The 43,290-nt window shown below is 64.2% G+C and carries 42 protein-coding genes and 1 riboswitch; of the genes, 23 read left to right on the top strand and 19 right to left on the bottom strand.

Annotation, left to right across the window (positions count from 1 at the left end; all coding sequences use genetic code 11):
• Positions 1–1,880 (top strand): coiled-coil domain-containing protein (locus tag Mlute_RS02955; RefSeq protein ID WP_119359266.1); only part of this gene is annotated, 1,880 nt, incomplete at its 5' end.
• A 1-nt stretch (position 1,881) separates the two neighbouring features.
• Here Mlute_RS02955 and Mlute_RS02950 read toward each other — a convergent pair.
• Together Mlute_RS02950 and Mlute_RS02945 are read right to left on the bottom strand one after the other, a co-directional pair.
• A complete protein-coding gene (locus Mlute_RS02950; protein WP_245958831.1) occupies positions 1,882–3,324 on the bottom strand; it encodes a UDP-N-acetylmuramoyl-L-alanyl-D-glutamate--2,6-diaminopimelate ligase in 1,443 nt (480 codons plus the stop codon).
• The gene (locus Mlute_RS02945; protein WP_119359260.1) at positions 3,321–3,725 is read right to left on the bottom strand and encodes a rhodanese-like domain-containing protein; all 405 of its coding nucleotides are present in this window, start codon (positions 3,723–3,725) and stop codon (positions 3,321–3,323) included. Before Mlute_RS02945 ends, Mlute_RS02950 begins: the two co-directional genes overlap by 4 nt.
• Before the next feature lie 61 nt (positions 3,726–3,786).
• Between Mlute_RS02945 and Mlute_RS02940 the strand changes: the two genes are divergently transcribed.
• The 6 genes from Mlute_RS02940 (at position 3,787) to lon (ending at position 9,331) form a co-directional block, all read left to right on the top strand.
• Entirely contained in the window at positions 3,787–4,461 is a 675-nt protein-coding gene (locus tag Mlute_RS02940) for a molybdenum cofactor biosynthesis protein (protein WP_119359259.1), read from the top strand.
• 105 nt (positions 4,462–4,566) lie between these two features.
• Positions 4,567–4,878 carry a 30S ribosomal protein S6 gene (rpsF, locus tag Mlute_RS02935; protein WP_119359258.1) on the top strand — a complete coding sequence of 104 codons (312 nt, stop codon included), beginning with the start codon at positions 4,567–4,569 and terminating at the stop codon, positions 4,876–4,878.
• A 63-nt stretch (positions 4,879–4,941) separates the two neighbouring features.
• Positions 4,942–5,754, top strand: a complete 813-nt coding sequence (locus Mlute_RS02930; RefSeq protein WP_119359257.1) for a single-stranded DNA-binding protein — start codon at positions 4,942–4,944, stop codon at positions 5,752–5,754.
• Positions 5,755–5,801: 47 nt separating this feature from the next.
• A complete protein-coding gene (gene rpsR, locus Mlute_RS02925) occupies positions 5,802–6,029 on the top strand; it encodes a 30S ribosomal protein S18 (RefSeq protein ID WP_220452054.1) in 228 nt (75 codons plus the stop codon).
• Positions 6,030–6,040: 11 nt separating this feature from the next.
• A complete protein-coding gene (gene rplI / locus Mlute_RS02920) occupies positions 6,041–6,493 on the top strand; it encodes a 50S ribosomal protein L9 (RefSeq protein ID WP_119359255.1) in 453 nt (150 codons plus the stop codon).
• Positions 6,494–6,952: 459 nt separating this feature from the next.
• Complete coding sequence (gene lon, locus Mlute_RS02915; RefSeq protein WP_119359254.1) at positions 6,953–9,331, top strand: endopeptidase La; 2,379 nt, start codon at positions 6,953–6,955, stop codon at positions 9,329–9,331.
• Between the two features lie 14 nt (positions 9,332–9,345).
• On the opposite strand, the gene Mlute_RS02910 is transcribed toward lon, so the two are convergent.
• Both Mlute_RS02910 and cbiB read right to left on the bottom strand, forming a co-directional pair.
• A complete protein-coding gene (locus Mlute_RS02910; protein WP_119359253.1) occupies positions 9,346–10,359 on the bottom strand; it encodes a pyridoxal phosphate-dependent aminotransferase in 1,014 nt (337 codons plus the stop codon).
• A 15-nt stretch (positions 10,360–10,374) separates the two neighbouring features.
• Complete coding sequence (cbiB, locus tag Mlute_RS02905; RefSeq protein ID WP_119359252.1) at positions 10,375–11,277, bottom strand: adenosylcobinamide-phosphate synthase CbiB; 903 nt, start codon at positions 11,275–11,277, stop codon at positions 10,375–10,377.
• 37 nt (positions 11,278–11,314) lie between these two features.
• Between cbiB and Mlute_RS02900 the strand changes: the two genes are divergently transcribed.
• Complete coding sequence (locus tag Mlute_RS02900; protein ID WP_119359251.1) at positions 11,315–12,736, top strand: sensor histidine kinase; 1,422 nt, start codon at positions 11,315–11,317, stop codon at positions 12,734–12,736.
• Here the strand turns inward: Mlute_RS02900 and surE are convergent.
• The 3 genes from surE to Mlute_RS02885 form a co-directional block, all read right to left on the bottom strand.
• Positions 12,728–13,492 (bottom strand): 5'/3'-nucleotidase SurE, encoded by a 765-nt coding sequence (gene surE, locus Mlute_RS02895; protein WP_119359250.1) that lies wholly within the window; start codon positions 13,490–13,492, stop codon positions 12,728–12,730. The genes Mlute_RS02900 and surE overlap by 9 nt on opposite strands.
• Positions 13,493–13,527: 35 nt before the next feature.
• Entirely contained in the window at positions 13,528–14,565 is a 1,038-nt protein-coding gene (locus tag Mlute_RS02890; RefSeq protein WP_119359249.1) for a fatty acid desaturase family protein, read from the bottom strand.
• A gap of 78 nt (positions 14,566–14,643) precedes the next feature.
• Positions 14,644–14,850 (bottom strand): cold-shock protein, encoded by a 207-nt coding sequence (locus Mlute_RS02885; protein WP_119359248.1) that lies wholly within the window; start codon positions 14,848–14,850, stop codon positions 14,644–14,646.
• Positions 14,851–15,000: 150 nt separating this feature from the next.
• Here Mlute_RS02885 and Mlute_RS02880 point away from each other — a divergent pair, with 150 nt between their 5' ends.
• The 7 genes from Mlute_RS02880 to Mlute_RS02850 all read left to right on the top strand — a co-directional run bounded on the left by Mlute_RS02880 (position 15,001) and on the right by Mlute_RS02850 (position 26,425).
• Positions 15,001–16,455 (top strand): glycoside hydrolase family 13 protein, encoded by a 1,455-nt coding sequence (locus Mlute_RS02880; protein WP_119359247.1) that lies wholly within the window; start codon positions 15,001–15,003, stop codon positions 16,453–16,455.
• Positions 16,456–16,677: 222 nt separating this feature from the next.
• Positions 16,678–19,575 (top strand): adenosylcobalamin-dependent ribonucleoside-diphosphate reductase, encoded by a 2,898-nt coding sequence (locus tag Mlute_RS02875; protein ID WP_119359246.1) that lies wholly within the window; start codon positions 16,678–16,680, stop codon positions 19,573–19,575.
• A 131-nt stretch (positions 19,576–19,706) separates the two neighbouring features.
• Positions 19,707–19,781, top strand: a riboswitch (adenosylcobalamin-variant (AdoCbl-variant) riboswitch).
• Positions 19,782–19,977: 196 nt separating this feature from the next.
• On the top strand, positions 19,978–20,355 hold the full coding sequence (gene nrdI / locus Mlute_RS02870) for a class Ib ribonucleoside-diphosphate reductase assembly flavoprotein NrdI (protein ID WP_119359245.1): 378 nt from the start codon (positions 19,978–19,980) through the stop codon (positions 20,353–20,355).
• On the top strand, positions 20,342–22,420 hold the full coding sequence (gene nrdE / locus Mlute_RS02865; RefSeq protein ID WP_119359244.1) for a class 1b ribonucleoside-diphosphate reductase subunit alpha: 2,079 nt from the start codon (positions 20,342–20,344) through the stop codon (positions 22,418–22,420). The genes nrdI and nrdE overlap by 14 nt, the downstream gene beginning before the upstream one ends.
• A 35-nt stretch (positions 22,421–22,455) precedes the next feature.
• Positions 22,456–24,771, top strand: a complete 2,316-nt coding sequence (metE, locus tag Mlute_RS02860) for a 5-methyltetrahydropteroyltriglutamate--homocysteine S-methyltransferase (RefSeq protein ID WP_245958830.1) — start codon at positions 22,456–22,458, stop codon at positions 24,769–24,771.
• Positions 24,768–26,060, top strand: a complete 1,293-nt coding sequence (gene nrdF / locus Mlute_RS02855) for a class 1b ribonucleoside-diphosphate reductase subunit beta (RefSeq protein WP_119359242.1) — start codon at positions 24,768–24,770, stop codon at positions 26,058–26,060. Before metE ends, nrdF begins: the two co-directional genes overlap by 4 nt.
• Positions 26,057–26,425 carry an acyl-CoA thioesterase gene (locus Mlute_RS02850; RefSeq protein ID WP_119359241.1) on the top strand — a complete coding sequence of 123 codons (369 nt, stop codon included), beginning with the start codon at positions 26,057–26,059 and terminating at the stop codon, positions 26,423–26,425. Before nrdF ends, Mlute_RS02850 begins: the two co-directional genes overlap by 4 nt.
• Here Mlute_RS02850 and Mlute_RS02845 read toward each other — a convergent pair.
• The 8 genes from Mlute_RS02845 to Mlute_RS02810 form a co-directional block, all read right to left on the bottom strand.
• The gene (locus Mlute_RS02845) at positions 26,422–27,618 is read right to left on the bottom strand and encodes an ABC transporter substrate-binding protein (protein ID WP_119359240.1); all 1,197 of its coding nucleotides are present in this window, start codon (positions 27,616–27,618) and stop codon (positions 26,422–26,424) included. The genes Mlute_RS02850 and Mlute_RS02845 overlap by 4 nt on opposite strands.
• A 118-nt stretch (positions 27,619–27,736) precedes the next feature.
• Positions 27,737–28,936, bottom strand: coding sequence for an ABC transporter substrate-binding protein (locus Mlute_RS02840; RefSeq protein ID WP_119359239.1), 1,200 nt, complete (start codon positions 28,934–28,936; stop codon positions 27,737–27,739).
• 81 nt (positions 28,937–29,017) lie between these two features.
• Complete coding sequence (locus tag Mlute_RS02835; RefSeq protein WP_119359264.1) at positions 29,018–29,812, bottom strand: carbohydrate ABC transporter permease; 795 nt, start codon at positions 29,810–29,812, stop codon at positions 29,018–29,020.
• A gap of 37 nt (positions 29,813–29,849) precedes the next feature.
• On the bottom strand, positions 29,850–30,683 hold the full coding sequence (locus Mlute_RS02830) for a carbohydrate ABC transporter permease (RefSeq protein ID WP_119359238.1): 834 nt from the start codon (positions 30,681–30,683) through the stop codon (positions 29,850–29,852).
• A gap of 88 nt (positions 30,684–30,771) precedes the next feature.
• On the bottom strand, positions 30,772–31,563 hold the full coding sequence (locus Mlute_RS02825; RefSeq protein ID WP_119359237.1) for an SDR family NAD(P)-dependent oxidoreductase: 792 nt from the start codon (positions 31,561–31,563) through the stop codon (positions 30,772–30,774).
• Between the two features lie 23 nt (positions 31,564–31,586).
• Complete coding sequence (locus tag Mlute_RS02820; RefSeq protein ID WP_119359236.1) at positions 31,587–32,423, bottom strand: ABC transporter permease; 837 nt, start codon at positions 32,421–32,423, stop codon at positions 31,587–31,589.
• Positions 32,416–33,363: an ABC transporter permease gene (locus tag Mlute_RS02815; protein ID WP_119359235.1), complete on the bottom strand. Its 948-nt coding sequence runs from the start codon at positions 33,361–33,363 to the stop codon at positions 32,416–32,418. Before Mlute_RS02815 ends, Mlute_RS02820 begins: the two co-directional genes overlap by 8 nt.
• A gap of 71 nt (positions 33,364–33,434) precedes the next feature.
• Positions 33,435–34,931, bottom strand: a complete 1,497-nt coding sequence (locus Mlute_RS02810; protein ID WP_119359234.1) for an ABC transporter substrate-binding protein — start codon at positions 34,929–34,931, stop codon at positions 33,435–33,437.
• A 266-nt stretch (positions 34,932–35,197) separates the two neighbouring features.
• Between Mlute_RS02810 and Mlute_RS02805 the strand changes: the two genes are divergently transcribed.
• Entirely contained in the window at positions 35,198–35,995 is a 798-nt protein-coding gene (locus Mlute_RS02805) for a DUF721 domain-containing protein (RefSeq protein WP_119359233.1), read from the top strand.
• Between the two features lie 52 nt (positions 35,996–36,047).
• Positions 36,048–37,004, top strand: coding sequence for a branched-chain amino acid transaminase (locus tag Mlute_RS02800; RefSeq protein WP_119359263.1), 957 nt, complete (start codon positions 36,048–36,050; stop codon positions 37,002–37,004).
• A gap of 50 nt (positions 37,005–37,054) precedes the next feature.
• Here the strand turns inward: Mlute_RS02800 and Mlute_RS02795 are convergent, their stop codons facing one another.
• On the bottom strand, positions 37,055–37,294 hold the full coding sequence (locus tag Mlute_RS02795; protein WP_119359232.1) for a ferredoxin: 240 nt from the start codon (positions 37,292–37,294) through the stop codon (positions 37,055–37,057).
• A gap of 135 nt (positions 37,295–37,429) precedes the next feature.
• Between Mlute_RS02795 and Mlute_RS02790 the strand changes: the two genes are divergently transcribed.
• The 3 genes from Mlute_RS02790 to rbsK are packed head-to-tail and all read left to right on the top strand — an operon-like array spanning position 37,430 to position 39,707.
• Positions 37,430–38,494 (top strand): [LysW]-lysine hydrolase, encoded by a 1,065-nt coding sequence (locus Mlute_RS02790; protein WP_119359262.1) that lies wholly within the window; start codon positions 37,430–37,432, stop codon positions 38,492–38,494.
• 42 nt (positions 38,495–38,536) lie between these two features.
• Complete coding sequence (locus Mlute_RS02785) at positions 38,537–38,749, top strand: CDGSH iron-sulfur domain-containing protein (protein ID WP_119359231.1); 213 nt, start codon at positions 38,537–38,539, stop codon at positions 38,747–38,749.
• A gap of 10 nt (positions 38,750–38,759) precedes the next feature.
• A complete protein-coding gene (rbsK, locus tag Mlute_RS02780) occupies positions 38,760–39,707 on the top strand; it encodes a ribokinase (protein ID WP_119359230.1) in 948 nt (315 codons plus the stop codon).
• Here rbsK and Mlute_RS02775 read toward each other — a convergent pair.
• From Mlute_RS02775 to Mlute_RS02765, 3 genes are all read right to left on the bottom strand, one after another.
• Positions 39,704–40,528 (bottom strand): transglutaminase family protein, encoded by an 825-nt coding sequence (locus Mlute_RS02775; protein WP_119359229.1) that lies wholly within the window; start codon positions 40,526–40,528, stop codon positions 39,704–39,706. The two genes, rbsK and Mlute_RS02775, sit on opposite strands and share 4 nt — an antisense overlap.
• Before the next feature lie 61 nt (positions 40,529–40,589).
• On the bottom strand, positions 40,590–41,084 hold the full coding sequence (locus Mlute_RS02770) for a CarD family transcriptional regulator (protein ID WP_119359228.1): 495 nt from the start codon (positions 41,082–41,084) through the stop codon (positions 40,590–40,592).
• Positions 41,081–41,644, bottom strand: a complete 564-nt coding sequence (locus tag Mlute_RS02765; RefSeq protein WP_182482458.1) for a TetR/AcrR family transcriptional regulator — start codon at positions 41,642–41,644, stop codon at positions 41,081–41,083. Before Mlute_RS02765 ends, Mlute_RS02770 begins: the two co-directional genes overlap by 4 nt.
• A gap of 180 nt (positions 41,645–41,824) precedes the next feature.
• On the opposite strand from Mlute_RS02765, the gene Mlute_RS02760 reads away from it, so the two are divergent.
• From Mlute_RS02760 to Mlute_RS02750, 3 genes are all read left to right on the top strand, one after another.
• The gene (locus Mlute_RS02760; protein WP_119359227.1) at positions 41,825–42,340 is read left to right on the top strand and encodes a metal-binding protein; all 516 of its coding nucleotides are present in this window, start codon (positions 41,825–41,827) and stop codon (positions 42,338–42,340) included.
• Positions 42,341–42,348: 8 nt separating this feature from the next.
• On the top strand, positions 42,349–42,849 hold the full coding sequence (locus tag Mlute_RS02755) for a cupin domain-containing protein (RefSeq protein ID WP_119359226.1): 501 nt from the start codon (positions 42,349–42,351) through the stop codon (positions 42,847–42,849).
• The coding region (locus Mlute_RS02750; protein ID WP_147371024.1) for an MFS transporter at positions 42,846–43,290 on the top strand (445 nt) is incomplete at its 3' end. The genes Mlute_RS02755 and Mlute_RS02750, both read left to right, overlap by 4 nt.

Here is a 43,290-nt window from a genome sequence, read left to right as displayed (position 1 = left end):
AGCCCCAGGTGGTGCTAAAGGACCCCACCCTCGAGGCCCCCCGGGAGGTTTTGGTTGACGACTTTGACGAAAGCGCGCTGGTGCTTGACCTGGACTTTGACTCCCTCACCGCCGAGCAGCAGTCGCGCATCCGCGAGATTGATGTAGCCGAGGACAAAAGGCGCCTGGAGGGGCTTTGTGAGCGCTACGCTGCGGTGCTGGGGCTGCCCCCGGTGGCCGAGGAGTTGGCCCGCTTGGAGGCTGAGCTGGCCTCGGGCAACCCCTTGGGCGAGCGGCTTGGGGCTTTTGAGGAACAGCTCAAGAAGGCCTACGCCGAGGCCCTTTCGGAGGCCCGGGTGCGCTACGAGTGGCTGGTGGAGCGGCTGCGCCGGCTGAGCCTGCCCCAGGAGAAGACCGCCTCGCTGCGGGCCCGGCTTGCGGCCCTCTCGGAAACCCTGCAGGCGGGCGGGCTCCCCAGCGAGCTTCCCGAGCTGGAGCGGGCAGCTGAGGAGTTGGAGGCTGAGGAACGGGCCCTGCGGGAGCAGCGGGAACGCCAGGCCCGCCTCGAGCAGGCCCTGGCCACCTTGCGCAGCGAGGCCGAGGTCTCTTTGTCCCCTTTCCGCGGCCGGCCCCAGGTAGAGGCCTTTTTGCAAGCTCTGGCTTATCCAGAGGTTTCCGAGGAGGCCCTGCAGGCCCTGCGCCACCAGCTTTCCGAGCTGCTGGCCCAGCTTGCCAAAGAGCGGGAGGAGGAGAGCCTCAAGCGGATGGGGCTGAAGGCCCAGGTGCAGGCCCTGCCTACCCTGGAAATCCTCGAACCGGACAGGAAAAACCTGTTGACCCGGCTGGAGCAGGGGGGAGGCAGTTTGGGGGAGTTGGAGCGCGCGGTGGGCGAGCTGATGGGGCGGGCCCAGAAGCTGGTGGCCGAACGGCTTGCGGCCCTCGAGGCCCGCATCCGCCACCTGGAGCAGACCCTCAAGGAGTCCCTCATTGAGCTCAAAAGGCCCCTCCAGGCGGCTCGAGAGGCCCTTTCCCAGGGGCGCATTGCCGACCCCAGGCCCCTCGAGCAGGCCCTCTCGGAACTCTACACCGCTCGGCGCAATGCGATTGCTGAGGAGCTGGCCCGTTACGAGGCGGTGGCCCGCAGCATGGCGGGGCTGGGTGGTGAGGAGCTTCTGGAAAAGGTGAACCAGGCCCGGGCCCACCTCCAGTCGGGCGAGCTGCCCGACCTTAGCCAGGTGCACGCCCTGCTGGGCAGGCTGCGCCAGGCCCAAGAGGCCCTGCGAAAGGAGCTCTCGCAGCGGATTTTGGCCTTGCTTGAGGCCTACGCGACCCACAAGTCGGTTGGAGGCGAGACCGCGCTGCGCCTCAAGCCGCTTTGCGACTTTCTGGAGGCCGCCGCCGAGCGGCTGCCCCGACTGGGGGCAGGAGGGCTTTTGGAGGTGCGGCGGGCGCTGGAAGAGGCCGAGCGGCTAGGGGCCCAGCTCGCCCAGGAGTACGCTGCGGCCCAAAGCCTGATGCAGGAGCTCAAGCAGGCCGACCTAGATTCCCTGCTCAACGTTTTTGATGCCCCCAAGCAGGGCCCCCAGGGCTACCCTGAGGCCCTACAGCCCTTCTTGTTGCGGGGTGTGGAGGCGGTGGCCCTGATTGAGGGGGGCCGGCTGGTCTGCGGCCAGCTCCCCTTTGCCCCCAAGACCGCCCAGGTGGTCTTTGACGAGTTGGGTAATCTGGCCCAGGAGCTGCGGGGCAGTCCGGCCCAGCTCTCGGTCATTTCCCTGCCCCAGTGGGTGTTGCTCCTGGTGCCGCTGGGGCGGAAGGGGCTGGTGGTGCTGGCCGAGAAGGCCCTGCTTTCCCGGCTTCTGGTGTTGCTCGAGCGCCAGCGGGAGGCCTTGAAGGCCCTGTAGGCTAGACTTCCTGCCCCAGCGCCCGCCGCACCTCCTCCACCTCGTTCCAGGGCAGGACCTGGTCGCCCCGCTCCAGGGTGCGCTCGTGGCCCTTGCCGCTGAAGAGCAGGGTGTCGCCGGGTTGGGCGTGGGCGATGGCGTAGTGGATGGCCGCCCGTCGGTCGGGGATTAGAGTGTGGCGCCGTGGGTCGCCGTGGGCCTCGGCCATGGCTTTTAGGATGGCCTCCAGCGGCTCGCTGCGGTAGTCTTCTTCGGTGAAGATGGCATAGTCGGCCAGCCGGGCGGCCACCCGCCCAATCCCTGCCCTCCGGGAGGGATCTTGGTTCCCGGCTGCGCCGATGACCACCACCAGGCGACCTTGGGTGGTGGGCCGGAGCGTTCGCAGGGCTGCTTCTAGGCTGGCCCCGGTGTGGGCGAAGTCCACCACCACTCGGAAGGGGTGGTGCTGGATGAGCTGCATTCGGCCCGGTACCCCTGGAAAGCGGGCCAGGGCCTCTTGCATCTGCTCCGTCGGTAGGCCCGCCCGGGCGGCGGCGGCCATGGCCGCCAGGGCGTTGTCCGCGTTGAAGCGCCCGAGCATGGGCAGCTCCACCGGGAAGCGGCCCAGGGGGGAGACCACCTCAAAGCGGAGCCCGGCGCTTTCCTCCAAGAGGTGCTCGGCCCGCCAGTGGCCGGCGTGGCCGTAGGTCCAGGACTGGGGCCGGTGGGCCAGGGTCCGCGTCCAGGGGTTATCGCTGTTCACCACGGCAAAGCTCGAGCGCTCCAGCAGCTTGCGCTTCTCAGCAAAGTAGTTCTCCATGCTGCCATGCAGGTCAAGGTGGTCCTCGTAGAGGTTGGTGAAAATTCCCACCGCGTAGGAAAGCCCCCGCACCCGCTCCAGGGCCAGGGCGTGGCTGCTCACCTCCAGCACCGCTCGTCGGCAGCCGGCCTGCACAAAGCGGTAAAGCAGCTCCTGTACCTGGGGGGCCTCGGGGGTGGTGAAGTGGCCTGGTAGGGAAAAATCCTCTTGCCCGACCCTAACCCCTACCGTAGAGAGCCGCCCTACCGGGGGCTCGGCCGACTGCAGCAGGTGGTGCAGCAGCACCGCTACGGTGGTCTTCCCCTTGGAGCCAGTAACCCCGAAAAGCTCCAGCCTCCTCCCTGGATGCCCAAAAAAGGCCGCCGAGAGGTCGGCCAGGGCCGCCCGGGGGTTCTCCACCCGCAGATAGGGCACCGGCAGCTCCAGCTCACGCGTGCCGACCACTGCCACCGCTCCCCGCCGCAGGGCCTCGGGGATGAAGTCGTGGCCGTCTAGGGGCTTGCGGCTGGGCAGCGGCACCCCCGGCATGGCTACGAAGAGGTACCCTGGCTCCACCAGACGGGAGTCGTGGGTGATGCCCCGCACCTCCAGTGGGGGGGCCTCCAGTCCGAAGGCGGAGAGGAGCTCCTTCAGGTTAGGCCTCACCCTTGCTTGGCCTCCACCCGCTCAACCGGCCCCCCGGCTTCCACCCAGGCCTTGAACCCTCCTTCAATGTGGCAGACCGCCTCTAGGCCCATGCGCTGGGCGGTCTGGGCGGCCAGAGCCGAGCGCCAGCCCCCAGCGCAGTAGAAGACGAACTTCTTCCCCGAGGCGAAGATGGGCTTGTGGTAGGGGCTTTCGGGGTCAATCCAGAACTCCAGCATCCCCCGTGGGGCGTGAAAGGCCCCGGGTATTTTGCCCTCGCGCCACAGCTCCCTGATGTCGCGCAGGTCCACGAAGACGTAGTTGGGGTGGCCCAGGTAGCCCTTGGCCTGTTCTACGGGGACGGTTTCCACCTCGGCTAGGGCCTGCTCGAGCAGGGCTTTGTAACCTACCTTAAGCTGCATGGTTCCAGTTTATAACGGCCTGGGCTGGACACCACTGGGGAGGGCTGTGCAGAATCTTCTTATGCGGGTTTCGGTGCTGTTGTTTGGCGCGTACCGGGAGCAGGTGGGGCAGGGCCGGCTCGAGCTCACCCTTCCTCCTGGGGCCACCGTGGGTGAGGTCAAAGCGCTTCTGGAGGGGCAGTATCCTCTTCGGCTCTCCGGCGGCTTGGCAGCCATCAACGAGGCTTTGGCCCAACCAGGGGATGCCCTCAAAGAAGGGGATGAGCTGGCCTTTCTGCCGCCGGTCTCGGGGGGTGCGGCGGAGGACAGCCTGGGCCTGACCCACGAGGCTTTGTCGGTGGAGCGCTGGGTGGACTGGGCCTCGGAGGGGCCTTACGGCGCGGTGGTGAGCTTTTTGGGCACCGTCCGCAGCCCCAACAGGGGCCTTCCGGTGACCCACCTGGAGTATGAGGCTTACCCCAGCATGGCCGAGAAGGTGTTGCGGCAGATTGTGGATGAGATGCGGGCCCGCTGGGTGCTGGGCCGGGTGGCCATTTGGCACCGCCTGGGCCGGGTTAACCCCGGGGAAGCCTCTATACTCATCGTGGTTTCCGCGCCGCACCGCCCCGAGGCTTTTGAGGCCTGCCGTTACGCCATAGAGCGGGTCAAGCAGATTCTACCGGTTTGGAAGAAGGAATACCTGCCCGATGGGGCCTACTGGGTGGAAGGGCAGGCCCCAGAGGGCCATCGGCTGTAGCCCTGGAGCCGGCCATCTGCTATACTGCCAGCTTAGTGACCTGGGAAGGGTCGCTGCGCTTTGCTGTGCCTCCGGGAAAAGGAGGCCTGAGGAAAGGAGGTGAGCATGCCGCAGTACGAAGTGGGCTTGGTCCTAAACCCCAACCTGGATGGGGTCCAGGCTGCGCAGGAGCTGGAGAGCATCAAGGCTACCCTGGAGCGCCACGGGGCCCAGATTAAGAACGTGGACGACTGGGGCAACCGCAAGCTGGCCTACCCCATCCGGAAGGACCCCGATGGCCGCCTGGTCTTCTACACCGTGGAGATGGCCGGCGACCAGAACGCCGCCTTGGAGCGTGAGCTGCGCTTGCGCGACCATGTCCGCCGGGTGACCATCATCCGCGACCGCCCCGAGTGGCGCAACAGCCAGAAGGAGTAGACCTTTGCTTGAGTTCTGGGGCTCGAGCAAAGCGGGTGAAAAGGAGCAAAAAGAGGGAAAATTATGGCTCGAGGCCTCAACCGCGTGACCCTGGTGGGCACCCTGACCCAAGACCCTGAGCTGCGCTACACCGCAGGTGGCCTGGCGGTGATGGAGCTTAACCTGGCAGGCACCGAGTTCATCACCGATGAGCAGGGCCAGACCCGTGAGGTGCCCTGGTACCACCGGGCCAAGCTGCTCGGTAAGAGCGCGGAGTTCTGGGGGGACAACCTGAAAGCAGGGATGGCCCTTTTTGTGGACGGGCGGCTCGAGTACCGCACCTGGGAGCAGGAGGGCCAGAAGAAGAGCAGCCTAGAGATCCGCGCCGAGCGAATTGAGGTGCTGGCGCTGGAGGGCAAGCGGGGGACGGTCACGGTGACCGACGCCCGGGGGCAGGAGCGGCTCCGGGGAGGGCTCAACCTGGTGATGCTGGTGGGCAACCTGACCCGCGACCCAGAGGTGCGCTACACCCCTCAGGGAACCGCCGTGGCCCGGCTGGGGCTGGCGGTGAACGAGCGGTACACCTCCCGGCAGGGTGCGGAGCAGGAGAGGACCCATTACATAGAGGCCCAGGCTTGGCGGGAGCTGGCCGAGTACGCGGGGGAACTCAGGAAGGGTGAAGGGGCGTTCTTCATGGGACGCTTGGTAAACGACTCCTGGGTAGCTCAGGATGGCACTAAGCGCTACGTCACCCGGGTAGAGCTGGTGCGCCTCGAGCGGCTTGCCCGTGGAACCGTTCAGTCAGGTGGAGACGGTTCCCAAAATGGCCGTACGGGCAAGATAGACATTGAAGAAGGCTTAGAAGACTTCCCACCTGAGGAGGATTTGCCGTTTTGAGCAGCAAAAAAGTTTCCAACCGTAGCAAGGAGCGCCAGGAAAAGAACGTGCGCCGGGGCCGCAAGCCTAAGGTCGCCGCGGCGGTAGGGCCCTTTGACCTCACCGACTTCAAGAACGTGGAGATTTTGAAGCGCTTTCTCTCAGAGACGGGCAAGATTCTTCCCCGTCGCCGCACCGGGCTTTCCGCCAAAGAACAGCGCAAGCTGGCCCGCACCATTAAACGGGCTCGAGTGATGGGTCTGCTGCCCTTTACCGAAAAGCTGGTGCGCAAGTAGGGGGTAAAGCGATGAAGGTAATCCTGCTTGAACCCGTGGAGAACCTGGGCGATGTGGGGGCGGTGGTCAACGTCAAGCCAGGCTACGCCCGCAACTACCTGCTGCCCCGCGGCCTGGCTGCGCTGGCGACCGAGAGCAACCTAAAAACCCTGGAGGCCAAAATTCAGGCCCAGGCCAAGAGGGCCGCTGAGCGCAGGGCCGAGGCTGAGCGGCTGCGCGAGCTTCTAGAGCCTATTACCCTGGTGCTGCGGGTAAAGGCCGGTGACCAGAAAATCTACGGCTCGGTGACCAGCCGCGAGATTGCCGCGGCCCTCGAGGCCCAGCACCAAATCACCATTGACCCCAAGAAGCTAGCCTTGGAGCGGCCCATTAAGGAGTTGGGGGAGTACGCGGTTCCTTACAAGCCCCACCCCGAGGTGCCCATTACCCTGAAGGTCTCGGTCCAGGCCGAAAAGGGAGACTGACGGCCTGCTTTTTCCCCGCTCGAGCCCAGGCTCGAGCGGGGGTTTGCCCATTGAAAAAGGCTAGACAGACTGAAGACCCTTTTCTCCACCGAGGATGCCCTTGCGCTTTTTGGGCTTTGGGGATGTGTGTGCGTGGTGCCCAGAAGCTCGATCCCTGGGCTTGTCCTCCATATCCTCAAAGAGGGGGACGACGGGGGGACGAACCCGGAGCCAAGGGCCTGGTTTACGCGCGTTAACGGCCGGCTGCTCTTCTCTGAATCCACAAAGACCCTCCCAAAGGGGCAGACAGCGCTTGGCCTTGGGGGCGCGCTAAGCTTGAGCCTCTAACGCTCAAATAGACTAAGTGTAAGATTTGACCCTATCCCTGGGTCGTCTCCCAGTAAAATCAAAAGTACCTGTCGCTCCTATCCGCCGAGCGAGCGATGAACCCCCAGGCGGAACACGGGAGACGGATACCCTATGCGCTTAGAACTGCCGGTCATTCCACTGCGTAATACGGTTATTCTGCCCCACACCACCACCCCGGTGGACGTGGGACGGGCAAAGAGCAAGCGCGCCGTTGAGGAGGCCATGGGGGCCGACCGGCTTATTTTCCTGGTGGCCCAGCGCGACCCGGAGGTGGACGACCCCGCCCCGGCCGACCTCTACACCTGGGGGGTGCAAGCGGTGATTAAGCAGGCCATGCGCCTGCCCGACGGAACCCTGCAGGTGGTGGTGGAGGCCCGGGCCCGCGCTGAAATCAAGGACTACCTGATGGGGCCCTACCTGCGGGCCAGGGGAGAGGTCCACACCGAGGTGCTCCCCGCCGATGAGGCGGTGGTTCGGGTGCTGGTGGACGAGCTGAAGGAGGCTTTTGACAAGTATGTGGCCAACCACAAGTCCCTCCGGCTTGACCGGTACCAGCTCGAGGCGGTGCGGGCTACCTCCGACCCTGCAGTGCTGGCCGATACCATCGCCTACCACGCCACCTGGACGGTGGCCGAGAAGCAGGAAATTCTGGAGCTGGTGGACCTCGAGGCCCGGCTGCGCCGGGTGCTCTCCTTGCTCACGCGCGACCTGGAGCGCTTTGAGCTGGACCGGCGGGTGGCCCAGCGGGTCAAGGAGCAGATGGATACCAACCAGCGCGAGTACTACCTGCGCGAGCAGATGAAGGCCATCCAGAAGGAGCTGGGCGGGGAGGATGCCTACAACGACCTGGAGGCCCTGCGCAAGAAGATTGAGGAAGTGGGAATGCCCGAGCCGGTCAAGACCAAGGCTCTCAAGGAGCTGGACCGGCTCGAGCGGATGCAGCAGGGCAGCCCCGAGGCCACTGTGGCCCGGACCTACCTGGACTGGCTCACCGAGGTGCCCTGGACCAAGGCCGACCCCGAGGTGCTGGACATCGCCCATACCCGGGCGGTTCTGGACGAGGACCACTATGGCCTAAAGGATGTCAAGGAGCGCATTTTGGAGTACCTGGCGGTGCGCCAGCTGACCCAGGGCCAGGAGGTGCGCAACAAGGCCCCCATCCTGCTCCTGGTGGGCCCCCCAGGGGTGGGCAAGACCTCTTTGGGCCGCTCCATTGCCCGGAGCATGAACCGCAAGTTCCACCGCATCAGCCTGGGGGGGGTGCGCGATGAGGCCGAGATTCGCGGCCACCGGCGTACCTACATTGGGGCCATGCCGGGCAAGATCATCCACGCCATGAAGCAGGTGGGGGTGATCAACCCGGTAATCCTGCTGGACGAGATTGACAAGATGAGCTCCGACTGGCGGGGCGACCCGGCCAGCGCCATGCTCGAGGTGCTTGACCCGGAGCAGAACAACACCTTTACCGACCACTACTTGGATGTTCCCTACGACCTTTCGCGGGTCTTCTTCATCACCACCGCCAACAGCCTCCAGACCATTCCCCGGCCCCTCCTGGACCGCATGGAGGTCATAGAGATACCGGGATACACCAACCTGGAGAAGTCGGCCATTGCCCGGCAGTACCTGTGGCCCAAGCAGCGCAAGGAGTCGGGGATGGAGGGCCGGATGGAGGTTACCGATGCGGCCATCCTGCGGGTCATCACCGAGTATACCCGCGAAGCGGGGGTGCGCGGTTTAGAGCGTGAGCTGGGCAAGATTGCCCGCAAGGGGGCCAAGCTCTGGCTCGAGGCCCCCTGGGAAGGGGTGCGAACGGTGGACGCACCCGATCTGCCCGCCTACCTGGGCATTCCCCGCTACCGCCCCGACAGGGCCGAAACCGAGCCCCAGGTGGGCACCGCCCAGGGCCTGGCCTGGACGCCGGTAGGGGGCACCCTGCTCACCATTGAGGTGGCCGCGGTGCCCGGTACGGGCAAGCTGAACCTCACCGGCCAGCTTGGCGAGGTCATGAAGGAGTCGGCCCAAGCAGCCCTCACCTACCTTCGGGCCCACAGCGCCGAGTGGGGGCTTCCGGAGGAGTTTCACGCCAAGTACGACCTGCATGTGCACGTGCCCGATGGTGCTACCCCCAAGGACGGGCCCAGCGCGGGGATTACCATGGCCACCGCCATCGCCAGCGCGCTCACCCGCCGCCCAGCCCGTATGGACGTGGCCATGACCGGCGAGGTGAGCCTGCGGGGCAAGGTGCTGCCCATTGGGGGGGTCAAGGAGAAGCTCTTGGCCGCCCACCAGGCCGGCATCCACAAGGTGGTGCTGCCCAAGGACAACGAGCCCCAGCTCGAGGAGCTGCCCAAGGAGGTCCTAGAGGGCCTAGAGATAAAGCTCGTGGAGGACGTAGGGGAAGTACTGCGCTACCTTCTGCTGCCGGAGCCGGCGATGCCCCCGGTACGGCCTGGCGAGAATCGGCAGCAGCCCGGTGCCGGCGCTTAGCCTGGGGGAGCTCCTCAGAAGGCTCCCACGCGGAGCTCGGCCAGCACCTCTGGCAGGGCTTGCAGCAGCGCCCTTTGGGCAGCGGGGGGCTGGGCGGAGAGGCGAAGCCACTCGGGTAGGCCAAAGCTGGTGCAGTCCCGTACCCGCAGACCCTTTTCCCGCAGCCTGAGGGCTACCGGGGTGGCCTGGCCTACCCGTACCAGGAGGAAGTTGGCCGGGCTTTCCCGCACCTCCAGCCCCAGCGCCCGCAGGCCCTGGGCCAGCTCTGCCCGAAGCCGCCACAGCTCGGCGCGGGTCTGGGCCAGCCAGGCCTGTGAGGGGGGCTGGAGCACGGCCCTCAGGAAGGCCTCCCCGTGGACCCCCAGCACCCAGGAAGGGGCGATGTGCCGAAAGTGATTCAGGTCCTGGGAGGCTACCAGATACCCCGCCCGCACCCCGGTCAGGCCATGGGCCTTGTTGGGGCTGTAGAGCTTCCAAGCCGAGGGGGGAAGGGGTGGGGGGTCTGGGCAGAGGTGGTAGTAGGCCAGGTCAAGCACCAGCACCACCTGGCGCTGCTGGGCGATTTCTGCGGCTTCAAAGAGAAATTCGTAGATCTCCCCAGTAGGGTTATTGGGCACGCACAGGAAGGCCAGGGTGGCCTGGGGCAAAAGCTGTAGGAAGCGCTGGGGGCTTTCCGCCTTGAGCAGGGGCAGCTCGGCGGGCTGGGCCGCCCGGGCGTATTCCGAGAAGGTGGGGGGCAGGATGAGCATGGGCCCCCGCAGGTAGCGCAGCCGGGTCAGGCGGTGGATTAGTTCGCTGGTGCCGCTGCCTACCGCCACTTGCTCGGGGGCTACCCCGTGGTGGTAGGCCAGTGCGGCGTGGGTCTCGGTGTAGAGGGGGTCGGGGTAGCGGCTGGGGTCGGCCTGCCGGATGGCGGCCAAGGCGTGGGGATCGGGGCCCAGGCCGTTGGCATTGGTGGAGAAGTCGTAGCGGGGCGGGGAGCCGCTGTCCGTTCCGCCGTGGATGGGTTTGAGCACGTCGTCAATCATAGCTACAGCTTTATCCTAGAACCATTTCAGGATATAGGCCCAGGCCTCGATTGAGGCTAGGAGCAGCCCGCCCAGCCAGCCAGCCCGGGCCACCATCCGCAGCCCCTGGGCGACTTCCTCAGACCGAGGAGGGCGGCCGGAGGGGTTTAGGGTATACACCCCTGGTTTGCCCAGCCGCAGGCCCAAGGCCAGGGCCAGCGCGGCCATGGGCCAGCCCGCGTTGGGGGAGGGGGTTTTGCAGGCTTCTTGGAACAAAGCTCGAGGGGAAAAGCGCCGTGAGACGAGCCAAAGGAGGCCCGCTGTGACCCGGGCCGGGAGCCAGTTCAGAAGGTCGTCGGCTCGAGCCGCCCACTTCCCGCTCCACTCCCAGGCACCGCGGTAGCCCCACATGGCGTCGGCGGTGTTGGCAAAGCGGTAAAGGGCGGCCCCCGGCAACCCTAGGAGCAGGTACCAGAAGAGGGGGGCCACAACTGAGTCGGACAGGTTTTCTGCTGCCGATTCCAGCAGGCTTTCCCGCACCTCGCTTTCGGAAAGGGCCTGGGTGTCGCGGCTTACCAGGTAGCGGAGCCGCTCGCGGCCTCGCTCCAGCCCTCCTTTCAGCGCTTCCTCTACCGCCTGAGCCTCCTCCAGGAGCATCCGAAAGGCGAACAAGGGCTTTAGGAAGAGGCCGCTTAGGAGCAGCCCCAGCCAGGAGGGTAGGTGGCCCAGGAGCCAGCCCAGCAGGCCGTACCCCCCGGCAAAGGCTCCGGCCCCCAAGCACCAAAACAGGGCCCCTCGCCAGAAGGCCAAGCGAGGGGGGAGGCGGGTCAGCCCCTGCCCGGCTAGGTGGAGGTAGCGGCCCATGAGCACCACCGGATGGGCTTTGGCCGGGGGTTCCCCAAAGCACCAGTCCAGAAGCAGAGCCAGCAGGATGGACATCCCTCCAGAGCCTACCATCGGGCGTATCATCAGAGGTATGACCCTCCGCACCCGCATTACCCTGCTCACCCTGGGCCTGTTGTTTGTGCTCCAGCTTCTCATCGGGGGGTCGGTCTACGGTACCCTTCAGTTTATCCTTTACGAGAACCTGCGCCGTGAGCTCGTGGAGGCTTCTCAGACCGCCCAGCGGCTGATCCGTGAGCAGGGCAGTTTGGAGGGACTCCCCTTCACGGTCTACGGCCAGGCCCTTTGGGTGCCCTTTCCCAACCCCACCGCAAGCGATATTCTGCAAGGGGCAGCCATTCCCATCGCCAAGTCGCTGGCCCTGGATGGCGCCAGCCTCACCCTTTCGGAAAAAGCCTTGCAGGAGGTGTTGCGCCTGGGGGGCATCTACACCGAGACCACCCTGCTTCGCCGCGATGGGGCCCAAGTGCCGCTGCGGTTGCGGGCCGAGCGGATAGAAACGGAGATTGCCGGCATCCCCCAAGGACCCCAGCTCGTCATCCTGATGGTGGGAAGGTCTACTGAGGGAATAAGGAGCACCCTGGCTGACTTTGCCCGCACCTATGCCGCTACGGCGTTGTTGGTATTGGTCTTCGGAGGGTTTTTGGCCTTTCGGCTCGTGCGCCAAACTCTCGAGCCGCTGGAGTGGGTGGCCAAGAAGGCCGAGCAGATGAGCGCCAAGCCCGAGAGGCTGCCCGAGCTCATGGGGAACAACGAGGTGGCCTCGCTGGTCAAGTCGCTCAACCGGATGCTGGCCCGGCTCGAGGCCGCCTGGGAGACCCAGGGTCGGTTTCTGGCCGATGCTTCGCATGAGCTGCGTACCCCCATCACGGCCATCCTGGGCCACATCAACTACCTGCTTCGGCGCACCCAGGTTTCCGAGCAGCAGCGGGAGAGCCTGGAGATTATCAAACGTGAGGCCGAGCGGATGCAGAAGCTGGTGGGGGATTTGCTCGAGCTATCCAAAACCGGTGGGGGCTGGAAGGTGGAGCTAGGGGCGGTGCACCTTCAAACGGTGCTGAATGAAATTCAGGAGGAGTACAGCAAGAGCTTTGAGGGGCAGATTGAGATTGAGGCTCCGGAAGACCTATGGGTTTTGGGAGATGCTGAGCGGCTACACCAGGTGCTGGCCAATCTGGTTTCCAACGCCATCAAGGCCCATGCCCGGCGGGTGCGGTTGGTGGTACGCGACTTGGATGAGCGGGTGGTGCTGCGGGTAGAAGACGACGGGGATGGCATTCCCAAAGAGCACCTGCCCCATCTGTTTGAGCGGTTTTACCGGGTGGATAAGGCCCGCGACCGGGAGCGGGGGGGTAGCGGGCTAGGGTTGGCCATTGTTCGCTCTATCGTGGAGGCCCATGGGGGGAGCGTCTGGGTAGAGAGCGAGCCGGGCAGAGGCTCGGTCTTCAGCGTTTCCCTACGTCGGGCCCGCGCTCCTCAGACCCAGCTAGCCTAGCTGGGGGATTTCTAACCGGAAGCTTTCCCTGAGTTCGGCGGCAAAGGCGTGGTTGGTGTAGTCCAAGGTGATGGGGGTGACCGAGATGTAGCCCTGCTGGACTGCCCAGAAGTCGGTGCCTTCCTCTAGCTCGGCGGTGGGTTTGCCTGCTACCCAGTAGTAGGGGCGCCCCTCGGGGTCTATGCGCTTGACCACCGAGTCTTCGTAGCGGTGGGTGGAGAGCCGGGTGATCCGGATGCCGAGCGGGCTTCGGTTGGGAAAGTTCACGTTGAGCAGGGTCTTGGGGGGAAGCCCGTGTTCCAGCACCCAGCGCACGATGGACGCAGCGTGGCGAGCAGCCTCGTCAAAGCGCAGTTCCTCGCCCGAAGCGTCCAGGCTGAAGGCGATGGAGGGGATGCCCAAAGAGGCGCCTTCCAGAGCAGCGGCTACGGTGCCGGAGTGGGTCAGGTCTAGGCCCATGTTGACCCCAATGTTGATGCCCGAAACCACCACATCGGGCCGGCCCAGGAGCTGGCTGCCCAGCACCACGCAGTCCGCCGGGGTTCCGTCTACCCGGTAAGCGGGTATCTCGCCGAATCCTGCCGAGGCGGTGTGCTTGAAACGCAAGGGGCGGCGGAAGGTGATGCTGTGGCCCACCCCTGACTGCTCCACGTCGGGGGCCACCACGTTGACCTCTCCTAGCCCGCGCAAGGCAAACGCCAGGGCTTTGATTCCCGGAGAGAAGATGCCGTCGTCGTTGGCGACCAGGATGCGCATACGGGATTAGCCTAAACCAAAAACCCAAGGGCTGCTTACTTCTCTTGGCGGAGCTTTTCCTCCAGGCCGAAGCCCAGGGTGCCGAAAACCCGTCCAGTGGTGGGTTCAATCAGGTTGCGGTGGTCCCGGTAAAGCCGTGGGGTTTTCCACAGGTAATACAGCGCTTTCCAGTGGGGCAGTTCGTTGTAGCGCTCCGGCCAGAGGGCCTTGAGCTTCTGCCCTACTTGGGGTGCGTACTTGGGCGAGAGGGCAGGGAAGATGTGGTGCTCGGTGTGGTAGCCAAAGCCCAGGGTGAGCCACTCAACGAAGGGAGGGTTGCGCACGGTCAGGCTGTTTAGAAGCGGATCGTTGGTTTCGGTAAGGGGGTTCAGCAAGTGGTTGGTGGCGATGAAGCTCATGGCGGTAGCGTTGGCCAGCATCCAAGGGACCAAGTAGATGAACAGGAAGTTGAGGGGCCCTACCCAGAGGAGCACGCCCCCCCAGACCAAAGGAGGGAGGAGGGCCTGAAAGACCACCGCTGGCCGCTCGGAAGGCTTGAACCCGGGCAAGAACCGCCAGAGCATCATCTGGGCATGCAGGGTAAACCAGAAGGTGAAGGAGAGGAACAGGAGAAAGCTGCGTAGGGCTGGGGCCTGGCGGAACAGCCACCTCATGAAGGGTCTTTGGCCGATGCTCTCGAGCGCCCCCATGGTGTCTGGATCGTCCTCGGGGTGCTGGGTATGGCCGTGGTGCTCCACATTGTGCCACCTGCGCCAGAGCCTGGCCCCCACCATCAGGGGGAGAAAGGCGATGGTTCCGGTGATGGAGCGAACCCAGGGGTTTTTGGTAACCGCCCCATGAAGGATTTCGTGGGCCAAAAAGCCCATCCCCACGAAGGCGTAGCCGATTCCCAGGGATAAGAGAATTTTGAGGGCTACGAGAGGGGTAGATAGGATGCCCCAGAGGCAAAGCCCAAACAGGGCGAGCAGAGCAGGTAAATAGGCCAGCCGCGTTGGCACCGGTTCAAAGCAGTGGCGGGGAAGGTGGTTTTTTAGGGTTCGGGTGTATTCACGGAGGTGCTGTTCCTGGTGCATTTAGGGCTCCTTATGGACTAGGAGGATGGATTTTACAAGAAAAGCCCCCCGGGTTGGGGGGCTTTAGAAGGGGTAAATCTACAGCACCCGCACGCTCTTAGCTTGGGGGCCCTTGCCGTTCCTGCCCGGCTCAACCTCAAATTCCACGCGATCCCCCTCGTTCAGGGTTTTGAACCCCTGGCCTTGGATGGCGGTGAAATGCACAAAAACGTCGGGGCCGTTCTCTTGAGCAATGAAGCCGTAGCCTTTTTCCGCGTTGAACCACTTGACTGTACCTTTGTTCATTACTTCTCCTACCGTCCAACCGCAACCTACTGGTTTTAGGGGGACGCTTAATGCTAGCACTCCTTTTAGCAAAGATCAAGAGGGTTTGTGGTTTGTTTGACCTTGCTGTTTCGCCGCCAAGGTATAAACTGGCTGATTGTTGAGGGTCAGATGACACCCGATTGGGTCAAAGACGCGGTTTTTTACCAGATTTTTCCCGACCGCTTTCGCATCGGCCAGGGGCCTTTAGGGCAGCCCGCCCCGGTACGGGAAGGCTTTGAGCCTTGGGAAGCCCCGCCTACCCTCCGGGGTTTCAAGGGGGGCAACCTCTGGGGGGTGATAGAGGCTCTTGACTACCTGCAGGAGCTGGGCTTCAACGCTTTGTACTTCTGTCCTGTCTTCAGCTCTACCGCCAACCACCGCTACCACACCAGCGACTACTTCCAGGTGGACCCCATCCTGGGGGGCAATGAGGCCCTGAAGCGGCTTCTCGAGGAGGCCCACCGCCGGGGGATGCGGGTTATCTTGGACGGGGTTTTCAACCACTGTGGAAGGGCTCATTTTGCCTTCCAACACGTGATGGAGAACGAGGCCGCTTCGCCCTACCGGGACTGGTTCCACATCTACAAGTTCCCCTTGGCCGCCTATACCAAGCACCCTAACTATGCGGCCTGGTGGAACAACCCTGAGCTGCCCAAGTTCAACACCTCGAGCCCAGAGTGCCGTGCGTACTTGTTCCGGGTGGCCGAGTACTGGCTCGAGCAGGGCATTGACGGCTGGCGGTTGGACGTTCCTAACGAGATAGACGACGACGAGTTTTGGCGGGAGTTCCGCCGAAGGGTCAAGGCTATAAACCCAGAGGCCTATATCGTGGGCGAGATTTGGGACGATGCCAGCCGCTGGCTTCAGGGCGACCAGTTTGATGCGGTGATGAACTACCCCCTGGGCCGGGCCATCCTGGGTTTTGTGGGGGGCGAGGCCTTGGACAAGGACCTGGCAGCCCGGAGTGGGCTGGGGCGACTGGAAAGCCTGGGGGCCTTGGCCTTCCATCACCGCTTAGAAGACCTCTTTGGCCGGTACCGATGGGAGGTTGTGACCGCCCAGATGAACCTTATGACCTCCCACGACACGCCCCGCATCTTCACCCTGATGCGGGGTCAGGTGGAGCGGGTTTCCTTGGCTTTTGCCCTGCTTTTTACCCTGCCGGGGGCCCCTATGGTCTACTACGGTGACGAGATAGGGATGCCTGGTGGGCATGACCCCGACAACCGCCGGGGGATGATATGGGACCCTGAGGGCTGGCAAACCCATATCCAGGAGACCATCCGTCGGATGGCCAAGCTGCGCCGCTTGGTGGCCCCGTTGCGCTACGGGCGCTACCAGTACCTCTACGGGCAGGATGGCCATTTGGCCTTTGCCCGTTCCCACGGGACGGAAAGCGTGGTGGTTGCTGTCAATGCTGCCCCTGAGCCCTGGCGTGCCCAGATTCCGCTCCACGGGATTTGGTCGCGGGGTGAGCGGGCTGTAGACCTGGTTTCCGGCAGGGAAGGGCGCTGCGTGGGAGGGTATCTCGAGGGCGGCGGGCTCGAACCGTTTTCCCTGGCGGTTTGGCGGGTTCAAGGGTAGCCTCCAGGAGGCCGGCCACCGGCTTTGGGCTGCCGGCTGGTGCTGGCCTGAGCTGCGGTTGATGGTTGAAGGGTGGGGGTTGTATTCTGTTTTTGTCTAAATTAATCCTTGCCCGCGCACCCTTGCCGTGAGCTACAATATGTAGTAGCATCTTGCCCGAAATCCCCCATATATTGATTGGACAGCCGATGGGGGTTGTGTTCTGGAGTTATCGGAGGACCTATGGGCAGTTTCCAGCCGGCCGCTTTTGACGACCACGCCCGTTCCATCGCCAAGCGCCAGTACATGCAGCCCGAGGATGGGGATATCTTCGGGATGTTCCGGCGGGTAGCCAATTGGGTGGCCTTGCCGGAGAAGGAGGAGAAAAGGGTCTATTGGGCGGAGGAATTCTACCGCTTGATGGCCTCCAAGCGCTTTTGCCCAGGGGGGCGGGTGCTGGCCGGGGCCGGCACCCAGCACGGCAACGTGCTCAATTGCTTTGTGCAAGGGGCCACCGCGCACGACCCCAGCAGCTTTGAAGGGATTATGGAGGTGGCCACTAAACTGGCCCTGGTCACCAAGGTAGGAGGGGGCAACGGGGTGAACCTGGACCCCTACGTCTCTCGGAGGAATGCCGGCTCCCGCGGCACCGTACGGGGGTTCGCCTACATCAGCGCCGCCCACCCGGATGTGGAAGACTTCATCAGGGGGCTGATGCGCCCCCCCATCAACCCCGATGGGCAGAAGGAACCCATTACCGTGCGCAACTGGACCCGGGTGGTCTACGGCCTTTTGTCCCCTGAGCTGGCCGCTTTGGCCCGCCGCCACGGGGTGATGACGGTGCGGGAGAAGCCCGCCGAAGCCTTGGTCATCCCCGACGATATGCGAGGCATCATTGAGAGCGCCCAGGCTGCCTCGAGCCTGGCGGTAAGGGGCCAGGAGCCCCACGTGGACTTCAGCGCCCTTCGGCCTGAAGGGGCTCCCATCCGGGGCTCAGGGGGTACCAGCAGCGGGCCCGTAAGCTTTTTGGTGGAGATTTTTGACAACTTCCTGGAGTGGGCCAACCTGGGGGCGGAGAAGGCGGGGCCGGTGGCGACACTACGCTACGTCTACGCCCCCGTGCTCCGGGTGGTGCGGCAGGGGGGGAGCCGCCGCGGCGCTGGCATGGCCACCCTCTCCATTGACCACCCCGACCTCCTAGACTTCCTCACCGCCAAGGACCTGGACCGCGAGGCCGCCGAGGGCGACATCTCTACCTTTAACATTTCCATCCTAGTTACCGAGGCCTTCTGGCAGGCCTTGCAGGCCGATGGGCTTTGGGCGGTGGAGCCGGCTGAGGTGTCGGGTAAGTACTACCCCTACCCTGTTCAAGGGGCCTACACCGGCAAGCTCCCCGACTTGCCAGAACGCCCCTCGGATGGGGCCCGCCCCATCCCGCTTTACGGGGGCAAGGTGCCGGCCCGCTGGCTTTGGCACGAGATCGCCTGGCACGCCTGGGCCACGGGGGAGCCGGGGCTCATCTTCGTGGACCGGGTCAACGCCCTTTCGGCCCTGAAGGGGTTGGGGGAGCGCTACCAGATACGTTCCACTAACCCATGTGGTGAAATTCCGCTCACCGTGGGCGAGCCCTGCGACCTCGGAGCCTTGAACCTGGCCGCCTATGTCAAAGACGGGACCTTCCAGATGGAGGAGTTCCGTAAGGACATCCGGACCGCGGTGCGGTTTTTGGACAACGTTCTAGACGTGAACGTCTTCGCTCTGGAGGACAACCGGAAGGCCAGCCAGGAGCTGCGCCGGCTGGGCCTAGGGGTCATGGGCCTGGCCGATATGCTCATCAAACTGGGTTTGCCCTATTCCTCCCCCGAGGCGAGGCGGGTGGTGGCCCAGGTGATGAATGCCCTGCGGGAGGAAGCCATTGCGGCCTCGGAGGGGCTCGGTGAGGAGCGAGGGGTTTTCCCTCTCTACGCTGAGCGCGAGGAATACTTCCGCTCCTTGGGCGTCCGCCCCCGCCGCAACGTGGCCCTCCTCACCGTGGCCCCTACCGGTACCACGAGCATGCTGATGGGGGTTAGCAGCGGCATTGAGCCGGTTTTCAGCCCCTTCGTCTGGCGCCGGATTGGAGGAGAATACAAGCCTCTTCTCCACCCTCTTTTTGTAGAGCTTATGGAGGCCTACCCCCCGGCCCCCGGCTATGAGAAGGGCGGAAAGTGGGACTGGGAGAGGGTTGTAGAGGAAATCCAGAAGGACGGGCGGGGTTCGGTGCAGGGCCTGACCTTTGTGCCCGAACCCATCCGGAAGGTCTTCCAGTGTGCCCACGATGTCTCGCCCTTGGACCATGTGCGGATGCAAGGGGTGGTCCAGACTGCCTTCGACGCCGAGGGGTACGCCGCAAACTCCCTCTCAAAAACCATCAACCTGCCCCATGAGGCCACGGTGGAGGACGTGGAGGCCGCCTACACGGAGGCCTACCGCACGGGGTGCAAGGGAATTACCGTATACCGGGACGGCTCGAGGGAGTTCCAGGTACTCTCGGTGAGCAAGGAGGAGAAGCCCATAGAAAAGCCCGCGGAGAAGACCGTGGCGGTCCAACCCGGGCTGCTCGAGGTGCCCCCCGCGCCGGCCCCGGCCCGGCCCGTCTTTGAGCGCACCGGGCGGTTGGTGGGCTATACCGATATGGTCAAGCTCACCGCTGCCGACGGTACCCGCCGTAGCTTCTTGGTGACGGTGAACATGCAGGGCGAGCATCCGGTGGAGGTCATCCTCACCTCGGGTAAGGCGGGGGACGAGGCCAACGCCGACAGCGAGGCCCTAGGCCGCATCATCTCCAAGGCCTTGCAGTATGGGGTGCCCCCGGCCGAGCTGGTCCGGACCCTGCGGGGCATCAACGGGGGGCTGTACGGCAGCTACCAGGGCCGCTTTGTGACCAGCAAGGCCGACCTGATTGCGGTGGCGCTGGAAACCAGCGGGAAGGTTTCCCTTCCGGGGATTAATGGGGAGGAGCTGGTACCCCAGGCCATGCAGCGGGCCCTGACCCCTCCGTCCAAACCCGGCTCCCCCTGCCCAGAGTGCGGTGAGGCCACCTTGGTGCGGGAGGAGGGGTGTGTGAAGTGCTATAGCTGCGGGTACAGCAAGTGTGGGTAGGGCTCGAGCCCTAGGCCGCCCCTGAGCGGGAAAACCCGGTCAGGGGCGGTTTCTAGAAACGAGGGCCGCCTTGACAGAAAAACACAACATGTAGTAGTCTTTCGGCCAGAAACCACAAGATGTGGTTTCCCCACCGGTGACAGGGGAAGTGCGGTGCAATTCCGCCGCTGTCGCGCAACGGTGAAAGCCCGATTACCTGCCCGGCTGGGTCTCCTAGTCCTCGCGTCAAGGACGGAAAGGATGGCTAAGGTGAGCGCTTCCCAGAAAACCTAGAGAACGGCGGATACCGCCTTTTTCCGCCCACCCCTGTCTTGCAGGGGATAAGGGTTTGGTTGCGCGGCTCGCTGTGCCCGTTTGGGCTGGCTGTTGCCCCACCAGGGGGTTGGCGTCTTAGGAGGAGTCGTGCTGGTGGTCTACGCTTCCAAAACCGGGAATGTGGCCCGCTTCGCGGAGCGCCTTCCCCTGCCCAGAAGGCGGATTCTGGACGGAGGGGAGGGGGTGGAGGAGCCCTGTGTGCTGGTGACCTACACCACCGGGTTTGGCCAGGTGCCCCCGGAGGTGGAGCGCTTCGTGGAGCGGAACCGGCCCTTCATAAGAGGTGTGGCGGCCAGCGGGAACCGCAACTGGGGGTTGAACTTTGCCCGCGCGGCAGACCTTCTGGCCCTGCGGTATGGGCTGCCTATCCTGCACAAGTTTGAACTATCAGGCACAGAGGGGGACCGCCTGCGCTTTCTCGCGGCGGTGGCCCAACTCAAAGAGGAGGAACATGCGTTACCTTGAACTCAACAGCGCCATTCTCCAGAAGAAGAACGGCTTTTTTCAGCTCGAGAAGGACCTCGAGGCTGCTCGGGCCTTTGAGGAGGAGGTTGAGAAGCGGCTAAGGCCTTTCCCCGGGCCCATTGAGCGCCTGCGAGCCCTTATCGCCGAGGGTTACTACGAGGACTTCTTCCGGCTTTACCGCGAGGAGGATCTGCTCGAGCTCTCTGACCTGGCCTACAGCTACGGCTTCCGCTTTCCGAGCTTCATGGCCATCTCCAAGTTCTACAAGGACTATGCCCTCAAGTCCAACGACAAAAGGCAGTACCTCGAGCGTTATGAGGACCGCGTTTTGGCGGTGGCGCTGCACCTGGCCCAGGGAAATGTGGAACGGGCTCGGGCCTACGTGCGGGCCCTTATGGAGGGGCGCTACCAGCCTGCCACCCCTACCTTCCTGAACGCCGGGCGTGCCCGACGCGGCGAGCTGGTTAGCTGTTTTCTCCTGGAGTTGGACGATTCCTTGAACTCCATTGGCTACACCCTCAATACCGCCATGCAGCTTTCCAAAATCGGCGGGGGGGTGGCCATCAACCTCTCCAAACTGCGGGCCCGGGGTGAGGCCATCAAGGGGGTGGCCCACGCGGCCAAGGGGGTGGTCCCGGTGATGAAGCTCTTTGAGGACGCCTTCAACTACGCCGACCAGATGGGCCAGCGCAAGGGGGCCGGGGCGGTCTACCTCAACATCTTCCACTGGGATGTGGAGGAGTTCTTGGACACCAAGAAAATCAACGCCGACGAAAAAAGCCGTATCCAGACCCTCTCGTTGGGCCTGGTGGTGCCCTCCAAGTTCTTTGAGCTGGCCGAGCGAGGGGAGGACTTCTACGTCTTTGCCCCCTACTCGGTCTACCAGGCTTTTGGGGAGCACCTGGACGACATGGATATTGACCAGCGCTATGAGGAGCTCTTGGCCCACCCCGCGGTGAAGAAGCGTCCCCTCTCGGCTCGGGCGATGCTCACCCGCATCGCCCAGACCCAGTTTGAGTCTGGCTATCCCTACATCGTCTACAAGACCAACGCCAACCGGGCCCACCCGCTCAAGCGCCTTGGGCAGATAAAGATGTCCAACCTCTGCACCGAGATCTTCCAGCTCCAGACCACCTCCACCATCGGCGACTACGGTGAGGGCGATCAGATTGGCTACGACATCAGCTGCAACCTGGGCTCACTCAACATCGTGAACGTGATGGAGTCGGGGAAGTTGAGGGAAAGCGTGCACATCGCCATGGACATGCTCACCGCGGTAAGCGACCTCTCGGATGTGAGGAACGCTCCCGGGGTGCGTCGGGCCAACCAGGCCTTCCACTCGGTGGGCCTGGGGGCCATGAACCTGCACGGTTACCTGGCCAAAAACCGCATCCGTTACGAGTCGGAGGAGGCCCGCGACTTTGCCCGCAGTTTTTTTGCTGCGGTGAACTTTTATTCCCTAGAGCGCTCCATGGGAATTGCCCGCGAGCGTGGGGTGACCTTTGAAGGGTTTGCCCAGTCGGACTACGCCACCGGGGCCTACTTTGAGCCCTACTTGGAGGAGGATTTCCGCCCGCGGACCGAAGCTGTGCGGTGGCTTTTTGAGGGGATTGCCCTGCCCACCCCTGCCGACTGGGCGAGGCTAAAGGCCGAAGTGGCACGGCACGGACTCTATCACGCCTACCGCTTGGCGATTGCCCCTACAGCCAGCATCAGCTACATCCAAAACGCCACCCCCTCCATCGCCCCGATCGTGGACGTGGTGGAGACCCGCACCTACGGCAACGCCACCACCTACTACCCGGTGCCCTTTCTCTCCGAGGAGACCTACTGGTACTACAAGTCGGCCTACCACATGAACATGTACCGCCTCATAGACTTGGTGGCCGAGATTCAGCCCCATGTGGACCAAGGCATCAGCACGGTGCTCTACGTGACCAGCGAGACCAGCACCCGCGAGCTGGCCCGGCTTTACGTTTACGCTTGGAAGAAGGGCCTCAAAAGCCTCTACTACACCCGTACCAAGAACCTCTCCGTGGAGGAGTGCCTGAGCTGCGCGGTGTGATGGGGTGTTTTGAGGCTAGACTGAAAGGAGCGGTTGTGCCTGTTTCTGTTGGCAGTTTGGGCTTTCCAAGGATTGGAGCCAAACGGGAACTCAAGTTCGCCTTGGAAGATTTTTGGTCGGGCAAAGCCTCTGCGGCTACCTTGCTGGAAGTTGCGCGGGGCTTGCGCAGGGCCAACTGGGCCAAGCAACACGCTTTGGGCATCACCCACATTCCTAGCAACGACTTCTCCCTTTATGACCATGTGCTCGATACCAGCGTCATGGTCGGTGCGATCCCGGCGGTTTATGGGTGGAAAGGCGCGGAGGTTTCGCTCGAGCTCTACTTCGCCATGGCCCGTGGCAGCGGAAGCATGGGCCTGCCCGCGCTCGAGATGACCAAGTGGTTCGACACCAACTACCACTACATGGTGCCGGAACTCGAGCCGGACCAAGTCTTCCAGTTAGCCTCCACCAAGCCCATTGACGAGTACCTGGAGGCTAAAGCTTTGGGCTACGAGACCCGACCGGTGTTGCTGGGGCCGGTGACCTACCTCAAGCTTGCCAAAAGCAAGGACAAGGCCCTGAACCCCCTCGATTGGCTCGAGCGCCTTCTACCGGTCTACGCCGAGGTGCTGCGCCGATTGCACAGCCACGGCGCCAAGTGGGTACAGATGGACGAACCGGTGCTCTCGCTCGACCTCGATGAGGCCAGCCAAGGCGCGTTCCGCAAGGCTTACACAGCTTTGGCTGAGGCGGTGCCGGGGCTAAACCTTCTCCTGACCAACTATTTTGGCGGTTATGGGGATAACCTCGAGCTCGCGCTTTCGCTGCCGGTAGCTGGGATGCACCTTGATTTGGTGCGCGCCCCAGGGGAACTCGATCTAGTCACGCAGAAGGCCCCGGCAGAACTCACCCTCTCGCTTGGGGTGATCGATGGGCGCAACGTCTGGCGGGCAGACCTGCCGGCCATTTTGGATTGGATCGAGCCGGTGGTTGAAGCACGAGGAGAAGACAAGGTGATTCTCGCTCCTTCTTGCTCCTTGCTGCACGTGCCGATAGATCTCTCGCTAGAGACCGCCCTTGACCCGGAGCTAAAGGGCTGGCTGGCCTTTGCGGTGCAGAAGCTGGAAGAGCTCTCGGTTCTGGGCCGGGCCCTCAACCAGGGACGAGGGGCGGCAAAAGACGAGCTGGCTGCCTCGGCGGCAGCGGTAGCCGCGCGCCGCAGCTCGCCCAAAATTCACGACCCTCGGGTGCAAGAGCGCCTAGCGCGGATCACGCCCGAGATGACCCGCCGCAAAAGCCCTTTTCCAGTGCGGCGCGAGGCCCAACAGACCCACCTTGGGTTGCCCCTTTTCCCGACCACCACCATCGGCTCTTTCCCCCAGACCGGCGAGGTGCGCAAAGCCCGGGCCGCTTTCTCTAAAGGTGAGCTGAGCGCCGCCGACTATACGGACTTCCTCAAAAGCAAGGTGGAAGAAGCGGTGCGCTGGCAGGAGGAGATTGGCCTGGACGTCCTCGTCCACGGGGAGTTTGAGCGCAATGATATGGTGCAGTATTTCGCCGAGCAGCTCTGCGGCTATGCCTTTACCCAGCACGGTTGGGTCCAGAGCTACGGCTCACGCTGCGTTCGCCCCCCGATTCTCTTTGGCGATGTCTCGCGCCCTCGCCCAATGACCCTCGAGTGGGCGACCTACGCCCAGTCCCTCACCTCAAAGCCGGTGAAGGGCATGCTGACCGGGCCCGTGACCATGCTGCAATGGTCGTTTGTGCGCGATGACCTTCCGCGTGAGCAGGTTTGCCGCCAGATCGCCCTGGCTCTTCGGGATGAGGTGGCCGACCTCGAGCGAGCCGGGATTCGCATCATTCAGATTGACGAGCCAGCCCTGCGGGAGGGCCTGCCGCTGCGCCGGGCGGAGTGGGATGGCTACCTGGCCTGGGCGGTGGAGTGCTTCCGGCTTTGCGCTTCGGGGGTGGCCGATGAGACCCAGGTTCATACCCATATGTGTTACTCCGAGTTCAACGACATCATCCAATTCATCGGCGATATGGACGCCGACGTCATCTCCATCGAAGCTTCGCGCTCAAAAATGGAGTTGCTCGAGGCCTTCATCTCTTACCGATATCCCAACCAGATTGGCCCGGGGATTTACGACATCCACTCCCCGCGGGTGCCCTCTGTGGCTGAGCTGGTGGAGCTTTTGGAGAAGGCCCAAAAGCACCTGGCTCCCGATCAGATCTGGGTCAACCCCGATTGCGGCCTAAAAACCCGCAAATGGGAGGAGGTTAAGCCAGCTCTGGCCAACCTCGTTGAGGCTGCCCAGCACCTCCGGAAGCAGTCGGAATCCCGCCCTAATCCGCAGGAGTCCTTATGAACGAGATGCTTTCTACCTCCCAAGGCCCTTTCAGCGCGGTTAACTGGAATCGTCCCGAGGACGCCTACACCAAGATGTTCTGGGACCAGAACGTGCGGCAGTTCTGGGTGGACGAGGAAATCCCTCTGGCCGACGATAAGCTCTCCTGGATGACCCTGGCCCCGGAGGAAAAACGGGCCTACGAGGAGGTGCTGGCTGGGCTCACCTTGCTGGACACCCTGCAAGGAGGCGTGGGCATGCCCCGGATATCCCAGTGGGTGGAAGGGCTCCAGGCCAAGGCGGTGCTCTCGTTCATGGGGGCCATGGAGCACATGCACGCCAAGAGCTACAGCTCGATCTTCTCCACGCTGTGCACCTCGGAGCGAATCGAGGAGCTTTTCACCTGGGTAAGGGAGCAGCCTGAGCTGCAGGCCAAGCTGGCCTTGATCCACGAGGCCTACACGGGTATCCGGGACGGGGCCACCCTCTACCGGGCCATGGCCGCGAGCGTTTTGCTGGAGTCTTACCTTTTCTACTCGGGCTTCTTCTACCCCCTCTACCTGGCCGGAGGGGGGCGGCTGGTGAACTCGGGGGAGATCATCAGCCTGATCATCCGCGACGAGGCGGTTCACGGGGTGTACGTGGGTCTTCTGGCCCAGGAGCGGGCTGCGGGAATGGGGGAGGTGGGGCGGAAGAGGGCTCAGGGGGAGGTAATAGGACTTCTAGAGCGGTTGGATGCCCTGGAGGCCCGCTACACAAAGGCCCTCTACGCTCCCATTGGCCTGGAGGAGGCGGTGCTGCGCTTCTCCCGCTACAACGCCGACAAGGCCCTGATGAACCTGGGGATGGAGCCCCACTTTGGGGTGGAGCCTGAAGAGGTGAACCCAGTGGTGCTGGCCGGGCTGCGCACCGAGACCAAGCACCACGACTTCTTTTCCACCAAGGGCAACGGCTACATTAAGGCTACCCGGGTGGAGCCCCTCTCGGACCTGGATTTTTACTTTCCGGAGGGGGGCCCTGACCTGAAGCCGGTGCGGAAGCGGGATGGTCGAGAGGTGCCCTTTGACGAGATGCGCATCGTACGGGCGGTGGGAAAGGCTGCGGCCGCCGCGGGGGTGACGGTGGAACCCGAGCGGATTGCGCGGGGTGTGGTGGAGCCCATCAAGCGAAGGGCGGAAGCAAAGTGCCTCTCGGTGGAAGAGATTCAAGACCTGGTGGAGGAGGGGCTGATGGCCACCTACCCGGAGGTGGCCCGGGCCTACATCCTCTACCGCGAGGCCCGCACGCGGGCTCGGCGGGGGGAGGCATGAGGAACGAAACCCGCACCGTGCACCTGGTGCGCCCGGGTGACTGCAACCATTACGGCAGCCTCTTTGGTGGTACGGCCATGGCCTGGATGGACGAGGCAGCCTTCGTGGCTGCCACCCGGCATGCCCGGGCCAAGGTGGTCACGGTGCACGCCGACGCCATGGACTTCCGCCACCCGGTGCCGCAGGGCTCCATCGTGGAGCTGGTGGCCTGGGTCAAAGAGGTGGGCAGGAGCTCGCTGCGGCTCGAGGTGGAGATGTGGGTGGAGCCCATAGAGCGCGAGGAACGTCGCTTGGCCTGCCGGGCCGGTTTTGTGATGGTGGCCCTGGGGCCAGACGGCAGGCCGAAGCCGGTATCTCCGCTTTAGCGGATTGCCTCAGCTTTTCGCTGGGCCTCCTCCAGGGCCTGCCGCGCAGGGATGCCTCCCTTGAGGGCTTTTTCCAGGGCCTCCTCCAGAAAGTTGCGCCAGACCGCAAACTGCGGGGTTCTTGGTCGGGGCTGGGCCACCGCCACTTGCTCAAAGGCCACCTTGCGGTAGGGGTTTTCCCGGTAAAATCCCTCCAACAAGGGTGTGGCTGATTTGCGCAGGGGCACATAGTAGCTGGCCTCTACCCAGGTCTTGATGTTTTGCGGCTCCATTAAGAAGCGCCAGAACTCAAAAGCACCGCGCTGCTGCTCCGGGCTAGCTCCCCTCAACACCACGAGTTGGGCCCCTCCTAGGGGTACCTTACCGCCCGGTTCTCGTGGAACAGGGGCCACGCCCAGCTTGAAGGCGAAGGAGGCGTTTTCGGCAGCTGGCCAGTTGGCGATGGAGGCCATGACCATCATCCCCTTGGTGCGGATGAAGTCGGTCTGGGCGAAAAAGCTCTCCGAGAGGTTGCGCACGCTGATAATCCCCTCCCGTCCCAAGCGCTGCAGGAACTCCAAAGTTTCCACAACCTCCTGGGAGGTAAAGTTGGGCCGCCCATCCGGTGTAACCAAATTGCCTCCACGGCTTGTGACCTGGGCCTCAAAGGTCCAGGATTCCGATAGGGCAATGAACCCTTTGGCGCTCCGGCTGGTGAGGGCCCGGGCCGCCTGCTCAAACTCCCGCCAGTTGCTGGGTGCCCTGAGCCTCTTGGCCCTGAGCTGGCTTTCGTTGAAGTAAAGCACCGGGGTGGAGGTGTTAAAGGGCAGGCCGTAGCGGCGGTTGTTGATGAGGCCGTATTCCCAAGCAGCCTCAAAGAGGTCGTCGGTGAAGGCCTTGGGTAGGCTGGCGGCCAGCTCGTCTAGGGGCAGCACCACCCCTTCGGCCACTAGTCTGGGGAAGAGCAGAATCTCGGCCTGGAACAAGACCGGGGCACCACCCGCCCGGAGTGCGGCCAGAAGCCGGGTTTCCCCCTCCCTGTAGTCCCCGATGAGCCGTGGGACGACCCGGTAGCTGCGTTGAGAGGCGTTGAAGGTGTTGGCGAACTGGTTGATGGCCCGCTCGGCGGGGCCGTCCATGCTGTGCCAGAAGGGAATTTCGGTCTGGGCCAGGGCGGTTCCGATGAGCAGGAGCAAGGATGCGAGGCGCTTCACGTTTTCCTCCTACGGGTAGACCCATTCTACGCCATCCAAAAAACCACCCGGCCATCAGCTATTTGTCAGGCTGGCGTAAAAACCCCGGCTGAAGCCGGGGCCGCTTACTGCTTTGGGGCTAGCGCCGCTCTACCGCCAGGGCCCGGCGCTGGGCCTCTTCCAAGACCTGCCGGGCGTTGGCGTTGCCTTTTAGGGCCCGCTCGAGGGCGTCTTCCAGGTAGCTGTACCAGATGGTGAACTCAGGGTCTTGCAACCATACGTCGGCGTGCTCCACCTGGGCAAAAGCTACCCGGCGGCGTGGGTCTTCGCGGTAGAAGTCTTCGAGCTGGGCCTGGGCCGCCCTCCGCATGGGCATGTAGTAGGTGGCCCGCACCCAACGGGCGATGTTGGTGGGCTCCATCAGGTAACGCCAGAAGGCTACCGCGCCGCGTACCTGGGCTTCGCTGGCTCCCCGCAGCACCACAAGGGCCCCTCCGGCCAGCGGCACCTTGCCCCCCTCCACCCGAGGCACCGCCGCCACCCCTAATCGGAAGGGGATGGGGGCTCGGCTTTCAATCAGGGGCCACATGGTGATAGGAGCGATGCCCATAAAGGTCTTGGTGCGTAGGAAGTCGGCCACCGAGAACTGGGCCTCGGCGATGTTGCGGCTTTGGGCGATGTTCTTGCGCACCATATCCTGCAGGAACTCCAGGCTTTCCACCACCTTGGGGTTGGTGAAGTCTGGGCGCCCCTGGGCGTCCACGATGCGCCCACCCCGGCTCATCACCAACACGTTGAAGCTGTAGATGTCGCTGGAGAGGGTGTACCCCTTGGCCGCCCGGGTGGTTAGCCGCTGGGCAGCCTGGACCACCTCCTCCCAGGTGCGGGGAGGGTTTAGGCCACGGGCGGCGAACTGGTCGGCGTTGTAAAAGAAGACCGGTACCGATAGCCCGATGGGTAGGCCGTAGGTACGGCCACGGAACCGGCCCGCCTCTAGAAAACTCGGATAAAAGTCGTTTGGTATGCCGCTCAAGTACTCGTCCAAGGGAACCGCCACGTTGTCCTGGGCCATCCGCCCTAGGAAGGAGAGCTCAGCGTGGAAGAGCACCGGGGCTCCACCCGAGCGCAGCGCGGCCAGGAGTTTCAGCCCGCCCTCCCGGTAGTCGCCCACGAAGCTGGGGACAACCCGGTACTCCCGCTGTCGGGCGTTGAACTCGCGGATCATCTCCTCCAACGGCTCCTGCCCTGGCGGCCCCGCGGTGTGCCAGAAGGGAATCTCCACCGGACGCTGGGCCAGGGCCACCCCTAGAACCACCAAAAAGCCTATCCAAGCACGCATGCCTTCCTCCTGGCCCTCTTAGGCCCCAGATAAGTTTGGCATAGGGTGCATGAGAAAGCTGTTTATTTGGGCCCCTTCAGCTTAGCCCTTGAGCCCCTCCTCAAAGGTTTCCACGATGCGGCGCTCGTAGAGCAGGTAGATGATGACCAAGGGCAGGGTGGCGGCCAGGGCTGCAGCGGACAGCGGCCCCCAGTCGGCGGGGTTTTGCCGTTGTAGGTCGGTGATCCAGGTTTGGACGGTTTTGAGCTCTTTGCCGCCGGCCACGATGCGGGGGTAGAGTACCAGGTTCCAGTGGGCGGCGAAGGCCAGCACCCCTGCGGCGATGAGCTGGGGGCGCAACAGGGGCAGCAGGATGCGGGTCAGGAGCACCCGGTGGCCGGCCCCATCCAGCCGGGCTGCCTCCAAAAGCTCCTCCGGGACGGTGCGCATTCCTTGGAAGAGCAGGTAGACGATAAAGGGGCTTGCTGCAAAGGGCAGCACCAGGGCCCAAAGAGTGTCCAACAGCCGAAGCCCGGCCAACAGGCCGTACAGGGGCACCAGTAGAAGCTCCACCGGAATGGCCAGCAGGAGCAAGAAGAAGGGCAGCAAGGGGGCTCCTTCCTTTAGGGCGTAGGCCGCCAGGAACCCGGTGAAGAGTTGGAGTAGGGTCACCCCCCCGGTAAGAAGGGCCGAGAAGAGGAGGCGCCCCCAGAAGCCGTCCCAAAACCCCTCCTGCCCCAGCACCCGGAAGTTCTCTAGGCTAAAGGCGAGCTGGCTGAAGATGTCCCCGGTGAAGATGAGCTGGGGGGGGATGAAAGCCGCGTAGGCCATCCAGAGGAAGGGTAGGGCCACCAGGAAGACCACCAGCCCCACGAAGGCATGGCTGAGCCAGCGCATCAGGCCCACCCCCTGTCCAACGGCAAGAACCTCCCGTTCATTTTTCCTCCCGCAAAAGCCGCACCTGGGCCGCGGCGAAGAACAAGGTCAGCAGCAGGATGACCACCGTAAGCGCCGCAGCGTAGCCCAGCCGGCCCACCTCAAAGCCGGTTTTGTATAGGTAGTAGCCCAGCACCTCGGTGCCCCCAAAAGGCCCCCCGCGGGTCAGGAGGAACACCGCCGTGTAGGACTGAAGCGACAGCACTGTGCCGATGACCAAAAGGTAGGTGATGGCCGGCCGCAGAAGCGGCAGGGTGATGAAGCGAAAGGTTTGGGCAGGGGAGGCCCCGTCTACCGCGGCAGCTTCGAGCAGCGTCTTGGGAATGGCCTTGAGCCTCGCCGAGACCACCAGCACCCCGTAGCCAATGTGGCGCCAAATGGTAAAGAGGGTGACCAGCACCAGGGCCCAAAAAGGGCTTTGGTCCCAGCGGGGTACCGGTACCAGCGAGGCCAGGGCACCGTACTCGGGGCTGAACAGGGTATACCAGGCCACCGTGGCCCCCCCCAGGGTGACCAGCCCGGGCAGGAAGAGCAGGGCCTTGACCGGCCGCTCATAGGGCTGGCCGTCCAGGGCCAGCGCGAGCAGAATAGAGAGCAGGATAAAGGGGGCCAGGGTCATGGCCCCGAAGACCAGGGTGATGCGCAGGCTTTTGTAGAAGTCAGGGTCTTGGAGGATGTCCCGGTAGTTTTCTAGCCCGATGGGCCTGGGTTCAGAAAGCCCCGACCAGTCCCAGGTGGAAAAGCGCAGCACATCCAAAAAGGGGTAGAGCAAAAAAAGCCCTAGAAACCCCACCGCAGGAAGAGCGAACCAGTATGCAGACCTCCGACCCATGCGCGACCTCGCCTGCCCCGAGGGGCAAACGTCCCCAGGTTACTATATCGGCAGCCTGGTCCAGGGCAGGCCTAAACCAAGTTGGCCCTCACAAGGGTGGTTCAAAACGGCCGTCTATGGCTGTCCAGCCGCCGTCCACGAAGAGCACGGTACCGGTGATGTAGGAGGCGGCTGGGGAGGCTAGGAAGACCACTGCGGCCGCCACCTCTTCTGGCCGGCCCCAGCGCTTGAGAATGCTGCGTTCGGCATAAGCTTTGTACCACCCGGGCCTTTCCTTTATGGGGGCGGTCAGGGGGGTGTCAATCACCCCAGGGGCGATGGCGTTGGCCCGCACGCCCTTGGGGCCCAGCTCTGCTGCCAGACCGCGGATGAGCTGAACGGTACCGGCCTTGGTCATGGCGTAGACCGACTGCCCCGGCTCCACCACCAAGGAGCGGATGGAGGAGAAAGCGATGAGGACGCCCGAGCCCTGCTCGGCCATAACCCGGCCGGCCTCGGTTAGGAGGTTGAAGGTCCCCTTGAGGTTGACCCCCACCACCCGGTCAAACTCCTCGCTGCTGTAGCTCAGCGCGGGTTTGCGGATGTTGATGCTGGGGGTGGTCACGGCAATGTCCAGCCGGCCGTGGCGTTCCCGAAGGCCTTGGATGAGCTTTTTAACCTCCTCGAGATGGGCGATGTTGGCCCCTTGAGCCTCGGCCCGGCCACCCTCAGCTTGGATTTTGCCCGCGGTTTCTTCGGCAAGCTCAGCCTTCAGATCGGCCACCACCACCGTGGCCCCCTGGGCGGCCAGGGCTTCGGCCGAGGCCTGCCCAATTCCCGAGCCCCCACCTACCACCAGGGCTACCTGCCCATCCAGTCGGAACATCTTTGTGTAGTCCATGCGCACATACTACCGCGGTGGGGCTACCGGCCCTGTCTTCTGGGGTCCAGGTAGTCCCTCAGGCCATCGCCCAGCAGGTTGAACCCCAGCACCGCCAGGCCGATGGCCAGGCCAGGGAAGACGACCGGGTAGGGCGTGAGTTCCTGGTAGCTTTGGGCCTCGCGCAGCATCCGGCCCCAGCTTGGGTCGGGGGGCTGGGTACCGAGGCCCAGGTACGAGAGCGCGGCCTCGGCCAGGATGGCCACGGCGAAGGCCAAGCTGGCCTGGACCACCAAGGGCCCTAGGATGTTGGGCAGGATGTGCCGCAGCACAATGCGTCCACCACCCATCCCCAAGGCCCGGGCAGCCTCAACGTAGGGAAGGTTTCTGACCGCCAGCACCCCGGCTCGAGCCACTCGAGCGAAGGCCGGCACCGCAGCCAGCCCAATCGCCACCATGGAGGTGGTTATCCCGGGGCTGAAGACGGCCGCCAGAAGGAGGGCCAGCAGCAGGGCCGGCAGGGCGTAAAGGGCCTCCAGCAACACCGAGAGGACCTGGTCCAGCCATCCGCCCACGTACCCCGCCAGAACCCCCAGGGCCATCCCCAGCGAGAGCCCGATGCCCACCGCCACCAGGCCCACATAGAGCGCATTTTGGGCCCCGGCCAGCACCCTGGCCAGGGTGTCGCGCCCCAGGATGTCGGTGCCCAGGGGGTGCCCCTCGGAGAAGACCGGGGCCAAGCGGTTGGGGGTGGTGGCGTTGGGGTCGGTGGGGTTGAGGGCGGCGGCCAGGGCCATCAGCAGGACCAGGCCGATTAGGCAGGCCCCCAGCCTGAGGGAGAGGGGCAGCCGCCGCCATTTCCGTTGGTTTTCCCTACCCATAGCTCACCCTTGGGTCCAAAAGACCATACAGCAGGTCCACCGCCAGGTTCATCAGCACGATGAAGGCCGCGATGACCAGCACCACCCCCTGCACCAAGGGGTAGTCGCGGGCGCTGATGGCGGTGAGCGACAAGGAGCCCAGCCCGGGGATGCCAAAGACCGTCTCCACCACCACCGTGGCGATGAGCAGACTGGCGAACTCGAGCCCCAGCACCGTCACCACCGGCAGCGCCGCGTTCCTGAGGGCGTGCTTGTAGAGCACCACCCGCTCGGAGAGGCCCTTGGCCCTGGCGGTGCGGATGTAGTCCTGGTGCAGAACCTCTAGCACGCTCCCCCGGACCAACCGCACCAGAAACGAAGCGCTGGCCAGCCCCACCGTGAGCACCGGCAGCACCAACGCGGCCAGGGCCCGCTCTGGGTTTTCCCAGCCCCCTATGGGGAAGCTGGTGGGCAGGGGCAGCTTGAGCCAGACGATGAAGATGTAGATGAACATCAGCCCCACCCAGAAGGAAGGCAGCACGATGCCCAAAAGTGCCCCCAGCGAAACCGCCAAGTCCACCAGGCTTCCTGCCTGTCGGGCGGCCAGGATGCCCAGCGGTACCGCAATGAAGGTGGCCAGGAGCAAAGAGGCCACCACAATGGGCAAGGTGATGCCTAGCCGGGCCACAATCAGCTCCGAGATAGGCTGCTCGTAGCGGATGGACTGGCCCAGGTCGCCCCGCAGCACCCCTCCCAGCCAGCTCAGGTAGCGCTCGAGGGGGGGGCGGTCTAGGCCCAGCCGGGCCTCTAGGGCGGCCACATCCTCGGGGGTGGCCTCGAGGCCAAGGATGGCCTGGGCCGGGTTGCCCGGAATCAGGAGCAGGGCTCCGAAGACCAGCAGGGTGGCCAGCCAGAGCGTGATCAGGGCTAGGGCTAGACGCCGAAGCGCGTAGGAAAGCATAAAGACAGCCGCAGCTTACAGCAAAAAGCCGGCGGCCAAAGCAACCCGGCCACCGGCTATGCTCAGTTCATCTACCGGACCCAGACCTCGGCCACGCTGATGCCGGGGGAGAGGAAGCTGTCCGGCCAGTTCTGCACCCTAGCCCGGTGGGCCCCCAGCGCGGGCAGGCTCATCACCCACACGCTGGCAGCGTCCTCGGCCAAAAGGCGCTGGGCCGCAGCCAGGGCCTCGCAGGCCTTGGTCTGGTTGGGGGCCCGCAGGTACTGGGTAAAAAGCTGCTGGAAGCGGGGGTTGTTGTAGCGCCAGTAGTAGCGCGGGTTGGCGTAGTTGCCGATGTCGTTGGCCTCCACGTGCCCGATGATGGTCATGGCGTAGTCGGCCTGGCTGAAAACCCGCTGAATCCAGGTGTTGAAGTCGGTCACCTGGATGGTTACCTGCAGGGGCCCCAGCCGGTTGAGCTGGGCCACCATGGCCTCGCCGATGCGCCGCTCGTAGGGGAACTCGGCAGCCAGGTTGAAGGTAAAGCGCAAGGGGTTCTGGTTGGTAAAGCCGGCCTCGGCCAAAAGGCGGCGGGCCTCGTCGGGGTTGTAGGCGTTGAAGTTGGAGAGGTCAACGTAGCAGGCCTCACCCGGCGAGCGCATGGAGCCGATTTTGGTGCCGTAACCCAGCATGGCCCCCTGGATTAGTTCGTCCTTGTTGGTGGCCAGGGTGATGGCCCGGCGCACCCGCACGTCGTTGAAGGGGGGGCGGCTGTTGTTGAAACCCGCCACCGCTTCGGCGGTGCCTGAGCCGGAGAAGACCTTGAAGTTGGGGTCGCGCGAGAGCACCACCGCGTTCTCAGGCAGCAGGCTGTAGGCGATCACGTCCAGGTCGCCGGCCCGCAACCCGGCGAGCTGAGCGTCCCCATCCCCTAGGAAGCGGAAGTTGACCCGATCCAAGTAGGGTAGGTTCGGCAGGTAGTAGTTGGGGTTGCGCTCCAGCCGCACCGCCACCCCCCGCTCCCATCCAGCAAAGCGGAAGGGACCGGTACCGATGGGCTGCACCCGCTGCTCGGCCAGGGGGCGCTGGCGGGGGCCAATCAGGGACTCGGGGCGCGAGAGGATGAAGAGGAAATCGTTGTTGGGCTGGCGTAGACGGAAGACCACCGTGCTGGGATTGGGGCTGGAAATGTCCGCGATGTCGCGGTAGAGGTCGGGACGTAGGTGGCCCGAGGCCCGGGTGTCGGGGTTGCGGGCCCGGTTGAACTTGGCCAGCACGTCCTGGGCGGTAAAGTCGGAGCCATCGTGGAACTTCACGCCCTGGCGCAGGGTGAAGGTGTAGGTAAGCCCGGAGTCTGAAACCGTCCAGCGGGTGGCCAGCGAGGGCACGATCTCGCCCTTGGGGTTGCGCTTGACCAGCCCTTGCAGCACGTTGTCGTAGACTACCCGGGAGATATCGGCCCCCGCCACCTGGGTGGGGTCCCAGGCTGCGGGCTCAGTCTGAAGGGCGATGGTGATGGAGCCCCCCCGCTGCTGGGCTAGGCCCAGCCCGAAAAAGGCCAGCAAACCGACGAGCAACCAACGTTTCATCACGCTTCCTCCTTGTGTGGGAAAAATCGCGATTTATGGTCGCGCCGCGCGGGTGGGCGAACGCCTCACCGGTGTGCTGGGTCGGGTTTTCTCCACCCTTCCCATCCCGAAAAAGGCCCAGTAGAGCCTCTTTCGGCCTCGCTCGTAATTGCACCATAACACGGGATGCCCCGCCTTGGAAAGCACCCTCAGGCCGATGCGGGTGGCTTTCTTATAGGCTTGGGGGGCCTCTAGCCAGCCCTTCCTTTGGGGTCTACCCTATAGACATGTCGGAGGCCCGGACGGCTGCTGAGATCATCCGCAAAATCCTGGAACAAAGCCCCCTTCAGGCCGGCCTCCAGCGGGGTCGGGCGCTTTTGCTCTGGCCCCAGGTGGTAGGGCCCATCCTGAGCGAGATGAGCCAGGCCGAGCGGCTGGAGGACGGGGTGCTGTTCGTGCGGGTGCCGGACTCGGTGGTGGCCCATCAGCTCGCCTACCTAAGGGAAGAGTTTCTCCGGCGCTACCAAGAAAGGTTGCCCGGGGTGGTGCGGGAGGTGCGTTTTCAGGTGGGGGCTGTTTTTAAACAGACGCAGGCTGAAAACCCACCCCCCCCGTCCATCGCCCCTGCGGAGGAGGCGGGTTTGCAAGCCCTGGCGGAGAGGGTGCCCCCTGCGCTTCGCCAGGCTGTTTTACGTACAGGCCGAGCGGTGCTGCAAAGGCAGAAAGCCAGCCCTCACCCGCCTTGCCCGGTATGTGGGGCCGCCAGCCCAGAGCAGCCCTGCGCCGCCTGCCAGCGCCTGCTGGCCCAGCCCTACGTGCAGCGGGAGGCCGGTCGGCTGGCCTGCTTTCCGCTTCGGCCCAGGCTCGAGGGGGAACCGCTCGAGGCGGCGCGGTACCTGGCCCAGCAAAGGCTTCTGGCCCAGCTTCAAGAACTCCTGCCCGAGGTGGTCCGGAACCCCGAGCTTATCGCCATCTTGCAGGACACCGCGCGCCGCTACCTGCAGCTTCGTACAGGCCAGCGGGAGGTTCGACCCTACCGCCACTTGCTGCCTGAGCGGGTGGCCTCTTTGCTAAAGGAGATATGATGGGCCATACCGCCCGCGGCTGAGCCTGTTGGGCGCTTGCATGGAGGAACCCATGTCCACCGAAGCCAGACCCAAAAGCATAGGCGGCGACAGCAAGATAAAAGCTGGGCTTATTTGGTTCAACGGGCGGCTGGTGCCCCAGGAGGAGGCCAAGGTCTCTGTGCTGACCCATGCCTTGCACTACGGCACCAGCATCTTTGAGGGGCTCCGGGCCTACGAGACCCCCAAGGGTCCGGCTGTTTTCCGCTTGCAGGAGCACACCGAGCGCTTCTTTCACAGCGCCCGGGTGATGAGGTTTGAGATGCCTTTTGGCCCTGAGGCCATCAATCAAGCCATTCTGGAGGTAGTCCGGGCCAACGGCTACAGAAGCTGCTACATCCGCCCGCTGGCCTGGATGGGGGCCCACACCCTGGGGGTGAACCCGCTGCCCAACAACCCTGCCGAGGTGATGGTGGCGGCCTGGGAATGGGGCACCTACCTGGGGGACGAAGCGGTGCGCAAAGGGGCCCGGCTGATTACATCTTCCTGGGCCCGCTTTCCTGCCAATGTGATGCCCGGCAAGGCCAAGGTGGGGGGCAACTACGTCAACAGCGCCCTGGCCCGCATGGAGGCGCATCAGGCCGGGGCCGATGAGGCTTTGCTGCTGGACAAAGAAGGTTTTATCGCCGAGGGGTCGGGGGAGAACATCTTCTTTTTCCGTGGAGGGGTGCTCTACGCCATTGAGCACTCGGTCAACCTAATGGGCATCACCCGCGACACGGTGATTACCCTGGCCCGCGACCTGGGCTACGAGGTTCGTGAGGTGCGGGCTACCCGCGACCAGCTCTATATGGCCGATGAGGCCTTCATGGTGGGCACCGCTGCCGAGGTTACCCCGATCTCCTACCTTGACCACCGCCCCATTGGCACCGGCGAGGCCGGACCCCACACCCTGCGCCTGCGGGCCGCCTACATGGAGGTAGTCCAGGGCAAAAACCCCCGCTACGAGGGATGGCTGACCTACGTGTGAAAAGGATAATGGGCGGGGCCACCGGCGACCCCGCCTATGGCCCCTTGCCGCTACTCTAGGCCCGAAAGCTTACGGTTCTTGGCGATGTAGTCGCGCCACTGCTCGGGTACGTCCTCCTCGGGGTAAATGGCGGACACCGGGCAGGCGGGGACGCAGGCCCCGCAGTCAATGCACTCGTCGGGGTGGATGTAGAACTGGTCCCCGCCGTCGTAGATGCACTCAACCGGGCAGACCTCTACGCAGGACTTGTCCTTGGTTCCGATGCAAGGTTCGGTGATCACGTGGGGCATGGCTTCCTCCGCTTTGGCGATGGGTCGCTTGAGGCGACCCTTGGGCCTAGCTACCTATTCTAGGGGAATCCGGAAAAAGTCAAGGCTCCGATATACTGGGGCTCGCAGAGCGCACTTGGGCGTTTTTGCGTGCGTATGGAAGCGGTAGAGTTTCTGCGGGGCGCCCTGGAGATTCCCTCAGTCTCGGGTCAGGAGCGCGCGGTGGCGGAGTACCTGGTTGAGGGCATGCGCCGGCTAGGCTACGCCAAGGCTTGGGTGGATGAGGCGGACAATGCCCGGGGCCAGATAGGGACTGGGCCACTGCAGGTGGTGCTGCTCGGGCATATTGACACGGTGCCAGGGGAGATTCCCGTCCGGCTGGTGGGGGATAAGCTCTTCGGGCGTGGATCGGTGGATGCCAAAGGACCTTTTGTGACCTTCGTGATGGCCGCCTCGAGCCTGCCCCCGTCGGTCCTGGAGCGGATGACCCTTCACGTGGTGGGGGCCACCGAGGAAGAGGTGCCCAGTTCTAAGGGGGCCCGGTATGTGGTGGACAAGCTGAACCCAGATTTTGTGGTCATTGGGGAGCCCTCTGGTTGGCAGGGCATCACCCTAGGCTATAAGGGGCGCTTGCTGGTGCGGGTTCGGCGGGAGAAGGACAACTTCCACTCGGCCCACCACGAGCCCAATGCGGCCGAGGAACTGGTGAGCTACTTTGTGAGCATCAAGGCTTGGGCCGAGGCTATGAATGTGGGCCAGGGGCCTTTTCACCAGGTGCAGTACAGCCTGCGTGAGTTTCACATCGAGAACCCCGACAACCGCCAGTTCGCTGAGATGAAGTTTGATCTGCGCTTGCCGCCCAGGCTTCCGGTGGAGGAGGCCATCCGCCACCTCACCGCTTATGCCCCTCCTACCCTTGACCTGGACTTCTCTGGGCGCGAGGTGCCCTACGTGGGTCCCAAGGACACCCCGTTGACCCGGGCCCTCCGCGCCGGCATCCGCCAGACGGGGGGTGAGCCGGTGTTCAAGTACAAAACCGGAACCTCGGATATGAACGTGGTGGCCCCGCACTGGAGGGTGCCGATGGTGGCCTATGGGCCTGGGGATTCTACCCTTGACCATACCCCCATGGAACACCTGGAAATCCCCGAGTTCCTCAAGGCCATCGAGGCTTTGCGCCTGGCCTTGGTCCGCCTGGCGGATCAGGCTGGAACCTCCTAGGGGGTACTTGTGGCCTGCCGGGAGGGCGCTTAGGCTTTGGGTATGAAAATCCGCTTGCGGGAGAACGGGTCGTTGGTGATAGACCTGCCCGAGGGGAGCTGTTACCTCTTTAACGGGGAGGAAAGGCGTTTGGAGAGGGCCAAGCTGGCCCTGTGCCGCTGTGGCCAGTCGGCCTCCAAGCCTTTTTGCGACGGCAGCCACAAGTGGGTAGGTTTTCAAGCCCCACCGGGGGAGATAGAGCTGGGGGCGGGGTAAGCTATAGGCCATGAGCGTGGTGGTGGTGGGAAGCCTGAACATGGACCTGGTGGTGCGGGTTGGGCGGCACCCCCGTCCTGGGGAGACCATCTTGGGTTCGGACTACGAGACCCACTGTGGGGGCAAGGGGGCCAATCAGGCTGTGGCCGCAGCCCGGACGCTTGGGAAGCCCGCGCCTGCCAAAGCCGGCGCGACCCCTCCCCAACCCCTTGTGCGCATGGTTGGCCGGGTGGGGCAGGATGAGTTTGGTCAGCGGCTGCGCAACAGCCTCAAGCGTGAGCAGATAAATGTCCACGCCGTCCTGCCCATTCCCACCCCAACCGGCGTGGCCTTTATTGCCGTAAACGAGAAGGGGGAGAACACCATCATCGTCTCCCCGGGGGCCAACTATCGCCTGCGCCCTGAGAACCTAACCCCGGCGGAGTTTGATGGGGCCAAGGTGGTGGTCCTGCAGCTCGAGATTCCCCTGGATACCGTGCGCCGGGCCGCAGAGCTGGGCCGCTCGGCCGGTGCCCGGGTCATTTTGAACGCTGCGCCGGCGCAAAAGCTTCCTGAGAAGCTTTTGGAGCAGGTGGACCTCCTGGTCGTCAACGAAAGCGAGGCGCTGAGCCTGACCGGGGTAGCGCCGGCCTCGCCCGAGAAGGCCCTCGAGCTGGCCCGACAGCTGAGCCAGAAAGTGGCCAGGGTGGTGATCACCCTGGGCGAACAAGGGGCGGTCTGGGCTGAGCCGGCGGCCTCGGGCTACCAGCCCGCCCTTAGGGTGGAGAGTGTGGACAACACTGGGGCCGGTGATGCTTTCGTAGGGGCCCTGGCGGCGGCCTTGTATGAAGGGCACAGCCTGGTTGAGGCGGTGCGGTGGGGGGTGGTGGCCGGCGCCCTGGCCACTACCCGGGTGGGCGCACAGTCGGCCCTGCCCTGCCGAACCGAGGTGCTGGAGGGGGTGGCCCGGCTTTCCTAGGGCTGCCCCAGGGGCTCTACCCGGACCAAGACCCGGAGCTGCTCTAGCCCCCCGCCCCGGCGCTGGCCCCGCAGGGGTGGGCAGTCGTCGTAGTCGCGTCCGTGGGCTTTTTTCACATAGGCTTCGCCGACCACGCTGCCGTTGGTGGGGTCGTAGCCGAGCCAGCCCGCCCCCGGCAAGAAGGCCTCCACCCAGGCGTGGCTGCCCTCCGCACCCACCCCGTTGGCCAGGTAACCCGAGACGTAGCGGGCTGGGATGCCCAGGCTGCGCAGTGCGGCCAGCATGGCCTGGGCGTAGTCCTGGCAGACCCCCGCCCGGCCCTGTACGGCTTGGTGAAGCGGGGTGTCTAGTTGGGTGGCCTGGGGGTCGTAGGTGAAGGTTTGGTGGATGTGCTGGGTGACCTCAAGCAAGTAGGCGTGCAGCCCTTCCTTAGGGTGGGGCTGTCGGAGGCCTAGAAGCTCGAGCCAGGGGTGGTGAAGGGGGATACGAGGGGTGGGGGCCAGGTACTCAAAGAACCGATCTTTTAGCGGGTAGAGGGCCTGAAGCGCTACCTCGGGGGGTTGAGGGGAAGGGAATGTGGCCACCCGGGCCCGCATCTCCACCCTTAGCTGCCGGTGGGGTTGGGGGATGTGGAACTGGTAGACCCGGTTTTGGAAGTAGTCCAGGCGGCTTTGGGTTCGGGCGGGCGGGGTGATGTTTAGGCAGAACTCGAGGAGCCCCTGCCGGTGGTCGTCTACCGGGCAAAGCCAGAGCTCGTTGTAGGAGTCTTTGGCCGCCTCAGGGTAGCTGTACTCGGTCAGGTGGTAGACCGAAAGGAGCACAGCCCCAAAGTAGCACAAGGAGCCCCTAGGGGCTCCTTGGGGTGGGTTCGTCCTGTTCGTCCTAGTTGAGGCCCTCGCCTACGGCCTCCTCAAACATCTTTCGGGCTTCCTCAGGGCTTATCTCCAGCACCTGGGAGATTTCCTCGGCCAGCAGGTGTAGAGCCCTTCGCAGGGCCTGGCGGTCCAGATCGGGCAGGCCCTTTTCCAGTTCCCAGGCCCGGAGCTGGCCAGCCAGGGTGGCGATGCGGAAAGGGTCGCCTTCGGCCAGAATTTCGGTGGTCTTGCGGTGCCGTGCGGCCCACTGGCGGGGCAACGGTAGGCGGCCGTCGCGCAGCAGGGCTAGAATCTCGCTTACCTGGTCCGGCGACAAGGCCCGGCGCAGGCGGGTGCTTTGGGGGGACTCTACCGGTACATAAGCCTTAGAACGGGTTCCGGGAAAGTCAACTTGATAGTAGGACTTGTCCGAGCCGGCCACCGAACGTTGGGCTATCCCCGCCACCACGCCTACCCCATACGGCGGCAGAACAACCTTATCTCCTGGACGGTACTCGCTCACAACGCCACTCCTTTCAAAAGAACCTCGAGCAGGTGCTCGAGGTAGGTTTCCCGCGGAAACTCGAGCTGCGGGCTGCAGGCCAGGGCGGCGATGCTGGCGGCGGTAAGGCTCACGTCAAGGTCAGGCCGCACCTCGCCCCGGGCCTGACCATCCCGCACCAGCCTTTCCAGCAGATGCTGGTAGTGCTCGTGCATGCCCCGGAGCCACCCGCTGGTGTCGGTTGGGTGGGCCTCCCGCGCCACCGCTGCCCAAAGCCCGCGCCACTCCTCCACCCAGGCGATCCGAAGCCGTACCACCTCGGCCAGCCGTTGGCGGAAGGAGGTATCCTGGCTCACCACGCCCTCCACCTTGCGGTAATAGGAGAAGGTGTGGTACTCCACCAAGGCCTTGAGCAGGTCTTGTTTATCTCGGAAGTAGAGGTAGACCGTACCCTTCCCGACCTCGGCCTCCCTGGCCACCTCCTCGATTTTTAGCCCCGACAACCCTCGGTCTCTTAGGACTCGGATGGTTGCCTCGAGGATCGCCTCGCGCTTGGGGGCAGTCCGAGCCTCCGCGGTCACGGATATAAAGTCTAACAGAAGGGCTGGCGGCCTGGATGAGATGGGTCTTCTAACCAGTAACGACGGGGTTTTGGCAGGCTTTTCGCTCGTTATTTTTCCCAAAGAGCCCTTGTTTTTATGCAAAAGGCGGATTGTTCGCTTGCACCCGGTTTTGGAGGCCTGGGTGTTTAGACTAGCCCCGTGCCGTCGGGACGGGTTCACGAGGCCATCAACCTGAGCGTGCTGGGCCTGGCCGCCGCCGCTTACTGGGCCTACCGGGAGGAGCTGGCCCTGCCAGAGCCGGTGGCGGTGGCCTTTGTGGGGAGCTATCTGGTGGGCACCTTCCTTATTACCCCTGACCTGGACCTGGCCGAGCGGCGGGTGCGTTCCAAGGGGCGATGGGGCTGGCTGGGTTGGCTTTGGGTGCCGTATGGGTGGATGTTCTCCCACCGCGGCCTTTCTCACACCTGGATTGTGGGGCCCCTCACCCGGCTGCTCTACCTGGGGGTGGTGGGGTTGGCCTTGGGCTGGGCTACTTTAGCCTTGGCCGGCTACCTGCGGCTGGGCTTTGACCTGCGGGCAAGCCTCCGAGCCCCCCCACAGGAGGTCGTTTGGGCTTTGGTGATGGGGTATTATACCTCCCAGTGGCTGCACTTATTGGCCGATGGAATTTGGCCCGACCCCATTCCGTTGGGGCGGCCTAGGCGCCGCCGCTGAACTCCACCATGCAAAGTGCCTCGTTTTGGATAGAGAAGCTCGAGCTGCTCCCTCACCCCGAAGGGGGCTACTACCGCCAGACCTACCGGGCTGCTGAGGAGCTGAACGGGGCTGTTCTGCCCGCCCGCTATGGGGGGCCTCGGCCCTTTTCCACGGCGATTTACTACCTGCTGGCGCACCCCGACTTTTCGGCCTTTCATCGCCTAAAAAGCGACGAAGTCTGGCACTTTTACCTGGGGGCGCCCCTTACCCTGTGGCTCATCTCGCCCCTTGGGGGGCTTCAGGTTTTGTCCTTGGGGCCCGACCCCACGCGCGGCCAGCGGTTTCAGGCGGTGGTTCCGGCGGGCCACTGGTTTGCGGCCAGCCTCGAGGAGCCCCACGGCTTCGCCTTGGTGGGCTGCACCATGGCCCCCGGCTTTGACTTCGCCGATTTTGAGCTGGCCGAACGACAAGCCCTGGTCAAGCGATTCCCTCAGCACCGCACGCTCATAGAAAGGCTGACCCGATGAACCAGAACCTCCTACGGGCCCGGTTGGCCATCTACCTGGTCTTCTTTGTCTGTGGGCTGCTGGTGGCGGCCTGGGTTTCCCGCATCCCGGCTATCAAGCAAAACCTAGGCCTCAGCACTGGGGAGCTGGGCCTAATCCTGCTCAGCGCGCCTTTGGGCCTGGTGCTGGCCATGCCCCTTACTGGAGGGCTTATCGCCCACCTGGGGAGCCGGCCGGTGCTGGTCGCTTCGGCGCTGGCCAACTGCCTGGCCCTGCCCCTGCTGGCCCTGGCGGGCAGCGGAGGGCTGCTGGCCCTAGCCCTTTTCGCCTTTGGCTTTGCCAATGCAGCCATGGATGTTTCCATGAACGCCCAGGCCGTGGAGGCCGAGCGGCGGTTGGCCCGGCCCATCATGTCTGGGTTCCACGCCTTTTTCAGCCTGGGGGGGTTGGTGGGGGCGGCCC

Origin of the sequence: Meiothermus luteus, from assembly GCF_003574085.1 — a bacterium.
In the GTDB taxonomy this organism is placed as follows: domain Bacteria; phylum Deinococcota; class Deinococci; order Deinococcales; family Thermaceae; genus Meiothermus; species Meiothermus luteus.
Note: the sequence above shows the minus strand (reverse complement) of the source record. Positions and strands in the feature narration are given on the sequence as shown.

What these genes read in the sequence shown, in the direction of transcription:
- nrdF (WP_119359242.1), top strand. Translation starts at nt 24,768, where the DNA reads ATGAACGAGATGCTTTCTACCTCCCAAGGCCCTTTCAGCGCGGTTAAC.
- Mlute_RS02825 (WP_119359237.1), bottom strand. Translation starts at nt 31,563, where the DNA reads ATGGACTACACAAAGATGTTCCGACTGGATGGGCAGGTAGCCCTGGTG.
- Mlute_RS02945 (WP_119359260.1), bottom strand. Translation starts at nt 3,725, where the DNA reads ATGCAGCTTAAGGTAGGTTACAAAGCCCTGCTCGAGCAGGCCCTAGCC.
- rpsF (WP_119359258.1), top strand. Translation starts at nt 4,567, where the DNA reads ATGCCGCAGTACGAAGTGGGCTTGGTCCTAAACCCCAACCTGGATGGG.
- Mlute_RS02880 (WP_119359247.1), top strand. Translation starts at nt 15,001, where the DNA reads ATGACACCCGATTGGGTCAAAGACGCGGTTTTTTACCAGATTTTTCCC.
- Mlute_RS02785 (WP_119359231.1), top strand. Translation starts at nt 38,537, where the DNA reads ATGAAAATCCGCTTGCGGGAGAACGGGTCGTTGGTGATAGACCTGCCC.
- lon (WP_119359254.1), top strand. Translation starts at nt 6,953, where the DNA reads ATGCGCTTAGAACTGCCGGTCATTCCACTGCGTAATACGGTTATTCTG.
- Mlute_RS02835 (WP_119359264.1), bottom strand. Translation starts at nt 29,812, where the DNA reads ATGCGCTGGCTCAGCCATGCCTTCGTGGGGCTGGTGGTCTTCCTGGTG.
- Mlute_RS02940 (WP_119359259.1), top strand. Translation starts at nt 3,787, where the DNA reads ATGCGGGTTTCGGTGCTGTTGTTTGGCGCGTACCGGGAGCAGGTGGGG.
- Mlute_RS02930 (WP_119359257.1), top strand. Translation starts at nt 4,942, where the DNA reads ATGGCTCGAGGCCTCAACCGCGTGACCCTGGTGGGCACCCTGACCCAA.
- Mlute_RS02910 (WP_119359253.1), bottom strand. Translation starts at nt 10,359, where the DNA reads ATGATTGACGACGTGCTCAAACCCATCCACGGCGGAACGGACAGCGGC.
- Mlute_RS02875 (WP_119359246.1), top strand. Translation starts at nt 16,678, where the DNA reads ATGGGCAGTTTCCAGCCGGCCGCTTTTGACGACCACGCCCGTTCCATC.
- Mlute_RS02795 (WP_119359232.1), bottom strand. Translation starts at nt 37,294, where the DNA reads ATGCCCCACGTGATCACCGAACCTTGCATCGGAACCAAGGACAAGTCC.
- Mlute_RS02830 (WP_119359238.1), bottom strand. Translation starts at nt 30,683, where the DNA reads ATGGGTCGGAGGTCTGCATACTGGTTCGCTCTTCCTGCGGTGGGGTTT.
- rbsK (WP_119359230.1), top strand. Translation starts at nt 38,760, where the DNA reads ATGAGCGTGGTGGTGGTGGGAAGCCTGAACATGGACCTGGTGGTGCGG.
- nrdE (WP_119359244.1), top strand. Translation starts at nt 20,342, where the DNA reads ATGCGTTACCTTGAACTCAACAGCGCCATTCTCCAGAAGAAGAACGGC.
- Mlute_RS02900 (WP_119359251.1), top strand. Translation starts at nt 11,315, where the DNA reads ATGACCCTCCGCACCCGCATTACCCTGCTCACCCTGGGCCTGTTGTTT.
- Mlute_RS02850 (WP_119359241.1), top strand. Translation starts at nt 26,057, where the DNA reads ATGAGGAACGAAACCCGCACCGTGCACCTGGTGCGCCCGGGTGACTGC.
- Mlute_RS02790 (WP_119359262.1), top strand. Translation starts at nt 37,430, where the DNA reads ATGGAAGCGGTAGAGTTTCTGCGGGGCGCCCTGGAGATTCCCTCAGTC.
- Mlute_RS02755 (WP_119359226.1), top strand. Translation starts at nt 42,349, where the DNA reads ATGCAAAGTGCCTCGTTTTGGATAGAGAAGCTCGAGCTGCTCCCTCAC.
- Mlute_RS02805 (WP_119359233.1), top strand. Translation starts at nt 35,198, where the DNA reads ATGTCGGAGGCCCGGACGGCTGCTGAGATCATCCGCAAAATCCTGGAA.
- cbiB (WP_119359252.1), bottom strand. Translation starts at nt 11,277, where the DNA reads ATGTCCATCCTGCTGGCTCTGCTTCTGGACTGGTGCTTTGGGGAACCC.
- Mlute_RS02820 (WP_119359236.1), bottom strand. Translation starts at nt 32,423, where the DNA reads ATGGGTAGGGAAAACCAACGGAAATGGCGGCGGCTGCCCCTCTCCCTC.
- surE (WP_119359250.1), bottom strand. Translation starts at nt 13,492, where the DNA reads ATGCGCATCCTGGTCGCCAACGACGACGGCATCTTCTCTCCGGGAATC.
- Mlute_RS02815 (WP_119359235.1), bottom strand. Translation starts at nt 33,363, where the DNA reads ATGCTTTCCTACGCGCTTCGGCGTCTAGCCCTAGCCCTGATCACGCTC.
- Mlute_RS02885 (WP_119359248.1), bottom strand. Translation starts at nt 14,850, where the DNA reads ATGAACAAAGGTACAGTCAAGTGGTTCAACGCGGAAAAAGGCTACGGC.
- Mlute_RS02810 (WP_119359234.1), bottom strand. Translation starts at nt 34,931, where the DNA reads ATGAAACGTTGGTTGCTCGTCGGTTTGCTGGCCTTTTTCGGGCTGGGC.
- Mlute_RS02890 (WP_119359249.1), bottom strand. Translation starts at nt 14,565, where the DNA reads ATGCACCAGGAACAGCACCTCCGTGAATACACCCGAACCCTAAAAAAC.
- Mlute_RS02840 (WP_119359239.1), bottom strand. Translation starts at nt 28,936, where the DNA reads ATGCGTGCTTGGATAGGCTTTTTGGTGGTTCTAGGGGTGGCCCTGGCC.
- rplI (WP_119359255.1), top strand. Translation starts at nt 6,041, where the DNA reads ATGAAGGTAATCCTGCTTGAACCCGTGGAGAACCTGGGCGATGTGGGG.
- Mlute_RS02800 (WP_119359263.1), top strand. Translation starts at nt 36,048, where the DNA reads ATGTCCACCGAAGCCAGACCCAAAAGCATAGGCGGCGACAGCAAGATA.